Here is a 57,671-nt window from a genome sequence, read left to right on the forward strand (position 1 = left end):
CGCGTCATACGTTGTTACACGATTCTTCTCGTCGTGACTGGCAAGCGTATGTGCGCCAGCTTGATATGCAGCAGCAGATAAACGTTCAGCAAGGACCGATATTTAGCCATAGTGCAATGGTGATCCAAGCCGCTGTTCATGGGCAAGGTATTGCACTGGCAAATAATGTCATGGCTCGGACTGAAATTGATGCGGGGCGCTTAGTTTGCCCATTTAATGATGTGTTAGTGAGTAAGAATGCATTTTACCTTGTTTGTCATGACAATCAGGCTGAATTGGGGAAAATTGCTGCATTCAGACAATGGGTTTTGGCACAGGCAGCCAGTGAGCAGGAAAAATTGGGCTTTATTACCAATGAGTAAGAGCGGAATAAGGTATTCGAGCTGTAAAAGCTCTCAGATAGAAGAAAAAGGAAGATAACAGTGAATAGTCGCCTAATGCTTATCTTTGCTGGCTTAAGTGGGTTTTTCTATGTGGCGTTTGGTGCTGTAGGGTCACATTTATTATCTCCGATGATGGAAAAATATCAGATAAGTTGGATTGATCTTGGTCTGCAATATCAGGGTATTCACACTCTGGCAATGATGGCGATGTCTGCCATGCTAATGCGTAAAGTTGTGCTCTGGTTTTACTGGAGTGGCGTTTTTTTTGCAGTAGGTATTTTGTTGTTTAGTGGCAGTCTCTATTGTATGGCCTTATTGCAGGTTAAATTTTTCGCTTATATTACGCCAGTTGGAGGATTTAGCTTTCTTATTGGCTGGTTTTTAGTATTAATTGGCGCTTTGCGTCTAAGGAAATCGGCGCTTCGCCATGAATAAAATTGCTTTATATTGCCGCCCTGGTTTTGAAAAAGAGTGTGCAGCAGAAATCACCGATAAGGCGGGCCAAAAAGAGATTTACGGTTTTGCCCGGGTGAAAGACAACAGTGGTTATGTCCTGTTTGAGTGTTATCAATATGAAGATGCCGATCGGCTGATTCGTGAGATCCCATTTCGGGAGCTGATTTTTGCCCGCCAGATGCTGGTCGTGGGTGAATTATTGCGAGATTTACCTCCTGAAGATCGGATAAGCCCGATTGTAGGTATGTTGCATGGTGTCATTGAACGTGCAGGTGAATTACGGGTTGAGGTGCCTGATACTAATGAAAGTAAAGAGTTATTAAAATTCTGTCGAAAATTTACTGTTCCGTTGCGTAATGCTATGCGTCAGGAAAAGATCTTGCTGATTCGGGAAAACGTTAACCGCCCGGTGATACACGTTTTCTTTATCGCTCCGGGTTGCTGTTATGTTGGTTATTCTTACAGTAACAATAATTCGCCATTTTATATGGGTATTCCTCGGTTGAAATTTCCTTCGGATGCACCAAGTCGTTCAACATTAAAACTGGAAGAAGCCTTTCATGTTTTTATCCCACATGACGAATGGGAAGAGCGATTGGCTAGCGGTTTGTATGCAGTTGATTTAGGTGCATGCCCTGGTGGTTGGACTTACCAACTGGTGAAACGGAGTATGATGGTTCATGCGGTAGATAATGGCACGATGTCGAAAAGTTTGATGGATACGGGGCAAGTTAAACATCACAAAGTTGATGGTTTTAAGTTTGAGCCTTCGGCAAAGAACATTTATTGGCTGGTATGCGACATGGTGGAAAAACCAGCAAAAGTGACGCAGTTAATGGTAGATTGGTTAGTTAATGGCTGGTGCCGGGAAGCTATTTTTAATCTCAAATTACCCATGAAAAAGCGTTATGAAGAAGTTGCTCATAATTTGCAGAAAATGCACTTGCAATTAAAAGAAGGGGGTATTAATGCACAAATTCAGGCAAAACACCTTTATCATGACAGGGAAGAAATAACGGTTCATGTTCGTCGTATTTGGTCTGCCTATGCAGCTAGCCGGAATGATTACTGATTCACGGTTGTTCATCATTATTCTGGAATAACTCATAAAATAAGATTTCTTAAAACGCCTCAGTGATATCCTGAGGCGTTTTTTTCAGTATTGAATGACATTATTGCATTTTATCTCTTATACCGTGCGGAGTAAAATGGGTGTATTAGAATGATTTAATTCATTTTTTCAGCTAAGAAAGTATTACATAATACTCCATGTGTGAGGTAATTATGATCTAATGTAACAATGAATATTGTATGACTTATGTGGTAAAATTGTTGATTTTTTAACTTTACTTAAGGTAAATATAAAAAATAAATATATTATTATAAGCGTTTAATTAAACGTGAAATTAATGTTAAATAATTAAATGAATTAATATTATAAAATGAAAAATAATGAAAGAGATTATTTTTTAATTATTTTAATTAATGTTTTAAGTATAGCATTTAATTTTGCTATTAAATGTAAATAATATTTATTTAATATAAATTTAAATCGCTGTTTTATATTTAATATGTTTTTGAATTAATCAGCTATGTTGATAATATTATTTTATATTCAAAAACCAAAAATATAATTTTATTATATTGGGACTGAGTGCTTTATAATAAAGGAAATATTAACTATTCTGTGATATATGTTTTTTATTGATTTAATCAAGTGGTTATTAATTTTTTAATAATATATACCCTATGGATTTCAAGATGGATCGCGACGGCAAGGGAGCGAATCCCCGGGAGCATAGAGAACTATGTGACCGGGGTGAGTGTAGCCAACAAAGGGGCAACTTGAAAGATAACGGGTATATTCATATAACGGCTTGGGATAATCTCCGATTAAAATTATCAAGAATAATGTTATAAGTGTTTTAAAGTTTACTTCATATATAGTTAAATAAATAGATAATTAATTCATAATAAAATACCGCTAAGAAATTAGCGGTATTTTTTTCGTCTTAAATGGTTATGTTATATAAAACAATCGCTTATTTGTTTTATGTTATTTTTATCACGTTTATATTAAAAAAATATGTTAATTGCTTTTTACATAATTAACTTTAGTGTTACGTTTATGCGAAAGGGATTTTAGTTGTTAATTTGTATGACCAGGGGCGGTCTGTTGTTTTCAGGTTTTATTGACTTGTATTTAATTAAATAAAAAGAATTTTATATCTAAGTCCTGATTTTATGGAGAAATATATGTCTTTAAAGAAGAAAATTTCATACTCGGAAGACGTTAGCGGTTCAGAAAAAGCAAATGAGTTGCTGAAATGGTTACAGGCTTATATACCAGGTAAAGACTCTAATATTGTCGTTGAGCATGAGCCCAGTAAAGATGCTGCTAAAGAATTAATCCGGGGTGATTATCGTTGGGGGCATCAGGATGACGATAAATCTAAAGCTTTCCAATTAAAGTATTCTTTCCTGGAGAGTAAGCCGGATAATATGCCGTGGCATATTTCTGAATTTTCAGCATTTAATGAAGCACAAAAAGCTGCTGCAAAACTGTCAATACAATCTTGGGCTGATGTTGCTAATATTAATTTCGTTGAAACCACTGACGCCAAAGAGGCAAATGTTACCTTTGGATTCTTTGATGTTAGCTTGACGGGGAGTTATGCGTTTGCTTATCTGCCAACCCCCGAGAAGACACAGGTAGGAACTTGGTATAACGCGAAAAGCCGTACTTTCTTAAACAACGATATTGACGTGAATGGTTATGGCCGTCAGACGTTTACTCATGAAATTGGCCACACTCTAGGGTTGCAACATCCGGCTGATTATAATGCGTCTGACAAGGTAAGCCCGACTTATAAGAACAGTGCGACTTATTTTGAAGATAGCCGTGCTTATACCGTCATGAGTTATTTTGGTGAGAAAAATACCGGTCAGGACTTTAAAGGTATTTATTCTTCCGCACCATTACTTAACGATATTTCTGCCATTCAGGCGGTATACGGCGCGAATAATACCATCCGTGCTGATGACACCGTATATGGTTTTAATTCCAACACAGATCGTGACTTCTATACCGCAAAAGACGAGAACAGCAAACTGTTGTTCACCGCTTGGGATACCGGGGGGAATGATACGTTTGATTTCTCTGGATTTACTCAGGATCAACGTATCAATCTGAATGAAGCGTCTTTCTCTGATGTCGGTGGGTTGAAAGGGAACGTCTCTATTGCCCGTGGCGTCACGATTGAAAATGCAATTGGTGGCAGTGGTAATGACGTTTTAATCGGGAATGATGCCGCCAATACTCTGAAAGGTGGAGCGGGTGATGACATCATTTACGGCGGCTTGGGAGCGGATAATCTTTGGGGCGGGGAGGGCAACGATACCTTTGTCTACCTGAGCGCCAAGGAATCACCGCCTCTTGAGCGTGATTGGATCCATGACTTTGTTTCCGGTAAAGACAAGATCGATGTGTCACTGTTCGATCTGGGTGAAGCCGGGAAGGGGGGCGTTAAATTTGTAAGGGAATTCACGGGTGAAGTCGGAGAAGCGGTGCTTCGTTATAACACGGTTGATAAGGTGAATGATTTCGCCATTAATTTGGGCGGTGAATTTTCCTACGATGATTTTTGGGTGAAGATAGTCGGAGAGCCAATCTTAGAGTCTGATTTCATTCTTTCATAACACAACAACACAACCGCATCTGATTTTGGATGCGGTTATTTGTTTGGAGGCGGCGTGGTTTTTGCGGCTTGGTATCTGAAATTTGCAGGCTTTGTTGCTCTTATATTCAGCATTATCGGAGGAAGTATGGCGAGTAGTCTTGTTCTCCCACACGCCAGTGAATTGAAAGGCGTGTGGCAATTGTCGGATAAACATCAACAATGCGATGTGTTATTGACTGACCATCCCTTACCAGAGGGATCAATTTGGTCACTTAATGGTGATAACGATTGTTTAGCGTATATGTTTGGCGAAGTGCCTGCCGGTTGGCGACCAACACCAGATGGGCTCACAATTACTGATGAACAGGGGAGTGGTTTGGCTTTTTTTGCTCATGAACCGGATGGTTGGTTTGCTCGTTTTGCCGATGGTCGGGAATTAATGATAAAGCCCAATAAGACGAGTAAGAAAAATGAATAAAGCAGGAAACATTAACATCAGATAGTTATATTTTTAAAAAATAAAAATAAGGAAATAATGTGAAATTACTACTCCCAAAGGATGAAATTACTGATGTCATTCGTGCTCGTAGTCGGGTATTTTGGGCTATCGGGTTGTTCACTGCTTTTATTAACCTGCTGATGTTAGTTCCATCTGTTTATATGTTGCAGGTTTATGACAGAGTATTGCCGTCGGGCAATGAAATCACTTTGCTGATGTTGACGCTGATTACCCTCGGCATGTTTGCCATGATGGGCATGCTGGAATATATCCGTAGCATGATTGTTATCCGTATTGGCAGCCAGCTTGATATGAAGCTGAATAACCGGGTTTATACCGCATCTTATGAATCGAATCTGAAAAATGGCACGACTGATGCCGGTCAGATGCTCAATGATTTAGCCAATATCCGCCAGTTTTTGACGGGTAACGCCTTGTTTGCCTTCTTTGATGCCCCTTGGTTTCCAATCTATCTGCTGGTTATTTTTCTTTTTAACCCCTGGCTTGGTCTGTTGTCATTGGGCGGTGCACTGGTATTGATTGCCCTGGCTGTGTTGAATCAATGGTTATCAAGTCAGCCGTTATCCGAAGCCAGTAAACTCTCTCTACGTTCAGCAAGTCTTGCCAGCACTAATTTACGTAATGCCGAAGTCATAGAGGCGTTAGGGATGTTGCCGGTGCTACGTCGGAGATGGTTTGGATTACATGAGCGTTTCCTGGATTTCCAGCGCATTGCGAGTGAGCGGGCTTCAGTGATTAATTCAGTCACTAAAACAGTGCGTTTGGCCTTGCAGTCACTGATCCTGGGATTAGGGGGCTGGTTAGCGATTGGTGGGCATATTACGCCGGGCATGATGATTGCGGCTTCAATTTTGATGGGACGTGCACTTTCACCGATTGAACAATTGATCCAAGCCTGGAAAGGCTGGAGTGGTGCTCGTTTGTCATGGCAACGGTTAACCCACCTGTTGGAACAACAACCGGAACGCAAACCGGGCATGTCATTGCCTGCGCCAAAAGGAAATTTAGCCGTGGATAAAGTTTCCGCAGCGCCGCCGGGAAGAAACAGTAAGGTTGTTTTGCAGGATATTAGCTTCTCGTTGGATGCCGGTGATGTGATGGGATTAATTGGTCCCAGTGCGTCTGGGAAATCGACGCTTGCCCGGTTACTGGTCGGAATATGGCCGACACAGGAAGGCGTTGTTCGTCTGGATAATGCCGATATTTATCAGTGGAATAAAGATGAACTGGGCTCCTCAATCGGTTATTTACCGCAAGATATTGAGCTATTTGGCGGCACTATTGCTGAAAATATTGCCCGTTTTAATGCAGTAGAACCCGAAAAGGTGGTTCAGGCGGCAAAGAAAGCGGGTGTTCATGAGCTGATATTAGCACTTGATAAGGGCTATGACACCGTGATTGGTGCTGGCGGAGTGGGATTATCTGGTGGGCAGAAACAGCGCATTGGCCTTGCTCGTGCGCTATATGACGAGCCGTCATTGGTGGTGTTGGATGAGCCTAATTCCAGCCTGGATGAGGCAGGGGAAAGAGCATTGAATGAGGCGATTTCTCAGTTAAAGGCACAAGGAAAGACAGTGATTGTGATTACTCACCGCACCTCATTGCTATCACAGACAAACAAAATATTGCTACTGGTTCAGGGGAAAATGAAGATGTTCGGTTCATCTCAACAGGTGATGGCCGCTTTATCACAAAGGAATAATAGTCAGGAACATTCTGCAACCAAGGCAGTCGCCCAGGCATCATAGGTAAATGTGCATTTAATTATAATAATATCAAATAGCTGAGACGGAGATTTCTGTCCGGGAGTGGATATGTCTGATCAGATTACGCCGGTAAGAGAGGAAAAAGGATTATTGCCTTTGGAAGAAAGGCATTTTTTACGACTAGGATGGTTCGTGATTGGTGTGGGGATCCTGGGATTTCTCATTTGGGCCGCGTTAGCACCGTTAGATAAAGGGGTGGCATCTTCAGGTGTGGTGGTGGTGGATGGTAATCGTAAAACAGTTCAGGCCCCGGCAAGCGGGATTATCAGTCAGATTAAGGTTGTTGAAGGCGAAACAGTAAAAGCGGGTCAGACACTCGTCCAGCTCAGTCAGGTGCAGGCAAAGGCACAGGTTGATGCACTTCAAGATCAACTGCATACCACGCTGGCAACGGAAGCCCGTTTATTAGCCGAGCAGCATGGTGATGAAGCGTTAATTTTCCCCGACCTATTACAGCAATTACACTCTGAACCGCGGGTGAATGAGATTATTGAACTGCAAAAGCAACTGTTTGTATCACGCCGTGAAGTGCTGAGAAGCGACTTGGCAGGGCTTGAGCAGTCTGTCGAAGGAATAGATTTCCAAATTAAAGGGCTGAAATCTTCTTTTCTCAATAAACGCATGCAGCAGGCGGCGCTTAAAGAGCAAATAACTAATCTGAAATCTTTAGCGGATGAGGGCTATTTTCCGCGTAATCGTTATCTGGAACTGCTGCGTGAACAGGCTGAGCTCAACAGCAGCATAGCGGAAATGGAAGGACGAGCCGGTCAGCTTGAAAAACAATTACAGGAAACACAGCAGCGTATTATTCAGCGCAAAGCAGACTATCAGCGGGAAGTGCGCACACAATTAGCCGAGGTGCAGGTCTCTGCCAGTGAATATAGAAATAAGCTGGATACAGCCCAGTTTGAACTGACTCATACCTCAATTGTTGCGCCGGTTGATGGCACTGTTGTGGGATTAAATATTTTTACCCAAGGGGGGGTTGTTGCTCCCGGCGAAAAACTGATGGAAATTCTGCCGGACCAGAGGGCGTTTGAAGTGGAAACGCGTGTTGCGGTTAATTTGGCAGATAAGATTAGTAAAGGGTTGAATGTGGATCTGATGTTTACCGCTTTTAACCAGAATCGGACGCCAAAAGTTGAAGGAAAAGTTGCCGTGATTTCCGCAGATAGGTTGGTCGATCCCGCAACCAGTCAACCTTATTATCAGATGAGAGTGGTTGTCTCTCCTGAGGGAATGGAAAAACTGAAAGGGTTGGATATCAGGCCAGGAATGCCGGTTGAGGTTTTTGTCAAGACGGGTTCCCGCTCTCTGTTAAGTTATCTGTTTAAGCCATTGCTGGATCGGGCTTCAACATCGTTGATAGAGGAGTAATGATGAAACGGAATAATGCTTCTTTATCAATGGGTTTGCTGATTCTTGTCTGTGTCAATCTGTTCTCTTTTCCTGCATGGGCATTGAGTTTGACTGAAGTTTATGCGCTGGCGTTAGAAAATGATCCGATTTTTCTCGCCGCCGTGAAAGAGCGGGAAGGCGGTGAGGAACATGAAAAGATCGGCAGGGCAGACTTGTTGCCTAAGGTGATAATGTCTTACCAGCAGTCACCGAAGAATTGGCAACATACGGAGTATCCCAGGTATAACTTGCGGGGCGGGAAGACAACCGAAAGCCAGGATCGCCAATATCGCAGTTATAGCGCGGCTGTTGTGTTGACTCAGCCGTTGATCGATTTTGAAATATGGGCGCGTTATAAAGCCAGCCAGGCTCACACTTTGATGAGCAATGAGCGTTTTCGGGCAGATTTTCAGCAATTGGCTGTTCGGGTCGTGAATGCTTACGTAGATGTGGCTTATGCACAGGATCAGATTGATTTAGTCATACGGCAGAAAATGGCTTATGAAAAACAACTGGAACTGAATAAGAAGTTGTTTACTTCTGGTGAAGGGACGCTCACTGATGTGGTAGAAACACAATCGCGTTACAGTCAGGCGATTGCCGATGAGATAGCGGCCAAAGATGATTTGGATGCAGCAATCCGAAATTTACAGCTCATTGTGGGGGTTTCTCTCCCGGTTGATTTACCGGTGCAACGGTTATCAAATAAAAAACGATTCCAGATATTGAAGTTGTTACCTGAACGTTATGAGGCGTGGGAAGAGTTGGCATTAGCCAACAATCCGCTTCTGTCCGCTTCGCGTCAGGAAGTGAAAGCCGCGTACCATGAAGTGCAACGTAATCGGGCGGGCTATTTACCTAGGCTGGAGTTGTACGCTTCCCACTCTGAAAACGAATCCAGCAGCGATAATACCATAGATCAAAAATATCGCACCGATACCATTGGCTTGCGGATGAGCATGAATATCTATAATGGTGGTGCTACGTCTGCCGCTGTACGTCAGGCGGCGGCCCACTATGGCAGGACTAAATATGATCTTGATGCTCAGGCGGGAGAAATCCTTAATGCATTACGCCGCAATTATAATCAGTACTTAAATAGTGAAAAAAGAATTAGTGCTTATGAAATGGCGGTTGAATCAGCTAGCTTACAGGTAGACGCAACCAGTAAAAGCGTTGCGCTTGGGCAGCGGGTTAATGTGGATGTCTTGAATGCTGAACAGCAGTTATATACTGCCCGACGTGATCTCTCACAAGCAAAATATAATTATATTAAGGCTTGGATCGGCCTGCTTAGTGAGGCCGGAGAATTAAAAGGCGAACATCTGGATAAGGTAGCGAAGTATTTTCGTTAGGTTGCTATTGTCAGCCGGAGTTGTTGCAAATTACCCTTTAAAGCCAGATCGGTACGTAATGACGCAACTTCCCGGCTGATAAACGCGATTTCTTGATTGGATTCTAGTTTATTGCGCCATTTCTCGGGTTGTTGGTCGAGGTGTTGGAACAGATTATCCAGTGTACCGGCCTGTTGCAGTAAAGTGGCAGCGGTTTTCGGGCCGATCCCCTGGATCCCCGGAATTTTACTGCTACTGATCCCCGCCAGCCCCCAATAATCAGGCAATTGTTCCGGTAAAACCCCAAATTCTTGTTGAACAAAGGGCATATCCAACCAGCGTTTCTGGAAGTAATCACGGATACGGATATTGGGTGAAAGTAATTGGCAATAGCCTTTATCAGTAGAAACAATCGTTACGTTGTGACCGGCCGCAGTGACTTTTACTGCCAGTGTTGCTGCCAGATCATCAGCTTCATGCCCTTTGGCATGCCAGCAAGTGACTCCTTGTTGCTCAAACGACGCTCTGATTTGCGGCATTTCTTGTTGCAGATTGTCAGGCATGGGTGAACGACCAGCTTTGTAGTCAGGTAATATCTGGTGACGCCAACTGTGATTGCGATTCTCTTCATCGAATACTGCGACGGCATGTGTGGGATGAGAATGTTGGATAAGTTGCCTTAGCGCATGTTCACAAGCAGGAATGCATGGGCTGCCCTGTACAGCATGAATGCGTCGGATAAGGTTAAGAGCATCAACAATAAGAAGGTGTATCATATGGGATCACTTTAAATAACATAATGCTCCATCCGTGGAGCGTGGATATTTTTTCAGATAATTTTATTTGATGATTTCGTAGCAAGGTTCGTAGGCAGTACCTCCCGGTAGTTTCATTCGGTGCTGTTCCACAAAGTCTTTCAGTAGCTTATCCATATGGCGCATTATTTTAACATCCCCGTGGATTTTGAATGGACCTTGTTGTTCAATCGATTGAATACCCATCTCTTTTACATTGCCTGCAACAATTCCGGAAAAAGCCCGGCGCAATGACGCTGCCAGTTTTTCAGGTGACTGATCAGGATAGAGATTGAGGTTAGCCATGTTTTCATGTGATGGTTCAAACGGTTGTTGCAAATCATAATTGATCTTCATTGACCAATTAAAACTGTATGCATCACCGGTACTGTGGCGATTATCTCTCACTAATGGCATCGCTTTTTTCATTATTCTGGCAACTTCAGGCGCATTATCAATGATGATGTGATAATAGCGTCGAGTCTCTTTGCCCAATGTATGAACAATAAATTCGTCCAGAACTTGGAAATAGGCTTCACTCTGCTTCGGTCCGGTAAGAATCAATGGCAGTATTTGCTCCTGATTTTCTGGATTCATCAGAATACCTAGCAAATAAAGTAATTCTTCTGCTGTACCAACACCACCTGGGAAAATAACGATACCATGAGCAATACGAACAAAAGCTTCCAGACGTTTTTCGATGTCTGGCATGATAATTAGCTCGTTCACTAATGGATTTGGGGGTTCAGCCGCAATGATTGAAGGCTCGGTAATACCAATAAAACGGCTATTTTTGTAATTCTGTTGGGCATGGCCGACAGCCGCGCCTTTCATTGGTGCTTCCATTGCTCCGGGGCCACAGCCGGTACAGATATTCAGTCCACGTAACCCAAGTTGATTACCGACTTTACGGCCATACTGATACTCTTGCTTACTAATTGAGTGGCCTCCCCAACAGACGATCATGTTGAGATCTTCATCGGTATGCAGTGCTCTGGCGTGGCGCAGAATAGAGAATATTCTGTTGGTGATATACGCGCTATTCTCTGAATCGGAATAATCCTGTTGTTCTGGATCGGTAATCTGTGTATGAACGAACAAGATATCCCGCAGCACTGCGAACAGGTTAGCTTGTAGTGAATGAATAATTTTTCCATCAACGAATGCATCTTCTGGTGGATCCACCAGCTCCAGTTTTACCCCGCGCTCACGGCGCAATACGTTAATCTCAAAATCGGTGTATTTAGAGAGCAGCTCTTTGCTATTATCGGTTTGGCTACCTGAATTGAGTACGGCCAGTGAGCAATTACGGAACAGGCGATACAGATCACTTTTTGCGGTACTCTTTAGCATATCTACTTCAAGTTGAGATAATAAATCCATCGAGCCGAGTGGGTTGATATGTGTGATCAAGAATGACTCCTTGTATACCGTGTATGGATTACATATCAATATCACTAAACTGAATGTATTACATGCCCTATTTCAGCTTATTTTTCACAAATTGCGCTTAGGAAAGCAGATTTAAAATGGATTTATTGACGTGCCAATCGGCCTGTTGCTGGAACAAAGCCTTCACTATTTGTACGCCACGGATTGATATCTAGCCCCCCACGACGGGTATAACGAGCGTAGACTGAGAGCTTTTCGGGTGCACATAATTGTTGTAAATCGCTGAAGATACGCTCGACACATTGCTCGTGAAACTCATTGTGATGCCGGAATGATATCAAGTAACGTAACAATGCTTCCCGATTGATTTTTGACCCTTTGTAGTGAATCTGGACAGATCCCCAGTCAGGTTGATGAGTGATCAGGCAATTAGATTTCAGCAGATGGCTAACCAAAACTTCTTCTACCTGCGGGCCTTGCGCTGCATTTTGCAGATAATGACGATTGAAATCATATTCAGTCACTTCAATGTCCTGATCATCAATACATTCACCTGTAAAAGTGGAGATTGGCTGATTATTGAAATGATCTAAGTGATGAAGTGCCACTTCCACCTCACCTTCAGCACAAGCAGCCAGATCGCGCTGTAGTGTTTCTTCGACGGCTTGCCAGTTTTCAAAACGAGTCTGATTAAAGCTGTTCAGATAGAGCTTAAAACTTTTAGATTCAATCAGGTTTGTGCTTGCTGCATTTAAACTAACATGCCCGACAGCAACTTGTGGCAAACCGCGGTTATTCAGCCATGACAGCTCATACAGTGTCCAGATATCAGCGCCATGAAACGGCAAATTATCAGGGAAAATTTCCAGCGGTTCACGGTTCATATTGCGGGGTACAGCTTGCAATAAGCTGGCATCATATTGGTCACGATATAAAGTGGTTTTACCTAGCGTAAGCTGCTCAAGAGCTTGGTGATCCCGATATAATGACATGTTATTCCTCAAAATCTGATAGTAGTGATGGCTTAAGTTTAGCAAGTTAGCGCGTTTGTCTGAATTTTATTTATGCGCTCAATTCATTATATTTGGTTTACCATGACATGATAATCACCCCTAACAGTTACCGGTTGAAAATAATATGATTTCTAATGTTACAGAAGCGTTGTCTAATTTTACCCGTTGTTATGTTGATTTGTGGCAAAAGGAAACCGGGGCCCCTCCTGCCAGCCGTGAACTTTATGGTGTGCCATCACCTTGTATTACCCAGACTGGTGACAACATCGTTTATTGGCTGCCACAGCCTTTTCCTTTAGAGGAAAAGTTGAATAGCGTCGAAGTTGCACTGGATATTCAATTACAACCGGCAATTCATGATTTTTATACATCACAATTGGCCGGTGATATGACGGTAACGTTTGAAGGTCAACGGCTTAGTTTGATTCAGGTTTGGAGTGAGGATGATTTTATCCGTTTACAGGAAAACCTGATAGGACATTTAGTGACGCAGAAACGGCTGAAACTGTCGCCAACGGCATTTATTGCGACGATGGAATCAGATGATATGGGTATCATTTCTCTGTGTAATTTGACCGGTGAAGTGATCTTGGAACAGTTTGGCAGTCATAAACGAGAGCGCTTATTTACCGACTTAGTTGGGTTTCTTGGCGCAATTGAGCCTGTCTTTATGCGTTAGGCCCCGATTTTTAACGCTGCCTTTGTGAGATATCTCTTACACTTCATGTAAGAGATATCATTGTTTACTTTTGTGAGTTTCACATTAGTTTATTATTTTCATTTTATTTCAATAGGCTATAAATAATCACAGATTTTGTTTTCTGTCCTGACTTACTGGTTCCATTATGTGTAGCTTGTTTCATCGAATGAATTAATTCATTCTGTCCTCAGCAGGAAAGGAATCATTGCGCACAATTTCTCAAGGACAGATGAGTGATGATGGTCAGGATGACAAATGCATAACAGGATCGTATGCAACATAAATAAAATGATGGGTAACGGATAACCAATTAGGGACAATTTGTCAAGGAGTGAGCAGGGAGCATATTATTAGCGGGATTGCTATAAAATCAACTTAAGGGGAGCGCTTGTGCGCTCCCTTCTCTTATTCACTGGAGCAAGCAAATTTTCAGCTTAAGGGGTATCGATGGTATTCTTGCTAACTGGGTTGTTTTGAGTAAAAACTGAGTCAGGCTGAAAATATGAGTACTGCAAAACAAATTCTGCATAAATTACAGTTAATTGAAGAAGCCATGAGGGAAATTGACCTGTGGCAGAGCCATCCGCCCAAACCGGAAGCTTTCGAAAGTGTTGAGCCGTTTTCCATTGATCGGATGTTAGCTGAAGAGTGGTTGCAGTGGGTATTGATTCCGAGAATGTATGCATTGTTGGAGCAGGGATTGGCGTTGCCTACGGCATTTGCTATCGCGCCTTACTTTGAGGAGTCTTATAAAGAAGATACTACCGGGCGTTACCAGCAACTGTTTGAACATCTTCGTGCGTTGGATCGCTTATTTATGCAGGATAACGTCTGATATGTTGGAAGTGTTATACCAGGATGATCATATTGTGGCAGTTAACAAGCCAGCGGGGTGGTTAGTTCATCGTAGCTGGTTGGCGCGTCATGAAACGGTCTTTGTTATGCAGACATTGCGTGATCAGATTGGTCAGCATGTTTTTCCGGTACACCGTCTGGATAGACCAACGTCTGGCGTATTGCTGATGGCGCTTTCCAGCGATGTTGCTCGCCAGCTCTCTCAACAGTTTGAACATCATCAATTACAAAAAACTTATCATGCTGTCGTGCGCGGTTATGTGTTGGAATCAGCTATTATTGATTACGCTTTGGTTGAGGAGCTGGATAAGATCGCCGATAAATTTGCAGAGGGTGATAAAGAGGCCCAATCCTGCGTGACTTATTACCGACCACTGGCAACGGTGGAGTGTCCGGTAGAAATAGGTCGTTATCCTACATCACGTTTTAGTTTGTTGGAATTGACACCGAAAACAGGTCGAAAACATCAATTAAGACGCCATATGGCACATATTCGTCACCCCATTATTGGTGATACAACACATGGCGATTTACGGCAAAACAGAGGCGTTGCTGTTCATTATCAAACCAGCCGGTTAATGCTTCATGCCAGTTATCTTGAGTTGGATCATCCTGTTACGGGGGAGAAATTATCGCTTACGGCAAAATGGGATGCATCATGGCAGCATTTAATACAACAATTTGGCTGGCAAGGTATTATCCCCGATTTGGAATATGATGAAGCGAGTAAGATAGAAAATTTTATAGATTAGGATATTTTCAAAGAATACCTGTTGCCTTTATCTCTTAATTATTTTAATTAAGAGATAAAGGCAATATTAATATATTATTAGCAAAGGTTGATAATATATAAATTTATTGGTTTTTGCTGATTATATTATTATTTGAATTGATTATTGAAAGAAAAATAGTCGAGATAACTATTGAAGAGATAAATAATATTGTAAATCCAGCAATGATTTCTTCAATGCCAACACCTAAATAAATAGTATAAAAAAGGATGATCATAGTAATAAAGACATAAATCCCTGACTGCATACCCAAAGTATAAAGAGAGTTTTTTGAATGTAATCCTAGATAAGAGAAAAAAACAGGTTGCATAATGGTATTAGCTAAAAATACCATAATTGTGAATAGTAAATAGAGTATGCCAGAATTTATCATAATGCCAAGTAAACAGAATCCGAGGGAAAATAATTGCATGATATTACCTACCATGATTCTTTTGGTTAAAAGTGCGGATTTAATGATTTTCATGATGCCAATTGCACAGGGGAACCATATAGCTTTTAAAGCCAGTGAAATAGATAATTGAAGCAATAGAATAAATAAAAGCAGCAAAAAAATCTGCTGATGTACGGGAATTTAAACCTAAAAGAGAGAAAATAACGGGAATTGAAAATGGCAGGCTTAATAACGCCAGGCTTAAAATAGAAAAATCACTATTCGTTTTCTTTTCATTGCCTGCGGTTATAAGAATATTTCTTCCCATTATAACAATAAATCCACTTATTACTCCCCATAATATTCTATGCGGAGTATCCAGCCAAACTGGAATAAATGTTGTTTCTTTTGCAAAGAGAATGCAGTTTATCGTTGTTAGTAATAAAAAGAAGCCAAAAATATTTCTTTCAAAAAAAGAAATATTCATTTTTCGAATAAAAAAGGATACGGTCATACATCCCAGAGATAACCCCAATAAATAGGAAAAAACAGGAATATAAGCGTTTAAAATCATGCTTCCATCTTTAAGCACGGTATCTACCCAAATCATCAGGCCAGATGAGACGGTAATATTTGCGGCACTTAATAGTATACTTAGCACAACAGCTCTATTGTTAAACATGGTGATGGTTTTCCTTATTTAGTGCTTATTTTTGCCATTCTATTAATCTCATTATGCTATTATTGATCTTGAAGAAAAGGATATAGTCATTTTTCATATTAATATCAATATCATCAACTAAAGTTGTTTAAAAAAGTGATTTTAACACTGAATTATTATTGATTAAATAACTTGATTTAAGACGACGTCTTTACGGCGGGGAGCAGTCACGATCCTGTTTACATGACAGAGTGAACTTAATAGTGGCAATATTTGATTTGATACGACGACTTAGCTGGTAAAGGTAATTATCCCTGATTTGGGAAGGGTTGAGTTTTCTGCTGTTGCCAGCGAGGATAACTAATAATTCCTTTAAAAAGAGATAATAATTATGGCAAAGATAGGTATTTTTGTTGGTACTGTTTATGGTAACGCGCTTGCTGTCGCAGAAGAAGCACAGCAGATCCTTGAACAACAAGGTCATGATGTAGAAGTCTTTGAAGAAGGGGAGCTGGAACAGTGGCAATCCTATCTTGATCAAATGGTTTTAGTTATCACTTCAACAACCGGGCAAGGGGATTTGCCTGATAATATTCGGCCTCTTTACTATGCTTTGCGAGATGAGCAGGGGTATCAGCCAGAATTACGCTATGGCGTGATCGCTTTGGGTGATAGCAGTTACGAGAATTTTTGTGGTGGTGGCCGCACTTTTGATGAGTTGCTTCAAGAGCAAGGAGCAATAAGAATCGGTGAAGTTTTGATGGTGGATGCAGTGGAAGAAGCTGAACCGGAAGTTTTTGCTCAGCCTTGGATCAGGCAATGGGGAGAATTAATTGAATAATTACAATACACCGCTTATATCGAATAGGATATAAGCGGTGTAATTAATAGAACTGTTTTATTTACGGGTTAGTTTTTCCAGATCGGCTTCAATCTCGGCAATTTTGTTGGCAACAACGTGTTCAAGATGACGTAGGTCATCGAGGATTTTGTGTTTCAAGTCGATTTCTACTTGGTCACGTTTGCAAATCTGATCCAACTCTTCAATCACATAACGCAGGTTGGTATTGATTTCGTTGATCTCTTTGTATCCTTGCTCTGCATTGTTTGCAGTCACAGTTTTGCGCTGGCGCGGATATTTGAATTTCACGCTTTTAGCAAAGAATTCACCTTTATCCTTACGAAAATAGATTTTCAGAATATCGTTGTTAGCTTCTTGACGCAGACTATAGCGGTCAATTTCTTCGGGATATGTGATCCCCAGACTCTTTAAGTTATCGTACATGGCACCACCTTAAGGGTATTTTTCCCAGTAGGTTATTCTATGCGTCATTTTGAATCCGGATCGTCTCCGAATACCTTACGTACTCTGTATATGTTTCGGAGCGTACACGTTGTCCGTATTCAAACTGCTTATATTAATAACACTAACTGAGGTCGGTAATGATGATAAAAAGCAAAAAAATAGCGGACTTATTTATTATCCGCTATTTTAAAGTTTAATCTATCGATCTGAGTAGTTCATTAATGCCCACTTTTCCTTGTGTTTTGGCATCCACTTTTTTGACAATGACAGCACAATACAGGCTGTAACTACCATCTTTTGATGGGAGGTTGCCAGAGACAACAACAGAACCCGCAGGGACTCGACCATAATGGATTTCTCCTGTTTCACGATCATAGATTTTGGTGCTTTGACCAATATAAACACCCATTGAAATCACTGAACCCTCTTCGATAATCACACCTTCTACAATTTCAGAACGGGCACCAATAAAGCAGTTGTCTTCAATAATGGTTGGGTTCGCTTGCAATGGTTCTAATACGCCGCCGATGCCGACACCACCAGATAAATGGACATTTTTACCAATTTGGGCACAGGAGCCGACTGTTGTCCAAGTATCTACCATTGTTCCTTCATCAACATAAGCGCCGATGTTGACATAGGAAGGCATCAGTACGCAGTTACGGGCAATAAAGGCCCCTTGACGTGCTGCCGCAGGAGGCACTACACGAAAGCCCTCTTTTTCAAATCTTGTCTGATCATAGTCAGAGAATTTCATCGGGACTTTATCGAAATAACGGCTTTCTGTGCCATCGATGATCTGATTTTCATTAATACGGAAAGAGAGCAGTACAGCCATTTTTAGCCATTGATGAGTGACCCACTGACCGTCAATTTTCTCTGCAACGCGCAGTTTTCCACTATCCAGCAGGTTGATGACTTGAGTAACAGCATCACGTGTTTCATGGTTGACAGTTGCTGGAGTAAGCGTTGCGCGGTTTTCAAATGCACTTTCGATAATGGATTGTAATTGCTGCATTGCATCGGTTCCTTGGTTATCGTCCGAATCATGGGCTTATACCCGTCATCTTTCAAGTTGCCTCTTTGTTGGCTGCACTTACTCACCCCGGTCACAGAGTTATCTCTGCTCCCGGGGATTCGCTCCCTTGCCGCCGCGATGCATCTTGAAATCCATAGGGTATATATTGAGTTATATTTTATCCTTTGGATTTAGGGTTGCTGTCAACCTTTCTGATAATTCTTCTCTGACTTTTTTATTTAATGCTTTATGGTCTTTATCCGCCAGAACGAAAAAATCTTCGACACGTTCACCGATGGTGGTGATATGTGCACCATGCAGTGAAACCCCCATTTCGGCGAAAATATTACCGACCCTTGCCAGCAACCCCGGTTGATCCAGGGCAAATAGTTCCATATAGGTTCGTCGTTCGTTATGGGTAGGTAAGAAGGTGACTTTTGTTGGTACGTTGAAGTGACGCAGTTTGGTTGGCAATTTTCGTGTTTTCGGTGTTTTGGTATGGGGAGCTAGAACAACTTGTAAAAGTGCGTTACGTATTATTTCATGGCGATCTGATGCTAAAGGATGACCATTGGGTTCCAGTACCACGAAAGTGTCCATTGTCATACCATCACGATTGGTAAAGATCTGAGCATGATGAACACTCAGGTTACGTCTATCCAGTTCGCCGACAACCGCCGCAAACAAGGAAGGACGATCTACGCTCCAGATAAAAATTTCTGTACCGCCGCGGGTTGGCTTGGTACTTATTAGTATCAGTGACTCTTGAGAATCATGCTGCACGAGATGATGGGCGTGCCAGGCAAGTTGTTTTGGCGTATGCCGAAGAAAATAATCTGCATGACAACGACTCCAAAGCTGATGAAGCTTCTGTTCGTTAATATTATCTTGGCGCAACAGAGCAAGTGCCTGAAAACGGTTATGTCGGATGCGTTCCCGAAAATCTGGCGTATTTCCCTGGCGCAATTGATTCTCTGTAGAGAAATAGAGTTCCCGTAACAAACTTTGCTTCCAACTATTCCATAGGTTGACATTGGTGGCGCAGATATCAGCGACTGTCAGGCAGATCAGGTAACGTAACCGGGTTTCATTGAGGATTTGATGGGTAAATTGCTTGATGATTTCTGGATCCTGAATATCTCGCCGTTGAGCTGTGACTGACATTAATAGATGATGACGAACTAGCCAGGCTACCAAATCAGCTTCTCGTGAGTTAAGCCCATGTTTCAGTGAAAACGCTAGCGCATCGTCAGCGCCAAGTTCAGAATGGTCGCCGGTACGCCCTTTGGCGATATCATGAAATAGTGCAGCAAGATGTAGAAGCTCTGGTTGAGGCAGACGAGGGTATAGCTCAACACAGAGTGGATGGGCTGGACGATTATTTTCATTGGCAAAACTTTCCAGTTTTCTCAGTACGCGGATGGTATGTTCATCCACGGTATAGGCGTGAAACAGATCAAACTGCATCTGACCGACGATATTGCCCCAAAGCGGTGTGTAAGCGCCAAGGACACTGTGGCGATGCATGGGTACAAATGCGCTTTCAACTGCTCTTGGGTGACGTAGGATGTCCATAAAGATTTGGCGAGCTTCCGGTAATTCACACAATGGCTGAGACAAGTTGCGGCGTGCATAACGGAGGTGGCGTAACGTAGTAGAATAAATACCTTGAACTTCTTCATGTTCCGCCATGCGATAAAACATTCGCATAATAGCTGCGGGTTCTTTGATAAACAGGGTTTCATCGATGAGATCAATAAGTTGCCCCCGTAGCTGGAATTCACTATCCAGCGAGCGGGATTTTTCATTGGTTTCCAATGCCAGAATGGCTTCATCAAACAGTTGCAGTAGCATATTGTTAAGTTCGCTAACGCGGCGTGTCATCCGGTAGAAATCTTTCATCATTCGTTCTACCGGTTGATTACGTTCTCCGTGATAGCCTAGTAATTGAGCAATACTGAACTGGCGATCAAATAACAGGCGATTATCATAACGATTGACTACCAGATGAAGAGCAAAGCGGATACGCCAGAGGAAGCTTTGGCATTCATTTAATTCATTACGTTCTTCTGCTGTCAGGAAACCAAAATCGACCATTTCATCTATGGAGGTTGCACCAAAATGGCGGCGGGCAACCCATAGTAAGGTATGAATGTCTCGCAATCCTCCGGGGCTGCTTTTGATATCAGGTTCCAGGTTATAACTGGTGCTGTGATAGCGCTGATGGCGTTCGTGTTGTTCGACAATTTTGGCATCAAAGAATTCAGTGGAAGGCCAAAAACCATCACTGAAGGTATGTCGCTGTAATCGAAGAAAAATGGAGGAATCGCCACAAATTAACCGTGATTCGATTAAATTCGTCGCAATAGTCAGATCTGATAACCCTTCCAGCAAACACTCTTCAAGTGTGCGAACACTGTGGCCGACTTCCAGTCGGATATCCCATAGTAAAGTGATAAATTGCCCGACATTCTGAGCTTGAGGCGGTGTGAGTGGTTGTTCACTGAGTATCAGCACGTCAATGTCAGATAGCGGATGCAGTTCCCGCCGGCCATATCCGCCGACGGCAATCAATGAAAGTGATGAAATTTTATCAAATCTATAGGCATACCATAATTGCTGTAACAACTGGTCTATGTAATCACTGCGTGCAGAAATCAAGGCTTCTGCGGAAATACCCGCTTTAAATGCATGTTCCAGCCAAAGCTGAAATTCTTCGAGGTGCTGTTTCAACACAGGGTAGCGAAGATCTTCACTAGAAAAATCAGCGGGGGAAAGTGGTGGAATAGGGGCTTGAATTGTGGCGATATCTGCTGACATAAGTATAAACCTATGAGAAAGGCGAATCATAACAGTCAGATTACTGAGAAAGTAGGGTGTTGAACAAGGGGATATTGCGGAGGAGAGATGAGTAGCCTTGTATGATTTCAACAAGGCTTCATCGTTTACTGTTTTAATTATTCATTTACTAATACTGAGGAAAGTGCTGGCTCTTCTTCTTTACGCAATGTCATGATTTCACAGCCGTTATCAGTAACAACAATCGTATGTTCATACTGTGCAGACAGGCTGCGGTCCTTGGTTTTGACTGTCCAGCCATCTTTCATGGTACGGATGTGGTAGTCACCGGTGTTAACCATTGGCTCAATAGTGAAAGCCATCCCTTTTTGCAGAACAACACCACTATCATCTGCATCATAGTGCAGTACTTGTGGTTCCTCGTGGAAGCCTGCGCCGATGCCGTGACCACAATATTCACGGACCACAGAAAAATCGTTGGCTTCAACAAATTGTTGGATGGCTCTACCGAGGGTGCGCAGACGAATACCGGGTTTCACCATTTTCAAGGCTAGATAGAGGCTTTCCTGAGTGATGCGGCACAAGCGCTCACCCTGAATGGTTGGTTTACCAACTATGAACATTTTTGATGTATCACCGTGGAAGCCCTCTTTGATGACAGTCACATCGATATTAACAATATCGCCATCTTTCAAGGTCTTATCATCACTAGGGATACCATGACACACTACGTCATTAACAGAGATACAAACAGATTTTGGGAAACCGTGATAACCAAGGCAGGCAGAGACAGCCTGTTGTTTATTGGTAATGTGATCGTGACAGATACGATCTAATTCACCTGTTGTTACACCGGGTTTGACGTAAGGTTCAATAATTTCTAACACTTCTGCCGCCAGCCGACCGGCGACGCGCATTTTTTTAATATCTTCAGAGGTTTTAATTGAGATTGCCATGAAACTTATCCATTCAAAACCAGCGAATCTGCTGGTTGTCTGTTTTTCAACAAGGAAAAAATTATTGAACTAATGGTATCAGCCTACAGAATATCTGCCAATAACAGTTGGCAGCCCTATTTCCCTCGTTACCTTTATTTACCCATCAAGAATACCGTTCGTAACCGGGCTTTTCTTTTCACATTGAGCTATCAGAAAATGGCAACAAAAGTTGGTGTCTTAGGCGGGTTTATGATATAAAGCGCGCCGGCGTTCTATGTCTTTGCCACTGAGGCAAAACAGAGTGGCGTTAAACATACTCACTGTGTAAATAACACACACGGGTCGGCACATACACCGGGGTGCTCTCATGCAGAACATGCAGCTAAAGAGTCGGTGTTATGGGGCTCGTGGAGGCATAACCCCAACTTAATATTTTACAGAGGTTTACAATGGCAACTGTTTCCATGCGCGATATGCTGCAAGCGGGCGTTCACTTCGGTCACCAGACTCGTTACTGGAACCCAAAAATGAAACCATTCATCTTTGGTGCTCGTAACAAAGTGCATATCATCAACCTGGAAAAAACTGTTCCAATGTTCAACGATGCGTTAGCTGAACTGAACAAAATTGCTTCACGCAAAGGCAAAATTCTGTTTGTTGGTACTAAGCGTGCTGCGAGCGAAGCGGTTAAAGAAGCAGCTCAGAACTGTGATCAATTCTTCGTTAATCACCGTTGGTTGGGCGGTATGCTGACTAACTGGAAAACCGTTCGTCAATCCATCAAACGTTTGAAAGATTTAGAAGCACAGTCTCAGGACGGTACTTTTGACAAACTGACCAAGAAAGAAGCGTTAATTCGTTCTCGTGAACTTGGTAAGTTAGAAAATAGTCTGGGCGGTATCAAAGATATGGGCGGCTTACCTGATGCTCTGTTTGTTATCGATGCTGAACATGAACACATTGCTATCAAAGAAGCAAACAACCTGGGTATCCCGGTATTCGCTGTTGTTGATACTAACTCTGATCCAGATGGTGTTGATTTCATCATCCCTGGTAATGATGACGCAATCCGTGCAGTAAAACTGTATCTAGGTGCTGTTGCTACTGCTGTTCGTGAAGGTCGTTCTCAAGATCTGGCTGTTCAGGCAGAAGAAAGCTTTGTAGAAGCTGAATAATAAGGCAAGCTCATTATTGAGCCCTTATTAACCAGGTATTGAAATATATTGGTTAGGGGGGCCTGTTATGGCCCCCTTTTACGTATCTGATATAAGAACTATCCATGCGGAATACTCTCTTCCTGCGGGATACATCGAGGAATAAAACAAATGTCTGGAATTACCGCTGCTTTGGTAAAAGAACTGCGTGAGCGTACTGGCGCAGGTATGATGGAATGTAAAAAAGCGCTGGTTGAAGCTAATGGTGATATCGAATTAGCGATTGACAACATGCGTAAATCAGGTCAAGCGAAAGCGGCTAAGAAAGCTGGCCGTGTTGCTGCTGAAGGTATCATCTTGGCGGAAGTGGCTGCTGATGGCAAATTCGGCGCTCTGGTTGAACTGAACTGTGAAACTGACTTCGTTGCCAAAGATGCAGGCTTCATCGCTTTCGGTAAAGAAGTTATGGCAACAGTATTGGCTGATAAAATCTCTGATATTGAAACTCTGAAAGCTAAGTTTGAAGAACAGCGTACTGCACTGGTTGCTAAGATCGGTGAAAACATTAACATTCGTCGCGTTTCTGTATTAGAAGGTGAACAACTGGGTACTTATCTGCATGGTGCACGTATCGGTGTTCTGGTTGCGGCTGAAGGCGCTAATGAAGAGCTGATTAAGCATGTGGCTATGCACATCGCCGCAAGCAAGCCAGAATATGTTAACCCAAGTGATGTACCGGCTGATGTTGTTGATCGTGAGCACCAAATCCAACTGGATATCGCAATGCAGTCTGGCAAGCCACGCGAAATCGCAGAGAAAATGGTTTCTGGTCGTATGAATAAATTCACTGGTGAGATTTCTCTGACAGGTCAGAATTTCGTGATGGATCCAAGCAAAACAGTTGGCGATCTATTGAAAGAAAACAATGCTACAGTGACCAGTTTCATCCGTTATGAAGTGGGTGAAGGTATTGAGAAAGTTGAGACTGATTTCGCAGCAGAAGTTGCTGCAATGAGTAAATAGTCTTAATTTTTACAAACAGGGCCGCCAAATGGCGGTTCTGTTTTATCTAATCTAAACCGCCTATCCCAGTAGGTGTTGAGTTTTTGCATCTGGCCAGAATGGCCCGGATGTATGTAAATCCCCCAATATACTTTTCTGCTTAGGACAGAACATCATGGCAACCAATGCAAAACCCGTATATCAGCGTATCCTGCTTAAACTCAGTGGAGAAGCCCTGCAAGGTGCAGAAGGTTTTGGTATAGATGCCAGCGTGTTAGATCGCATGGCTCAGGAGGTCAAAGAACTGGTTGAGTTAGGCGTAGAAGTCGGTGTCGTCATTGGCGGTGGTAATCTGTTTCGTGGTGCTGGCTTGGCAGAAGCAGGGATGAACCGTGTAGTCGGCGACCACATGGGCATGTTGGCAACAGTGATGAATGGTCTGGCAATGCGGGACGCATTACATCGCGCCTATGTGAACGCCCGTCTAATGTCTGCGATTCCTTTAAATGGCGTTTGCGATAACTATAGTTGGGCAGAAGCAATTAGTTTATTACGTCATGGTCGTGTTGTTATTTTCTCTGCGGGTACCGGCAATCCGTTCTTTACTACAGATTCGGCAGCGTGTTTGCGTGGTATTGAGATTGAAGCAGATGTTGTGCTAAAAGCAACTAAAGTAGATGGTGTTTACTCGGCTGATCCGGCTAAAGATTCGGAAGCGGTATTGTTCGATAAGCTCTCTTACCAGCAGGTATTAGAGCGTGAATTGAAAGTTATGGATTTGGCGGCATTCACGTTGGCTCGTGATCACAGCTTACCCATTCGCGTATTTAACATGAATAAGCCGGGAGCGTTGCGTCGTGTGGTAATGGGAGAAAATGAAGGCACCCTGATTTTTCACGAGTAATGTTCAAAGACACCAGAGATGTTTGGCGGTATGATGAGTCGCCTGATACGCCAAATTTAACAAACATGGTCATAATAGCTTATGGCTTTAAAACAACCAGTTCCCAAGGGTTTGTAACGTGATTAATGAAATCAAAAAAGACGCACAAGACCGTATGGAAAAGAGCGTCGAAGCACTTAAAAACCAAATCAGCAAGGTTCGTACTGGCCGAGCTTCTCCTAGTCTGCTGGATGGTATCATTGTTGAGTATTATGGTGCACCAACGCCTTTGCGTCAGCTTGCTAACGTCATCGCTGAGGATGCACGTACCTTGGCTATCACGGTATTTGATCGTACTATGACGCCGGCGATTGAAAAGGCAATCATGGCTTCTGATTTAGGGCTGAATCCATCTTCTGCGGGGACAACAATTCGTGTTCCTTTACCACCATTGACAGAAGAGCGTCGTAAAGATCTGATTAAGGTGGTTCGTAGCGAAGCTGAGCAGGGGCGTGTCTCTGTACGTAATATTCGTCGTGACGCTAACGACAAAATCAAAGCACTGCTGAAAGACAAAGAGATCAGTGAAGATGATGAGCGTCGTGCGCAGGATGATATTCAAAAGCTGACGGATAATTTCATCAAAAAAGTTGATGAAGCTTTAACAAAGAAAGAAGAAGAACTGATGGAGTTCTAATCTCTTTCATGAGATATATACCTTATGGATTTCAAGATGCTTCGCGGCGGCAAGGGAGCGAATTCCCGGGAGCAGAGATAACTCTGTGACCGGGGTGAGTGAGTGCAGCCAACAAAGAGGCAACTTGAAAGATGACGGGTATATCAAGCGCCGCTATCTTGTGGCGCTATTTTTATTCGGCATTTCTCTGAGGTCATGAGCGTTCATAGCCAGGCGAATCAGACAAGTATCAATACACATCAAATAAAACAATTCAGAGCATCAGTATGAAAAGGTTGACCATCCTTGGTTCCACAGGTTCCGTGGGCAAAAGTACACTTACTGTAGTTCGCAATAATCCTGATAAATTCAAAGTAACAGCGCTTGCCGCTGGAAAAAATATCCAAGTTATGGCTGAGCAATGTCTGGAGTTTCGGCCTCAATATGCTGCAATGGCAGATGAAGTTTCCGCAAAAGAGTTGCGTCAGCTGCTTATTGAACAAGGTTGTAAAACCGAGGTATTTTTCGGGGAACAGGCTGCGTGTGATTTGGCTGCTTTGAATGATGTTGATCAGGTTATGTCTGGGATTGTTGGTGTGGCTGGTTTATTGCCAACGCTGGCTGCCATCCGGGCGGGTAAACAGATTTTACTTGCTAATAAAGAGTCGCTGATCACCAGCGGTCGGTTTTTTATGGATGCTGTAGCGAAACATAATGCTCAATTATTACCCATTGACAGTGAGCATAATGCTATTTTCCAGAGCTTACCAGAGGTAATACAACGAAACCTTGGGCGCGGAGATCTAAAACAATATGGAATTGCTAATATCATTTTGACAGGATCTGGCGGGCCTTTTCGTCATACCCCTTTAGAGCAATTAGCTTTTGTAACACCGGACCAAGCTTGTGCTCATCCGAATTGGTCGATGGGGCGTAAGATTTCGGTAGATTCTGCGACAATGATGAATAAGGGTCTGGAATATATTGAGGCGTGTTGTCTGTTCAATGCATCTGCTGCGGAAATGGAAGTGGTAGTTCATCCTCAGTCAGTTATTCACTCTATGGTCCGTTATCAGGATGGCAGCGTTATTGCTCAATTAGGAACACCGGATATGTGTACACCCATTGCCTATGCAATGGCATACCCAAATCGTATTGCTTCTGGTGTTGAACCTCTTGATTTTTATTCTTTAGGTACACTGACGTTCTCGAAACCAGATTATGAACGGTATCCATGTTTGAAACTGGCTATTGAAGCTTGCCACGCAGGTCAGGCTGCAACGACGGTGTTGAATGCAGCGAATGAAGAAATCGTTAAGATTTTTTTACAAAATGGAATCTCTTTCACAGATATTGCAATTATAAACCGGCAGGTTGTAGAAAAACTAAATTTGTCGGAACCTCAGAGCATTGAGGAAGTCTTACAGATTGATAATCTCGCAAGAGATTTAGCCATAAAGACTATTCGTTCATTTATCAGATAGTCTTTGATTGGCAAATGGGTATTTGTCCGCATTTTTACCTGATGGTATAGTTTGCGTATAACTGTTGGTTGATATAATTAACGGTTCAGATTTTGGAAGTTCTCTTCCGGATAATTAGGCTTTTACCCAGGCCGTGGATACCAGACACGGCTTTTTTATGTTTGGATGCCTGAACATGTAAGAGAATTACCCTGACCAGCAAAGGATTAATTGAGTGATATTATCCAGCGATCATCATCAGAACGATTTATCGTCATTATTACCTAAACATGTTGCCATTATTATGGATGGTAACGGCCGTTGGGCAAAGAAACGAGGGAAATTAAGAGCCTTTGGTCATCGTGCAGGGATTAAAGCGGTACGTAGTGCGGTGAGTTTCTCGGCTAAACATAACATTGAGTCACTGACGTTGTACGCTTTCAGTAGTGAAAACTGGAATCGGCCGGAACAAGAAGTCAGCTCTTTAATGGAATTATTTATTTTTGCACTAGATAGCGAAATCAAAAGTTTACATAAGCATAATATTAGATTATCTGTTATTGGTGATATCGGCCGCTTCAGTGAGCGTTTACAGGATCGAATCCATCGCTCAGTTAAGTTGACCGCTAATAATACGGGTCTGCAACTTAATATTGCTGCAAATTATGGTGGTCGTTGGGATATTGTTCAAAGTGTTCAGAAAATTGCTCAGCAGATTAAGGATAATTCTCTTGAGCAACAGGATATTACTGAAGAATTAGTTAATAATTATATGAATCTAAGCCAGCAGCCCCAGGTTGATTTGGTCATCAGAACCGGAGGTGAACATCGTATCAGTAATTTTCTGTTATGGCAGATAGCTTATGCAGAATTCTATTTTACCGATATACTCTGGCCTGATTTTGATGAAAACGTTTTTGAAGGTGCAATTAATGCCTTTGCCAAAAGAGAACGCCGGTTTGGCGGAACAATACCAGACGATGCCGATGTGGGATCATAGGAGGAACTCTTGCTGAAGTACCGCCTTATAACGGCTGTGATATTAATCCCTCTTGTGATTGCCGCTCTGTTTTTGCTGCCACCAGTAGCGTTTGGGCTGGTGATTATTGCTGTTTCAGCACTTGCTGCGTGGGAATGGGGGCAATTCGCTGGCTTATTTAACCAAAAGAAACGGGCTATTTTGGCAGTTCTGTTTGCTATTGGTTTATTGGCCTTACAATATACTCTGCCAGATTTCACTGATTTGATTGGACAACCTCAAATCACTTTTATCCTATGGGGGGGAATGATTTGGTGGATTGTTGCGACGCTTCTGGTTGTTACCTATCCTTCTTCCGCTGTAATTTGGAAGAGATCCATTTTATTGCGCCTTTTGTTTGGTGTCCTGACATTAGTGCCGTTTTACTGTGGAATGATGGTGTTACGGACTCAGGGATATGATGATAATTCATATTATGGTGCATGGTGGTTACTGTATGTCATGTTGCTAGTGTGGGGAGCGGATTCCGGCGCTTATCTCTTCGGACGTACTTTAGGTAAACGTAAAATGGCACCGAAAGTTTCTCCAGGAAAAACGCTGGAAGGATTAATCGGGGGGTTAATGACAGCGGCCATTATTTCATGGTTGTTTGGGAAATATGCTCCAGTACCTGCAATGCCTGAAAAACTCATGTTGTGCTCTGCTATTGTTGTTATCGCTTCTGTATTTGGTGATTTGACAGAGAGTATGTTCAAACGTGAATCGGGTATTAAGGATAGCAGCCAGCTAATTCCGGGACATGGCGGTGTTATGGATCGTATTGATAGCCTGACGGCTGCGATCCCTGTTTTTACTGGCCTAATGTTGCTGGTATTTTGATCTCTATGTTTGACGGCGTTTGAAGAATATGATGGGAATTCTCTGGAATCTGGCGGCTTTTATTATTGCGCTAGGGATATTGATCACTGTGCATGAGTTTGGCCATTTTTGGGTGGCCAGAAAGTGTGGTATTCACGTTGAACGTTTCTCCATTGGTTTTGGTAAAGCTCTATGGCGGCGTACAGATCGTCAAGGAACTGAATATGTTGTAGCCCTTATTCCACTGGGGGGATATGTGAAAATGCTTGATGAGCGTGTTTCACCTGTTTCTCCTGAACACCGTCATATGGCATTTAATAATAAAACACTTGGTCAGCGTGCTGCGGTGGTCAGTGCCGGGCCAATTGCTAACTTTTTATTGGCGGCTGTGGTTTATTGGTTGGTGTTTATTATTGGTGTGCCGGCAATCCGTCCTGTTGTTGCGGATATCAAACCAGATTCTATCGCTGCGCAAGCAAATATTTCATCGGGAATGGAACTAAAATCCGTAGATGGTATCGAAACGCCTGATTGGAATTCAGTTCGTTTTGCTCTGGTAGGTAAGATAGGTGACGATAACATGACTGTTCAGGTTATTTCTCCAGGCTCATCATATTCGGTGGAGAAAACTCTGGATTTGCAGCAATGGAGTTTTGATCCGGATAAACAGGATCCTGTGTTGTCATTAGGAATTATGCCCGTCGGTCCTCGTTTGGATTCTCTGGTGGAAAAAGTTATCCCTGGCTCCGCAGCAGAAAAAGCGGGTTTGCAAAAGGGGGATAGGATAGTTAAAGTCGGTGACCAGGAAATAGATGTTTGGCATACTTTTACATCCTTTGTCAGCAATAATCCAAATGTCCCGCTGGAACTTTCCGTGGATCGGGCTGGTCATATTATTTCTCTCTCTATGACGCCGGAAGCAAGACAACAGTCTGGTGGCAGGAAAGTTGGTTTTGCCGGTGTGGAACTGCGAGTTGTGCCATTAGCCGATGAATACAGAATCGTTCAGCAATACGGGCCTTTCTCTGCCATGTATCAGGCAGGAGAGAAGACTTGGCAACTGATGCGATTAACTGTCAGTATGATTGGTAAGCTGATCGTTGGTGATGTGAAAATTAACAACCTGAGTGGACCTATCTCTATCGCTAAAGGGGCAGGGGTGTCGGCTGATTCCGGCTTGGTGTATTATTTGATGTTTTTGGCGCTAATAAGTGTCAATCTTGGGGTTATTAATTTGATCCCATTACCTGTGTTAGATGGTGGACACTTGCTCTTCTTGTTTATCGAAAAGATAAAAGGTGGGCCAGTTTCCGAGCGTGTACAAGACTTCAGCTATCGCATCGGTGCCATAGTACTGGTGTTATTGATGGGGCTTGCACTTTTCAATGATTTCTCCCGTTTTTAAAGCGGAAGACTAGTTAGGAAGACGCATTACAACGATGGCGATGAAAAAGTTACTCATAGCGTCGCTGCTGTTTGGCAGCGCCACTGCATACGGTGCAGACGGATTCGTAGTTCAGGACATTCACTTTGAGGGTCTTCAACGCGTCGCCGTAGGTGCAGCATTACTGAATATGCCAGTTCGCGTAGGTGATACGGTCAGCGATGAAGATATCGGTCGTACCATTCATGCACTATTTGCTACTGGTAACTTTGAAGACGTTCGTGTCCTGCGTGATAGCAATACACTTATTGTTCAAGTAAAAGAACGGCCGACTATTGCCAGCATCACTTTCTCCGGCAATAAATCGGTGAAAGATGACATGTTGAAACAAAACCTTGAGGCATCTCATGTTCGGATCGGCGAAGCCCTTGACCGCACGATGCTGTCCAATATCGAAAGAGGGTTGGAGGATTTCTATTACAGTGTGGGTAAATACAACGCCAGTGTAAAAGCGGTTGTTACGCCACTTCCACGTAACCGTGTCGATTTAAAACTGGTTTTCGCTGAAGGTGTCTCGGCAAAAATCCAGCAAATTAACATTGTTGGTAATAAATCATTTTCTTCTGATGAGTTATTGAATCGTTTCCAACTTAGAGATGATGTGCCGTGGTGGAATTTGACTGCCGATCAGAAATATCAGAAACAAAAGCTGACTGGTGACCTTGAAGCATTGCGCAGTTTTTACCTTGATCGCGGTTATGCCCGTTTTAACATTGATTCGACTCAAGTCAGTTTGACGCCAGATAAAAAAGGTATTTATGTCACGATAAATATAACTGAAGGTGATCAATACAAAATATCAGGTATTGACCTGAACGGTAATATGGCGGGTTATCAGTCAGAAATTACTAAACTGGCTGCCATTGAGCCTGGATCTCTGTATAACGGGACTCAGGTGACTAAAATGGAAAATGACATCAAGAACTTGCTTGGTCGCTATGGTTATGCTTACCCACGAGTGATGACGCAACCTGAAATCAATGATCAAGGCAAGACAGTAAAACTGCATGTCAATATTGATGCAGGTAACCGTTTCTATGTTCGTAAAATTCGTTTCTCTGGTAATGACACCACTAAAGATTCTGTTCTGCGTCGTGAAATGCGTCAGATGGAAAGAGCATGGTTAGGAAGTGATCTGATTGAACTGGGTAAAGAGCGCCTTAACCGTTTGGGTTATTTCGAAACGGTAGATGTTGAAACTCAGCGTGTACCAGGCAGCCCTGATCAGGTAGATGTTGTTTATAAAGTTAAAGAGCGTAATACCGGCTCTTTGAACTTTGGTGTTGGTTTTGGTACAGAAAGTGGCGTTAGTTTCCAGATTGGTGCTCAGCAGGATAACTGGTTGGGTACAGGTAATTCTGTGGGGGTTAATGCCAGTAAGAACGATTATTCAACCTATGCAGAGCTCTCCTTCACTGATCCGTACTTCACGGTTAATGGTGTGAGCCTTGGTGGTCGGGTATTCTACAACGATTTCAGGGCTGATGATGCTGAATTATCCGGCTATACTAACCAAAGCTACGGTATAGATGGTTTCCTCGGTTTTCCGATTAATGAAAATAACTCTCTGCGTTTTGGATTAAATTATGTTCATAACTCGCTGTCTGATATGCTTCCGCAGGCTGCAATGTGGCGTTATTTGAATTCCATGGGAGAGAAACCAGATTATAAAAGTAAAGCTGAGTTCAAAGCAGATGACTTTGCTTTGAATGTAGGTTGGACATATAACAACCTTGACCGTGGCTTCTTCCCAACATCCGGTGTGAAATCGACGCTGAATGGTAAAGTGACTATTCCTGGTTCGGATAACGAATTCTATAAAGTAACTTTTGATACCTCTGCGTATTATCCGATTAATGACGATCGTACTTGGGTGATCTTGGGGCGCAGCCGTTTAGGTTATGGTGATGGATTAGGCGGTAAAGAGTTACCATTCTATGAAAACTTTTATGCAGGTGGCTCCAGTACGGTTCGTGGTTTCCGTTCTAACAATATCGGCCCTAAAGCGATTTATATGAATGGAAAAGATGACCCTAAGAAAGATAGCCCATCTCGCGATGCCGTGGGGGGGAACGCAATGGCGGTAGCCAGCCTTGAGTTGATTACTCCGACGCCATTCCTCGATAGTAAGTATTCGAATTCTGTCCGAACTTCATTCTTTATTGATTCAGGTACGGTTTGGGATACTTATTGGAATGATTCTGCTGCGATGAAAGGCAGTGGTATACCTGATTACGGTAAACCAGGTAATATCCGCGTTTCAGCGGGTATTGCATTGCAATGGGTGTCTCCTTTAGGTCCACTGGTGTTCTCTTATGCTAAGCCGATCAAAGATTACGAAGGTGATAGATCAGAGCAATTCCAATTTAATATTGGCAAAACCTGGTGATAATGCGTTTTTATCTTATTATTGATAGAGCAAGCTCTGAAATCGTAGGTTTCAGAGCATTAACTAAGTTTTCCAATAGGTTACAGATAGCGTGGTTTAAGGAGTTTATAGTGAAAAAATTGTTGTGTGCAGCAAGCTTTGGTATTGCATTAGCTTTCTCTGTTGGTGCTCAGGCAGCAGACAAAATTGCCGTTGTAAATGTTGGTGAGATTTTCCAGCAGCTGCCAGCCCGCGAAGCTGTTGTGAAGCAGTTGGAAAATGAGTTTAAAAACCGCGCATCTGAATTGCAACGGATGGAAACTGACTTGCAGTCCAAGATCCAGAAATTACAGCGTGATGGCTCCACTATGAAATCCAGTGAACGTACTAATCTGGAAAAAGAGGTGATGGCTAAGCGTGAAGAATTTGCCAAAAAAGCCCAAGCTTTTGAACAAGATCATCGTCGTCGCGAGATGGAAGAACGCAACAAAATTCTAAGTCGTATTCAGGACGCAATCAAAGTGGTTGCTGGCAAAGAAGGCTATGATGTCGTTATTGATGCGAATGCTGTTGCTTATTCAGTATCTGGCAAAAATATTACTACAAGTGTATTGAAACAGGTTAAATAACAGATGTCTTCAATTCGATTGGCTGATTTAGCTCAGCAGTTGAATGCACAATTACATGGTGATGGCGATATTGTTATCACCAGTATTGCACCAATGCATTCGGCCAATGGCGAACAGATCACTTTTTTGTCTGACAGTCGTTATCGTGAACGTTTGGGTGAATGTCAGGCTGCCGCTGTCGTTCTTCAGGCGTCAGATCTTCCTTATTGCAATATTCCAGCGTTGGTTGTCGCCAATCCTTATCTGGCATATGCCTATATGGCTCAGATTATGGATACAACACCGATTCCCGCACAGGATATTCACTCTTCTGCGGTGATTTCACCTCAGGCAACTTTGGGTAAAAACGTTGCTGTCGGAGCCAATGCGGTTATCGAATCTGGCGTTGTTCTTGGCGACAATGTTGTTATCGGTGCAGGCTGCTTTATTGGTAAAAATACGCGTATTGGAGCAGGAAGCCGTCTTTGGGCGAATGTCTCTGTTTATCATAATGTTGAAATGGGTGAACAGTGTTTGATCCAGTCAGGAGCAGTGATTGGGTCTGATGGTTTTGGCTATGCGAATGATCGTGGCAAGTGGGTTAAAATCCCTCAATTAGGTTCAGTCATTATTGGTGACCGAGTTGAGATTGGTGCCTGTACAACTATTGATCGAGGAGCTTTAGATAATACCATTATTGGCAATGGCGTCATTATCGATAACCAGTGTCAGATTGCGCATAATGTTATCATTGGTGACAATACGGCGGTTGCTGGCGGTGTGATCATGGCCGGTAGTCTGAAAATTGGTTGTTACTGTATGATTGGTGGTGCCAGTGTCATTAATGGGCATATGGAAATCTGTGATAAGGTAACAGTCACGGGGATGAGTATGGTGATGCGCCCTATCACTGAACCTGGTGTATACTCCTCTGGGATTCCAGCACAACCAAATAAAGTTTGGCGTAAGACGGCAGCTTTAGTCATGAATATCAATGAAATGAATAAACGTCTTAAGTCAATGGAGAGTAAGCTGGAAGACGAAAACGAGTAATTGCACTATATTTAATTGTACTACATTTAATTGTACTATATTTAATTGCACTATATTTTTGGTTGTGTCTTATTTTGCGGCCTGCCTGGGAACTCTGGATTTGGGGTTTAAGCGGGCCGTGTCGTTAATACAATTAGTCCTTTTGACAGGAAGAGTATTTAGATGAGTGATAATCATACTCTGCACATTGAAGAAATTTTAGATCTACTTCCACATCGTTATCCGTTTTTATTAGTGGATCGCGTGCTTGATTTTGAGGAAGGTAAATTCTTACGTGCAGTAAAAAACGTATCTTTTAACGAACCCTTCTTTCAGGGGCATTTTCCCGGCAAACCTATTTTCCCAGGTGTTCTGATCCTTGAAGCTATGGCACAGGCCACCGGAATCCTGGCATTTAGGAGTGTGGGCAAGCTAGAGCCAAATGAGCTCTATTATTTTGCCGCTATCGATGGTGCCCGCTTTAAACGCCCGGTAGTGCCTGGGGATCAAATGATATTAGAAGTAGAATTTATTAAGGAGCGTCGAGGGGTTGCGCGTTGTAGAGGCGTAGCGAAAGTCGATGGAGAAATAGCTTGCGAAGCAGAAATGATGTGTGCTCGCCGTCGTGAGGTTTAGTCCATGATTGATGAAACCGCTTATATACATCCTAGCGCTATTGTAGAAGATGGTGCGGTTATTGGTGCCAATGTTCGTATTGGGCCGTTTTGTTGTATTGGCTCTCAGGTTGAAATTGGTGAAGGTACAGAGCTGAAGTCTCATGTTGTTGTCAATGGAATAACCAAAATCGGCCGTGATAATCAGATTTTTCAGTTTGCTTCTATTGGTGAAATGAATCAGGACCTGAAATATCACGGTGAACCAACCCGAGTTGAAATTGGTGATCGTAACCGTATCCGCGAAAGTGTCACCATTCATCGTGGCACTGTGCAGGGTGGCGGTGTAACGAAAATCGGTAATGATAATTTGTTGATGGTTAATGCCCATATTGCTCATGACTGTATTGTCGGTGACCGTTGTGTCATTGCTAATAATGGTACTTTGGGGGGGCATGTTATCTTGGGTGATTATGTCATCATTGGTGGTATGAGTGCGATTCATCAGTTTTGTCAGATTGGCTCTCATGCTATGGTGGGCGGGTGTTCCGGTGTGGTACAGGATATTCCGCCATACGTTATTGCTCAGGGGAATCATGCAACACCTTTTGGCACTAATGTCGAAGGCTTGAAACGCCGTGGTTTTGATAAAGATTCATTGAATGTAATTAGAAATGCGTACAAGATTTTGTATCGTAATGGAAAAACGTTAGAAGAAGCACAACAAGAAATTGCTGAGCTGGCTGAAAATAATCAGCATGTAAAAATCTTCAGCGATTTTCTGGCAAATTCTACCCGCGGCATCGTCCGTTAAGTAGATGAAGGATACTCCTTTGGCTACCATTTCTTCTATTGATAGTCTGCGTCCGTTGACTATTGGATTAATCGCCGGAGAAACTTCCGGTGATATCCTTGGAGCAGGTTTAATTCGTGCATTAAAAGCTAAAGTACCTAATGCCCGTTTTGTTGGTGTAGCAGGCCCTCTTATGCAGGCTGAAGGTTGTGAAGCTTGGTATGAGATGGAAGAGCTAGCAGTAATGGGGATTGTCGAAGTTCTCGGACGTTTGCCTCGTTTGTTGAAAATACGTAAGGATCTGACAACCCGTTTCACGGAACTAAAGCCTGATGTGTTTGTGGGCATCGATGCGCCGGATTTCAATATTACATTAGAAGGTCGGTTAAAACAGCGAGGCATCCGCACCATTCATTATGTTAGTCCGTCGGTATGGGCTTGGCGTCAGAAACGCGTTTTCAAAATTGGTAAAGCCACAGATATGGTTCTGGCTTTCTTACCTTTTGAAAAAGCGTTTTACGATAAATTTAATGTTCCGTGCCGGTTTATTGGACATACCATGGCGGATGCTATGCCATTGCAACCCAATAAAGCGACGGCACGTGAGCTATTAGGTATTCTGCCAGAGTCTGTTTGCTTGGCTTTATTGCCGGGGAGTCGCCATTCTGAGGTTGAGATGCTGAGTGCGGATTTTCTTAAAACTGCTCAGTTATTGAAGCGAAACATACCTGATCTGCATGTATTTGTGCCGTTGGTGAATGCTAAACGGCGTGAACAATTTGAGCGCATTAAGCAAGAAGTTGCGCCAGAGCTGAATGTTCATCTTGTCGATGGCAAAGCGAGAGAAATTATGATCGCAAGTGATGCCGCACTTTTGGCCTCTGGTACTGCTGCTCTGGAATGTATGCTGGCAAAGTGTCCAATGGTAGTTGGTTATCGGATGAAGCCATTGACTTTTTGGCTGGCAAAACGCCTGGTAAAAACGCCTTATGTTTCATTGCCTAACTTATTATCCGGTGAAGAGTTAGTTAAAGAATTATTGCAGGAAAAATGTCAGCCGCAAAAACTTGCAGATGAGTTGTTGCCGTTACTACAAGGCAGTGAAAAAGTTGGAGCATTGAAACAGACATTTTTACATTTGCATAAAAGCATTCGTTGTAATGCTGACGAACAGGCAGCACAAGCCGTGTTGGAATTGGCAGGGAAATAATGGAATTTATATATCCTCAGGCAAGTCTGATTGCTGGAGTTGATGAAGTTGGTCGAGGTCCGTTAGTGGGTGCAGTTGTGACTGCGGCTGTTATTTTAGATCCATTGCAGCCGATAGTTGGTTTGGCTGATTCTAAAAAACTTAGTGAAAAACGCCGCGAGGCACTGTATCTGGAAATTACAGAAAAAGCATTGTGCTGGAGTTTGGGGCGTGCAGAACCGGCAGAAATTGACCAATTGAATATCCTGCATGCAACTATGCTTGCGATGCAAAGGGCTGTGGCTAATTTGCCTATTTCTCCTGAATATGTGCTGATTGATGGTAACCGTTGCCCTAAATTACCTATGCCGGCACAAGCGGTGATAAAAGGCGATGGACTGGTTGCTGAAATCAGTGCCGCTTCTATTGTGGCGAAAGTTACCAGAGATCGGGAAATGGCTGAACTTGATCAGCTGTTTCCTGAATATGGATTTGCTAAGCATAAAGGCTACCCGACGGCATTTCATTTAGAAAAGTTGGTTCAGTTGGGAGCGACAGAACATCATCGTAAAAGTTTTGCGCCGGTTAAGAGAGCAATTGGCCTTAAATAAACTTGTTAACTGAATACAGCTATTCTTCAAATTAATATCATCTGGATAAATATATGGCCGAACCCCGTTTTGTGCACTTACGTGTTCACAGCGACTATTCAATGATTGATGGCTTAGCCAAAACCAGCCCTTTAGTGAAAAAGGTTGCGCAATTAGGTATGCCGGCTTTTGCGATCACTGATTTTACTAATTTGTGTGGGCTGGTGAGATTTTACGGCAGTGCTCATGGAGCAGGAATAAAACCGATTATTGGTGCTGATTTTTATGTAGAAAGTGAACTGCTTGGTGATGAGCACGCTAGCTTGACCATTCTTGCGCGCAATAATACGGGTTACCATAACCTGACATTGCTGATATCAGAGGCTTATCAGAAGGGATATGGTGCGATTGGTCCGACAATTAAACAGGAATGGCTGATAAACCATAAAGAAGGGCTAATTCTGCTCTCCGGTGGTCGTATGGGGGATGTGGGTAAGTTCTTGTTGCGTGGTAATCAGGCTATGGTGGACCAATGCCTTGAGTTTTATCAGGAACATTTTCCCGGCTGTTATTATTTGGAGCTGATCCGTACTGGCCGTGCAGATGAAGAAAGTTATCTTCATGCGGCGGTGGCATTGGCAACGGAAAAAAGCCTGCCTGTTGTTGCAACTAATGACGTTTGTTTCATTGATGGCGAAGATTTCGATGCTCATGAGATTCGCGTAGCGATTCATGATGGCTATACCTTGGCTGATCCTAAACGTCCGAAAAATTACAGCCCTCAGCAATATCTGCGTAGTGAGCAGGAAATGTGTGAGCTATTCGCTGATATTCCTGAAGCGCTGGAAAACAGTGTAGAAATTGCTAAGCGCTGTAATGTCACTATTCGCCTTGGTGAATATTTCCTGCCGCAATTCCCTACGGGAGAAATGAGTACCGAAGATTATCTGATAAATAGATCTCAACAAGGGTTGGAAGAACGTTTAGCATTTCTCTACCCGGATCCTAAAGTACGCGCAGAAAAACGTCCTGAATATGATGAGAGACTCGATATTGAACTTCGGGTTATCAACCAAATGGGATTCCCGGGCTACTTCCTGATCGTGATGGAATTCATTCAGTGGTCGAAAGACAACGGTGTTCCTGTTGGTCCGGGACGTGGTTCGGGAGCAGGTTCTCTGGTGGCTTATGCCCTAAAAATAACCGATCTCGATCCTTTGGAATTTGATCTGCTCTTTGAACGATTCCTTAACCCTGAACGTGTTTCCATGCCCGATTTTGACGTCGATTTTTGTATGGAAAAACGCGATCTAGTGATTGATCATGTGGCTGATATGTATGGTCGTAATGCCGTATCTCAGATCATTACATTCGGTACAATGGCAGCGAAAGCAGTAATTCGGGATGTTGGCCGCGTGCTAGGGCATCCATACGGATTTGTTGATAGGATTTCCAAATTGATACCGCTTGATCCCGGTATGACGTTGGAGAAAGCATTTGCCGCTGAGCCACAACTTCCTGAAATCTATGAAGCGGATGAGGAAGTTAAAGCACTGATAGATATGGCGCGTAAATTGGAAGGTGTCACTCGTAATGCAGGGAAACATGCGGGTGGGGTGGTTATCGCCCCAACGAAGATCACCGATTTTTCGCCTCTCTATTGTGACCCGGAAGGTTTGAACCCGGTTACTCAGTTTGATAAAAATGATGTGGAATATGCAGGGTTGGTGAAATTTGACTTCCTCGGGCTGAGAACACTGACCATTATCAACTGGGCATTGGAGATGATCAACGCGCGTAGAACGAAGAAAGGTCTAGAGCCGATTGATATTGCAGCGATTCCGCTGAACGATGCTAAAAGCTTTGATATGTTGCAACGCGCTGAAACAACAGCAGTATTTCAGCTGGAATCCCGTGGTATGAAGGATCTGATTAAACGTCTGCGTCCCGATTGCTTCGAAGATATGATCGCGCTTGTCGCTTTATTCCGTCCAGGTCCCTTGCAGTCAGGCATGGTGGATAACTTCATTGACCGCAAACATGGCCGGGAAGAGCTCTCATACCCAGATATACAGTGGCAGCACGAATCTCTACAGCCTGTGTTGGAGCCAACTTACGGCATCATCCTTTATCAAGAACAAGTGATGCAGATTGCTCAGGTGCTGGCGGGATATACTCTCGGTGGTGCAGATATGCTCCGACGGGCGATGGGTAAGAAAAAGCCGGAGGAGATGGCTAAGCAGCGTTCTGTTTTTGAAGACGGTGCAAAGAAACTGGGTATTAATGGCGAACTGGCAATGAAAATCTTTGACCTGGTAGAGAAGTTTGCCGGTTATGGATTTAATAAATCTCACTCTGCTGCGTATGCCTTGGTTTCTTATCAGACTTTATGGCTGAAAGCGCATTACCCGGCTGAATTCATGGCTGCGGTAATGACTGCGGATATGGATAATACAGAAAAAGTCGTTGGGTTGATTGATGAATGCTGGCGCATGGGGCTGAAAATCTTACCACCTGATATTAATAGTGGTTTGTATCATTTCCACGTTAATGATGATGGGGAGATCGTATATGGAATCGGCGCAATTAAAGGGGTAGGTGAAGGGCCGATTGAAGCGATCATCGAAGCTCGTCAGAAAGATGGTTATTTTAGAGAACTGTTTGATTTATGTGCCCGTGTTGACACCAAGAAGTTAAATCGCCGAGTGATGGAAAAACTGATCATGTCAGGGGCATTTGACCGTTTAGGGCCGCACCGTGCAGCACTGATGTCTTCGTTGGAAGATGCGCTAAAAGCGGCAGATCAACATGCTAAAGCAGAAGCTACTGGTCAGACTGATATGTTTGGTGTATTAGCTGAAGCGCCAGAAGAAGTGGAACGCTCTTATGCCAATATTTCTCAATGGCCGGAACAGATTGTTCTTGATGGTGAACGGGAAACGCTAGGTCTCTATTTAACTGGGCATCCTATCACCCGTTATTTAAAAGAAATTGAGCGTTATACTAGTGGATTGCGGTTAAAAGATGTGAATCCAACCCCACGCGGTCAAGTAACAACTGTGATAGGTTTGGTGCTGGCATCCAAAGTGATTATAACCAAACGAGGTAACCGGATTGGTATTTGTACTTTAGATGATCGTTCAGGACGTCTAGAAGTTATGTTATTTTCCGATGCCTTGGAGAAATATCGGCATTTGCTAGAACAAGACCGGATATTAATCGCTACAGGTCAGGTCAGCTTTGATGATTTCAATGGCGGTCTTAAAATGACAGCCCGTGAATTAATGGATATTAGTGAAGCGCGTGAAAAATATGCGCGTGGGCTTGCTATCTCGCTGTCAGACAGGCAAATTGATGATCAATTGTTGAGCCGTCTTCGTAGTGCATTGGAACCACATCGTTCGGGAACGATACCGGTTCATCTTTATTACCAGAGGGAAGACGCCCGCGCCCGTTTAAGATTTGGCGCGACGTGGAGGGTAACGCCAACGGATAACCTTCTGACAGATTTGCGAACTCTGCTGGGTAATGAGCAGGTAGAATTAGAATTTGACTAAAATTAGGAATGTTATGAGTCTGAATTTTCTTGAATTTGAACAGCCGATTGCCGAGCTGGAAGCGAAAATTGATTCGCTAACCGCAGTTAGCCGTCAAGGTGAAAAATTAGATATAAATCTGGATGAAGAAGTACAACGTTTGCGGGAAAAAAGTCTGGAATTGACTCGCAAAATCTTTTCAGATTTAGGTGCCTGGCAAATTGCTCAGCTTGCTCGTCACCCACGTCGTCCTTATACGTTGGACTATATTCAGCATATTTTTACTGATTTTGAAGAGCTTGCTGGTGATCGTGCTTATGCTGATGACAAAGCAATTGTGGGTGGTCTGGCTCGTATTGATGGACGTCCAGTGATGGTGATTGGTCACCAAAAAGGCCGTGAAACCAAAGAAAAAATTCGCCGTAATTTCGGTATGCCAGCGCCAGAAGGTTATCGTAAAGCTTTGCGCCTGATGGAAATGGCAGAGCGTTTTAAACTGCCAATTATTACTTTCATTGATACTCCTGGTGCATATCCTGGGGTTGGTGCAGAAGAACGTGGTCAATCTGAGGCGATAGCTCGCAACTTGCGTGAAATGTCCCGCCTGTCTGTGCCTGTTATTTGTACTGTGATTGGTGAAGGTGGCTCTGGTGGTGCATTGGCGATTGGTGTTGGTGATAAAGTGAATATGCTGCAATATAGTACTTATTCTGTTATCTCCCCAGAAGGTTGTGCCTCAATTTTGTGGAAAAGCGCGGAAAAAGCACCTTTGGCGGCAGAAGCTATGGGGATCACTGCTCCTCGTTTGAAAGAGTTGGAGTTGGTCGATACTGTGATTTCAGAGCCATTAGGTGGTGCTCATCGTGACTATGAAGCAATATCCACGTCGTTGAAAGCTCAGTTGTTGATTGACCTGGCAGAGCTTGATCATTTGACATCTGAAGAATTAGTCAACCGCCGATATCAGCGCTTGATGCAATATGGTTATTGCTGATATTTGAATTAATTGTTTGGATAAGGGATGGTAACTGACTGGAAATGATAAATTTCAGTCACTTCCATCCTTTACTGTTTCTGCTTCTTTTTATCATTTCATATTGTTAATGAAAGTAGTGAAGAACATTATCTGACTGACAGAGGTTTTAAACTTACTAAAGTATATACCCTATGGATTTCAAGATGCATCGCGGCGGCAAGGGAGCGAATCCCCGGGAGCATAGATAACTATGTGACTGGGGTGAGTGAGTGCAGCCAACAAAGAAGCAACTTGAAAGATAACGGGTATAATAATGAATTCATATTATTGCAAGCTAAGGAACTCTTGAATCTATAATGGCAAACATTGATGAGAGACTATTTGTCACCTTGGCTAAACAGCTTGGTGAATATAAGAAAATCCTGGTTGGATTCAGTGGTGGGCTAGATTCCTCTGTTTTGCTTCATTTATTGGTTAATTGGCGTAATCAACATAATCAGAAAATTCAACTAAGGGCAATACATATTCACCACGGTTTAAACCTAAAAGCAGATCAGTGGATTGAACATTGTCAGCTGATCTGTGATGACTGGCAAGTGGAGTTTCATTCTGCAAGAGTAACGATAGATGCTCGTCAAAAGGGGATTGAGGCTGCTGCTCGTGATGCTCGATATCAGGTATTCAAGAGCGAATTACAAAAAGATGAAGTTTTGGTAACAGCTCAACATCTTGATGATCAGGCGGAGACTTTTTTACTGGCATTAAAGCGAGGTAGTGGTCCGGCAGGTCTTGCTTCTATGCCTTCAATCGCTGTATTTGCTGATACATTATTGTTACGTCCGTTACTTGACTATAGCCGGAATGAATTGGAAAAGTATGCCAGTAAACATCGTCTGAATTGGATTGAAGACGATAGTAATCAAGATGATCGTTATGACAGAAATTTTCTGCGCTTACATATCATGCCGTTACTAAATCAACGTTGGTCGCATTTCCCTAAAGCTGCTGCTCGTAGTGCAAGTTTATGTGGTGAACAAGAGCAGCTTCTAGATGAGTTACTGAATGAGTCTTTGAAAGAGTTGATAACCCAAGATGGTGCTTTGGGTATTGTGTCTTTGGCTGTATGTTCAGAAGCTAAACGAAATGCTTTGTTACGCCGTTGGTTTGGTTACCATGGGATGAAAATGCCTTCACGAGAGCAGCTTAACCGGCTTTGGTATGAGGTAGCTCTGGCTCGTACTGATGCGGAGCCTCGGCTACAATTTGGTAAATATGATGTACGCCGTTATAAGCAAAAACTCTGGTTGGTTCCTCAGTGGCAATCTTTGAGAGAGACTATTCTTGAGTGGGATATTTGCAATACTTTGGTATTACCGGATCGCTTAGGAGAATTGAATATTGCTGACCGCGGTATTCAAGTAAGGGTCCCGGCTGATAATGAACGAGTGACTATTCGCTTTGGTGTCCAGGGAATGATAAGTATTGTGGGGCGTCAACACTCCCGGCATAGTAAAAAATTGTGGCAAGAGCTTGGGGTTGCTCCATGGCTTAGAGAGCGAATTCCATTGCTTTATTACAACGAACAATTGATAGCGGCGTTAGGTGTTTTTGTCACCAAGGAAAGTGAAGCGGCAGAAGGAAGGAAGATGTTAACAATGAACTGGCATAAAACGCTGTTAAAATAAAAAGTTAAGCCGCCAAAGGCGGCTGTTTTCTATCAAGATTCAGAGGGTTCAATAATAATAGTGCCAATCTTAGGGTGACTGAAACTAGCAATATGATCTAACCGCAATTCACAAGGTTTACCTTCTGTTTCAATGATCAAGTATTCAACTTTTTTTCTTAAAACCAAATCACAGGCTTTTCCTTCAATAACTTCCCCACCCCGCAACTTTATGTGGAGGTGGAGCTGATGTTGGCAAGTTGACTCAAGATTGTCGTAGTCGTCACAGTTAATTGGTTGATATTCAGTATTTATAGACATATTCGCTCACCACTATGGTTAGTGGCGGTTATTGCCGCCCGTGGTTGTTAAAAATTGTAACTCAAAAGCACTATTAATGACTATAGCACAGGAAATCAATCGTGATTAATGAATAACTTTGGTTATTCATTCTGAACAGTAAGTAAATAAAAGTCTTATTTCACAGCAAGTTCCTGACAGAAGTATTAAAATCGGCCCACGTTATTTTGCTATTATTGAGTAACATCCTTAAGAAGGACAGTATTTACGCTATTAAGCTTGAATAATCGCTATGTTCCTTGTGTTACTTATAAGATGAGAATTATAAAGCTCATTATACTGTGTGGAGATAAATGTGAATAAAAAACTTTTGACAGCGTTAGTTGCTGTGGGCGTATCTGCTTTGATGGGATGTAAAGGTAACTCAGCACAGCAAATGAGTTCACAGCCAGTAGATCAGACTTTTCATGGTGCTCTTCCTTGTGCTGATTGTTCTGGTATTGATACCACACTGTTATTGGATAATGACGGTACTTATATTCTGGAACAAACTTATATTGGCGCTCGTGATGGTGACCAGTCGTTCTTTGAATCCGGTCTATGGGCGAAAGATGGAGAGAAAATTCGCCTGACAAAATCAGACGACCAGAAATCTTATTATCTGTCGAAAGGTGAAAACCTGGTAATGCTGGATATTGAAGGCAATAAAATTGAATCATCATTCAATTATGAACTGCAACGGGTAAAACCGAAGAAATTGGCGGGTGAATACAGTTATATGGCTGATGCTGCTTTGTTTACAGATTGTAGTACGGGTAAGCGGTATGCTGTAACGGAAAGTCTGGATTTGGAGCAAGGCTATCACCAAGTCGGTGTGGAAGGTGGAACGCCGGTTTATGTTGAAGTTGAAGGCTATTACAGCGTCCGTCCTTCAATGGAAGATGGGCAATTTGATCCTGCCTTGATTCAGACAGGTAAAATCCATTTCGATAAATCGAAATCTTGTAATATGAAGAAACAATTCTAGCTTCAGTATGAATGGTGATAATGGGCTAAGCAGCGTAAAATGCTCTGTTGCGATATGACCATTATCACCACGTTATTCAATAAGTTACTGAATAATCCTAATTAACAACCAAGTTGTTGCTTCAGGTAATCAACAACATTGTCTAGTTTCAGCATCTGTTTTTCATCATTGCGACGATGTTTATATTCTACTTCGCCATTATCAAGATTACGGTCACCAATAACGACAGTGTGTGGTACACCGATAAGCTCCATATCGGCAAACATCACGCCTGGGCGTTCCTTGCGATCATCAAAAATAACATCAATACCGCTAGCGCGTAGATCGGCATACAGTTTCTCTGCAACTTCTTTAACACGGTATGACTTGTGCATATTCATTGGCAAAATAGCAACTTGGAATGGTGCAATTGCATCAGGCCAGATGATACCGCGGTCATCGTGATTTTGTTCAATCGCTGCGGCGACAATACGAGTGACGCCAATACCATAACAGCCCATAGTGACTATCTGATTGTGGCCGTCTTCGCCTTGAACCGTCGCTTTCATGGCATCAGAATATTTGGTGCCAAGCTGGAAGATATGGCCCACTTCAATACCACGTTTGATGAGCAATGTACCTTTACCATCCGGGCTGGCATCACCTTCAACAACATTACGGATATCAGCAACCTCTGGTACTGGTAGATCACGCTCCCAGTTAATACCGAAATAGTGTTTGTCATTGATATTGGCACCTGCGCCAAAGTCACTCATCACTGCCACACTGCGGTCAATAATAGCAGGTATTGGCAGATTGACAGGTCCCAATGAACCCGGGCCTGCACCAACAATTGAGCGAATCTCTTCTTCGGTAGCGAAAGTCAGTGGGCTGGCAACTAAAGATAATTTCTCTGCCTTGATTTCATTAAGTTCATGGTCGCCGCGAACCAGTAAGGCGATCAATTTATGACTTGTTCCTTCTGCTGCGTGAACCATCAGGGTTTTAACTGTTTTCTCAATTGGTAGATTGAATTGCTCAACCAGTTCAGCAATTGTTTTTGCGTTTGGGGTATCTACCAGATGCATATCTTCTGTTGGTACTGCGCGATCATGAGCGGGGGCAACAGCTTCGGCTAATTCAATATTGGCTGCGTAGTTGGATTCAGTGGAGAAGACGATATCATCTTCTCCACTGGCTGCCAGAACCTGAAATTCATGAGAAGCACTACCACCGATGGAACCGGTATCAGCCAGAACAGCACGAAAATCCAAACCTATACGGGTAAAAATTTTGCTGTAGGCTTCGTACATGTTGTCGTAAGTTTCTTGTAATGATGTCTGGGTAGCATGGAAAGAGTAAGCATCTTTCATTAGGAATTCACGGGAGCGCATCACGCCAAAACGAGGGCGAACTTCATCGCGAAATTTAGTCTGGATCTGGAATAGAGTCAGTGGTAACTGCTTATATGAGCTGACTTCATTGCGGATCAGATCAGTGATGACCTCTTCATGAGTTGGGCCTAGTACAAAAGGACGATCACCTCGGTCAACAAAACGCAGTAACTCTGGACCATATTGTTCCCAGCGGCCACTTTCTTGCCATAGATCTGCCGGTTGTACGACGGGCATAGATATTTCAATCGCTCCGGTATTGTTCATCTCTTCTCGAACAATTTTTTCGACTTTTTTGAGTACACGGATACCTGTAGGCATCCAATTGTACAGACCTGAAGCGAGCTTACGGATCATGCCCGCACGCAGCATCAGCTTATGGCTGACAACCTCCGCATCGGCAGGAGTCTCTTTTAATGTAGAGAGCAGATATTGGCTAGTACGCATTGTTAGGTTCCATTAGAGCAGCAAATTGCTTCTGACTGGCAGAAATTTGCCAGCCAATAAAAAAACGAAAATAAGTCTTTAGTCTACCAGTGAGTTTAAGATGCCAAAAGGGTATATGCTGATTTTTAATGGGGATCTATGGAGACTACTTCGGTCAATGTGCCACAGATTTTCCAGCGTACATTAAAATCCAGTAAATGAGCAGCATATTCCCGATTTTCCTGTTCTCTTCTCCGGTAAGCTGGACGAGGATCTTGGGCTAAAACTTGACTGATAAAACGGCGTAAATTCGGATAAATATTTTGAATTGAGATTAGCTGTTGCTCAGCGGCAGGCGAAAATACCACTTCCATATTGGTAGAAGGAGCTTGCTGCGCAAAACCCGCCATTGCATGTGGCTGACATTCAGCGAAAGGCAGATAAGGCTTAATATCGATAACCGGCGTACCATCAACTAAATCCAGGCTACCCAGTTCCAGAATAACTCGACCTTTCCTGTATTCGATTCCTTTAAGTTCAATCAGAGACATGCCAATTGGATTAGGCCGAAAAGTCGAACGGGTTGCGAATACGCCCATTTTTGCATTGCCACCTAAACGAGGAGGACGCACCATTGGCTTCCAGCCGCCTTCTATTGTTTGATGGAAGATGAAAATAACCCACAGATGACTAAATTGTTCCAGACCACGAACTGCATCCGGTTGATTATAGGGAGGAAGAAGTACCAGTTTCCCACCACCATCTTCAATAAGACCGGGTTGGCGGGGAACGGCAAATTTTTCTTTATAAGGGGAGTGGATAACCCCTATCTGCGTGAAATGGAAATCGGTCATTGGGTGATAAGCAAGGCTGAACCTTCACATATTGCTATCTGGTAGCATCCTTGGCCTGATAATATTTCGCATTGATGCAATAAAACAGCGTTAGCATTCAAATAAGCTGCTTTGGTCATCATCTGGTTGCGAGCCACGATGATATTTGCGGGTGGATCCTGTAAGGAACTACGACACGATTGACCAGAAACAATCCCTAAATCTTTAAATGAGACACCTAATAATTCTTCACTTTTGGTATATAACTTTACGGATGAAGAGAAATGTTTTTTTTCTCCGGTTGATAGTTTTGTGTACTTCATATCTGATAACTGGGAAGCGTCAGGAAATGTTGCTTGTTGTACTGAACATCCTGTTATGGACAGTGCTAATAAAGAGGCAAGTAGCCTACGCATGATAGATCCTCGAATTTTTACTGTTAGAGTTAAGCGAGTCGATCAGGTTAACAAAAAATACCGAAAACATGATGCCATAATAAATCAGGCGGACAATCTGTCCGCCTGATTATTCTAATATCGATGAACGTAATATGAAAGATTACCAACCTTTCACTGCACCACCATTAAAGATCTTATTGGCAGCTTCATCAACTTCGTCTGATTGATATGCCTTAACGAATTTCTTAACGTTTTCAGCATCTTTATTATCTTCTCGACTAACCAGTAGGTTTACATATGGAGAATTTTTATCTTCAACAAATAAACCATCTTTTGCTGGAGTCAGACCAATCTGGCTTGCATAGGTTGTATTAATGATGGCGAGAGCAATTTTTTGATCATCCAGTGAACGTGGCAATTGTGGTGCTTCCAATTCGACTAGTTTTAAATTCTTAGGATTTTCAACAACGTCTAGAACCGTTGGTAATAAGCCTATGCCATCTTTCAATTTAATTAAACCTTGTTTCTGTAACAGTAATAAAGAACGGCCTAAGTTCGTTGGATCGTTTGGTAACGCAATTTGGGAACCATCCTGCAATTCATCCAAGGACTTAATTTTTTTGGAATAACCCGCAATTGGATAAACAAAAGAGTTGCCAACGGTGACCATCTTATAACCACGATCTTTGATTTGCTGATCCATATAGGGTTTGTGCTGGTATGCATTCAGATCAATATCGCCTTTGCTCAGAGCTTCGTTTGGCAATACAAAATCATTAAAGGTTACCAGTTCTACATCAAGACCATATTTATCTTTAGCGACTTTTTTTGCAATTTCAGCCACTTCCTGCTCTGCACCAACGATAACGCCTACTTTAATATGGTTTGGATCTTGTTTTTCCTGCCCGCAGCCAGACAGAATTAATGAACCTAAAAGAGCGCTGATAGTTGCGATGGTTTTTAATTTAACAGACATACTTTACCCCTATAGAATACTGATTTATTAGCACCGACACAGGTACTGCTATTAAAATAATCTTGTTATTTACGTGTTGTGGCCTTGACTAAATGGTCACCACTTAATTGAATTAAATAAACTAAAATAACCAGTAACACTAATACGGTATTCATTACTGTTGCATTATAGCCGATATATCCGTATTGGTAACCAATCTGGCCTAATCCGCCTGCACCTACCGCACCTCCCATTGCAGAATAACCGACTAAAGTTATGAGGGTAATTGTGGCTGCATTGAGCAAACCAGGTAATGCTTCAGGTAACAGAATTTTCTTTATAATCTGGAATGGGGATGCTCCCATTGCTCTAGCAGCTTCAATGAGTCCCGATGGAATTTCTAATAAAGCATTTTCCACCATACGAGCAATAAATGGTGCAGCACCTATGGTTAATGGGACAATGGCAGCTTGTAAACCGATCGATGTTCCCACAATTAGTCTGGTAAAAGGAATCATCCACACCAGTAAAATAATAAATGGGATAGAACGGAAAATATTAACTACCGCTGAAAGAAAACGATAGAGTTTACTATTTTCCATAATTTGATTGGGACGGGTGACATATAACAATACACCTATCGGCAGCCCGATAATGAAGCCAAAGAAACCAGAAACAAAAGTCATTACTAGAGTTTCCCAGACGCCTTTAGCCAGTAATAACATCATTCCTTCAGACATAACCGAGAACCTCTACTTTCACATGATGATCTTGTAAAAACTTAATCGTTGACTCAACGCCACCATTTTCACCGTGTAATTCAGCTAACATCACACCAAATTTTACGCCACCGGCATAGTCGATTTGAGAACTTAATATATTCATATCAATATTAAAACGACGTACTGCCATTGAAATCAGTGGAGCATCTACAGACTGACCGGTGAACTCTAATTTCAATAATGGACTAAGATTTGGTGCTGGGTGGCTTTGCATTTTTTGTACATAATCTTCAGGGATATCCAGATGCAAAGTTGACTGAATAAATGCCTGAGCGATAGGTGTCTTGGGATGAGAGAATACTTCACTAACAATGTCTTGTTCAATCAGTTGCCCGCCACTGATAACGGCTACTTGGTCACAAATACGTTTGACGACATCCATTTCATGTGTAATTAACAGAATAGTTAGCCCCAAACGGCGATTAATATCTTTCAATAATTCTAGAATAGAACGAGTTGTTGCAGGATCTAGAGCGCTGGTTGCTTCATCACATAAAAGTACTTTAGGTGAATTAGCTAGAGCACGGGCAATAGCAACACGTTGCTTCTGTCCGCCAGAGAGATTTGCTGGATAGGCATCATGCTTATCTGTAAGACCAACAAGCTCCAATAGCTCATCTACCCGTTTTTTGATTTCGGCTTTTGGAATGTTATCCAATTCCAAAGGCAAAGCTATGTTGCCGAACACTGTTCTTGAAGAGAGCAAATTGAAGTGTTGGAAAATCATGCCGATACGACGACGTGCACGAGTTAAATCACTATCAGACAAGATAGTTAAATCCTGACCATTAACCAATACTTGCCCGGAAGTTGGGCGCTCAAGCATATTTACACAGCGAATTAGTGTACTTTTACCTGCGCCGGATGAGCCAATAACACCGTAAATTTGCCCTTGCGGAACATGCAGGCTGATATCTGAAAGCGCGTTAATAGAACGGGCACCCTGCTGGAATATTTTATTGATATGAAACAGTTTTATCATTTTTATTCTTATTTATTTTTATAAAAATTTTGAAAATTGATAGCTTGAACATTTTTGAAAAAGCAAACCACCCGTTTAATCGGATGTTAAGGTGTCTAGACGTCTAAGTCAACTGTGAATAAATTAATTGCTGCATTCTCATTCATGGCTAAATCATGCGATACTGGGGGCTTCTTACATTTTTGGAGCAATCGGGTGACACAAGGTATTCCTGCCGTATTTTTGGATCGTGACGGAACAATAAATATCGATCATGGTTATGTACATGAAATAGATGATTTTCAATTTATCGATGGTGTCATTGAAGCCATGATTGAATTGAAAAAGATGGGGTATGCACTGGTATTAGTCACAAACCAGTCAGGTATTGCCCGTGGAATTTTCGATGAAGAGCAGTTTTTGCAACTGACGGAATGGATGGATTGGTCGCTAGCAGACCGTGGTGTGGATTTGGATGGCATTTATTATTGCCCTCATCACCCAGATGCAACTGAAGAGCAATATAAGAAGAGTTGTGACTGCCGTAAACCGCAGCCGGGTATGTTACTGGATGCGCAGAGGGAGCTGAGTATCGATATGACGGCTTCTTTTATGATTGGTGACAAACTCGAAGATATGCAAGCCGCGACGTTGGCAAAAATTGGCACTAAAGTATTAGTTCGCACAGGTAAACCCGTTAACACTGAAGCTGAACAAGCGGCTAATTTGATAATAAATAGTCTTGCAGACTTACCTAAAGCAATTAAAGGCATCAAAAAATAGGCTTTTTGTTCTTTATATCATCATTTTGTTGAAAAAATCCTCGAATAAAAGTTTTTTTCAAATAAATGCTTGCCAGCGTCAAAGAACGCCCTATAATGCGCCACCACTGACCGACACAACGCTGATAAACATTGTGAGGTCGGGCAGAGAAAGCGATAATCAGTGCTTGACTCTGCGGGCGAACAGCGTAATATACGCAGCCCGGCTGAACGAGAATGTTATTTTTTATGTCAGCCTGCTCTTTAACAATTAATCAGACAATCTGTGTGGGCACTCACGAGACCGTATCACAAAAAAATACGTTTTAAAGTCTTGAAGAGTGAACAACAGTTAATTCATTACGAAATAATTAGTCAGAATTCTTTGAGCATCAAACTTTGATTTAAATTGAAGAGTTTGATCATGGCTCAGATTGAACGCTGGCGGCAGGCCTAACACATGCAAGTCGGGCGGTAACAGGAAAGTGCCTGCACTTTTGCTGACGAGCGGCGGACGGGTGAGTAATGTCTGGGGATCTGCCCGAGGGCGGGGGATAACCACTGGAAACGGTGGCTAATACCGCATAATGTCGCGAGACCAAAGTGGGGGACCTGAAAGGGCCTCACGCCGTCGGATGAACCCAGATGGGATTAGCTGGTAGGTAGGGTAATGGCCTACCTAGGCGACGATCTCTAGCTGGTCTGAGAGGATGACCAGCCACACTGGGACTGAGACACGGCCCAGACTCCTACGGGAGGCAGCAGTGGGGAATATTGCACAATGGGCGCAAGCCTGATGCAGCCATGCCGCGTGTATGAAGAAGGCCTTCGGGTTGTAAAGTACTTTCAGCGGGGAGGAAGGGTTTAGCCTGAAGAGGGTTAGATTTTGACGTTACCCGCAGAAGAAGCACCGGCTAACTCCGTGCCAGCAGCCGCGGTAATACGGAGGGTGCAAGCGTTAATCGGAATGACTGGGCGTAAAGCGCACGCAGGCGGTCAATTAAGTTAGATGTGAAATCCCCGGGCTCAACCTGGGAATGGCATCTAAGACTGGTTGACTGGAGTCTCGTAGAGGGGGGTAGAATTCCATGTGTAGCGGTGAAATGCGTAGAGATGTGGAGGAATACCGGTGGCGAAGGCGGCCCCCTGGACGAAGACTGACGCTCAGGTGCGAAAGCGTGGGGAGCAAACAGGATTAGATACCCTGGTAGTCCACGCTGTAAACGATGTCGATTTGGAGGTTGCGGTCTTGAACGGTGGCTTCCGAAGCTAACGCGTTAAATCGACCGCCTGGGGAGTACGGCCGCAAGGTTAAAACTCAAATGAATTGACGGGGGCCCGCACAAGCGGTGGAGCATGTGGTTTAATTCGATGCAACGCGAAGAACCTTACCTACTCTTGACATCCTCAGAATTTGCTGGAGACAGCGAAGTGCCTTAGGGAACTGAGAGACAGGTGCTGCATGGCTGTCGTCAGCTCGTGTTGTGAAATGTTGGGTTAAGTCCCGCAACGAGCGCAACCCTTATCCTTTGTTGCCAGCACGTGAAGGTGGGAACTCAAAGGAGACTGCCGGTGATAAACCGGAGGAAGGTGGGGATGACGTCAAGTCATCATGGCCCTTACGAGTAGGGCTACACACGTGCTACAATGGCGGATACAAAGTGAAGCGACCTCGCGAGAGCAAGCGGAACACACAAAGTCTGTCGTAGTCCGGATTGGAGTCTGCAACTCGACTCCATGAAGTCGGAATCGCTAGTAATCGTAGATCAGCATGCTACGGTGAATACGTTCCCGGGCCTTGTACACACCGCCCGTCACACCATGGGAGTGGGTTGCAAAAGAAGTCGGTAGCTTAACCGAAAGGGGGGCGCTGACCACTTTGTGGCTCATGACTGGGGTGAAGTCGTAACAAGGTAACCGTAGGGGAACCTGCGGTTGGATCACCTCCTTACCTGAGATAGGTTGAGTGCAGTGCTCACACAGATTGTCTGATGAAAGAAGAGAATAACGTTATCGTGATAGGCTTGTAGCTCAGGTGGTTAGAGCGCACCCCTGATAAGGGTGAGGTCGGTGGTTCAAGTCCACTCAGGCCTACCAAACGCTTTTCCTCTTTGCCATTTTCGAACGCTGCATTACTCATGTGCTCGCGCACACTGCGTGATTCGCGTTGAAACTGGCTGCGATGAAAAGGTTTGAAGAAAACTCTGCGATAGCGGTCTATTTCTGTATGGGGCTATAGCTCAGCTGGGAGAGCGCCTGCCTTGCACGCAGGAGGTCAGCGGTTCGATCCCGCTTAGCTCCACCATACTCAACCTAATTCAGAGTATATTGGCGACAGTATGCTGCGAATTATTTTGCTCTTTAACAATCTGGAACAAGCTGAAAAATTGAAATGCTCAATAATATCGCCGAGGTATTATTGAGGTATCTCTCAAGCTGAACAATCCGAGACTCTTTCGGGTTGTGAGGTTAAGCGAATAAGCGTACACGGTGGATGCCTAGGCAGTCAGAGGCGATGAAGGACGTGCTAATCTGCGAAAAGCGTCGGTAAGCTGATATGAAGCGACAGAGCCGGCGATGTCCGAATGGGGAAACCCAGTGCAATGCGTTGCACTATCATTAACTGAATTCATAGGTTAATGAGGCGAACCGGGGGAACTGAAACATCTCAGTACCCCGAGGAAAAGAAATCAACCGAGATTCCCCCAGTAGCGGCGAGCGAACGGGGAGGAGCCCAGAACCTGCATCAGCGATAGCATCAGAGGAACGGTCTGGAAAGGCCGGCGAGAGAGGGTGACAGCCCCGTACTCGAAGATGGTATGGCTGTGAGTTCGATGAGTAAGGCGGGACACGAGAAATCCTGTCTGAAGATGGGGGGACCATCCTCCAAGGCTAAATACTCCTGACTGACCGATAGTGAACCAGTACCGTGAGGGAAAGGCGAAAAGAACCCCGGCGAGGGGAGTGAAAGAGAACCTGAAACCGTGTACGTACAAGCAGTGGGAGCCCCACCACCAAAGCGTTTCACTTTGCGTGGTGCACAAAATGCGTAACAGCAGCACTGATGACGGTTGGCGGAGCGGCAGCGACGCCCAACACACCAATCAAGCAGTGGAGCGTTTTGGGGTGGGGTGACTGCGTACCTTTTGTATAATGGGTCAGCGACTTATATTCTGTAGCAAGGTTAACCGGATAGGGGAGCCGCAGGGAAACCGAGTCTTAACTGGGCGAAAGAGTTGCAGGGTATAGACCCGAAACCCGGTGAGCTAGCCATGGGCAGGTTGAAGGTTGGGTAACACTAACTGGAGGACCGAACCGACTAATGTTGAAAAATTAGCGGATGACCTGTGGCTGGGGGTGAAAGGCCAATCAAACCGGGAGATAGCTGGTTCTCCCCGAAAGCTATTTAGGTAGCGCCTCGTGAATTCATCTTCGGGGGTAGAGCACTGTTTCGGCTAGGGGGCCATCCCGGCTTACCAACCCGATGCAAACTGCGAATACCGAAGAATGGTATCACGGGAGACACACGGCGGGTGCTAACGTCCGTCGTGAAGAGGGAAACAACCCAGACCGCCAGCTAAGGTCCCGAAGTCATGGTTAAGTGGGAAACGATGTGGGAAGGCCCAGACAGCCAGGATGTTGGCTTAGAAGCAGCCATCATTGAAAGAAAGCGTAATAGCTCACTGGTCGAGTCGGCCTGCGCGGAAGATGTAACGGGGCTAAACCATGCACCGAAGCTGCGGCAGTGACACGCAAGTGTTATTGGGTAGGGGAGCGTTCTGTAAGCCGGAGAAGGTGGCGCTGTGAGGCCTGCTGGAGGTATCAGAAGTGCGAATGCTGACATAAGTAACGATAAAGCGGGTGAAAAACCCGCTCGCCGGAAGACCAAGGGTTCCTGTCCAACGTTAATCGGGGCAGGGTGAGTCGACCCCTAAGGTGAGGCCGAGAGGCGTAGCTGATGGGAAACAGGTTAATATTCCTGTACTGAATGTGACTGCGAAGGGGGGACGGAGAAGGCTAGGCCATCCGGGCGACGGTTGTCCCGGTTTAAGCGTGTAGGTGGGAGGAGCAGGCAAATCCGCTCTTCTGTGAACACTGAGGCGTGATGACGAGCTGCTACGGCGGTGAAGTGGTTGATGCCCGGCTTCCAGGAAAAGCCTCTAAGCACCAGGTCATATTGAATCGTACCCCAAACCGACACAGGTGGTCAGGTAGAGAATACTCAGGCGCTTGAGAGAACTCGGGTGAAGGAACTAGGCAAAATGGTGCCGTAACTTCGGGAGAAGGCACGCTGGCGGTAGGTGAAGGAGTTTGCCTCCGGAGCTGAAGCCAGTCGCAGAGACCAGCTGGCTGCAACTGTTTATTAAAAACACAGCACTGTGCAAACACGTAAGTGGACGTATACGGTGTGACGCCTGCCCGGTGCTGGAAGGTTAATTGATGGGGTTAGCCGCAAGGCGAGGCTCTTGACAGAAGCCCCAGTAAACGGCGGCCGTAACTATAACGGTCCTAAGGTAGCGAAATTCCTTGTCGGGTAAGTTCCGACCTGCACGAATGGCGTAATGATGGCCAGGCTGTCTCCACCCGAGACTCAGTGAAATTGAACTCGCTGTGAAGATGCAGTGTCCCCGCGGCAAGACGGAAAGACCCCGTGAACCTTTACTATAGCTTGACACTGAACATGGAGCCTTGATGTGTAGGATAGGTGGGAGGCTGAGAAGTGCGGACGCCAGTCTGCATGGAGCCATCCTTGAAATACCACCCTTGAATGTTCGATGTTCTCACCTGGGCCCGTAAACCGGGCCGGGGACAGTGTCTGGCGGGTAGTTTGACTGGGGCGGTCTCCTCCCAAAGGGTAACGGAGGAGCACGAAGGTTGGCTAATCACGGTCGGACATCGTGAGGTTAGTGCAAAGGCATAAGCCAGCTTAACTGCGAGAGTGACGGTTCGAGCAGGTACGAAAGTAGGTCTTAGTGATCCGGTGGTTCTGAATGGAAGGGCCATCGCTCAACGGATAAAAGGTACTCCGGGGATAACAGGCTGATACCGCCCAAGAGTTCATATCGACGGCGGTGTTTGGCACCTCGATGTCGGCTCATCACATCCTGGGGCTGAAGTAGGTCCCAAGGGTATGGCTGTTCGCCATTTAAAGTGGTACGCGAGCTGGGTTTAGAACGTCGTGAGACAGTTCGGTCCCTATCTGCCGTGGGCGCAGGAAGATTGAAAGGGGCTGCTCCTAGTACGAGAGGACCGGAGTGGACGCACCGCTGGTGTACGGGTTGTCATGCCAATGGCATAGCCCGGTAGCTAAGTGCGGGAGAGATAACCGCTGAAAGCATCTAAGCGGGAAACTTGCCTTGAGATGAGTCTTCCCCTGACTGAGGTCACGGAAGGAACGTTTAAGACGAAGACGTGGATAGGCTGGGTGTGTAAGTGCAGCGATGCATTGAGCTGACCAGTACTAATGAACCGAGAGGCTTAACCTTACAACACCGAAGGTGTTTTGGTGTCGGAAGACAGCAGAGAGAGATTTTTCGCTTGTTCAGAGATTGATTCGGGTGGTTGTGGCAGAAGAGCGACAACGGCCGGAAGAAAACCGAATATGCCTGGCGGCGATAGCGCGGTGGTCCCACCTGACCCCATGCCGAACTCAGCAGTGAAACGCCGTAGCGCCGATGGTAGTGTGGGGTCTCCCCATGTGAGAGTAGGACACTGCCAGGCTTTAATTTTGCGTTGTATGGCGATAGAAAAGCAATACAAGGCCCCAGTGGTAGCGAGTAGGGTAACTCCGTCGGGAACGGATTTGAACGTCGCGAGGGGCGACGGCCCGAAGAGCAAACGGCAGGAAAG

At 43.7% G+C, this 57,671-nt stretch carries 49 protein-coding genes, 2 tRNA genes and 3 rRNA genes (1 of these 54 cut by a window edge); 38 read left to right on the forward strand and 16 right to left on the reverse strand.

Features of this window, described 5'->3' with window-relative positions; translation table 11 throughout:
* The 8 genes from PluTT01m_RS03345 to PluTT01m_RS03380 all read left to right on the forward strand — a co-directional run.
* Positions 1-362, forward strand: partial view of a transcriptional regulator GcvA gene (locus PluTT01m_RS03345; RefSeq protein ID WP_011145028.1) — the 3' portion only. Its footprint begins 559 nt before the window's first position; 362 of the gene's 921 nt are visible here — the last part of the coding sequence; the start codon falls outside the window, past its left edge; its stop codon occupies positions 360-362.
* 60 nt (positions 363-422) lie between these two features.
* On the forward strand, positions 423-818 hold the full coding sequence (locus PluTT01m_RS03350) for a DUF423 domain-containing protein (RefSeq protein ID WP_011145029.1): 396 nt from the start codon (positions 423-425) through the stop codon (positions 816-818).
* Positions 811-1,911 carry a 23S rRNA (cytidine(2498)-2'-O)-methyltransferase RlmM gene (gene rlmM / locus PluTT01m_RS03355; protein ID WP_011145030.1) on the forward strand — a complete coding sequence of 367 codons (1,101 nt, stop codon included), beginning with the start codon at positions 811-813 and terminating at the stop codon, positions 1,909-1,911. The genes PluTT01m_RS03350 and rlmM overlap by 8 nt, the downstream gene beginning before the upstream one ends.
* A 1,172-nt stretch (positions 1,912-3,083) precedes the next feature.
* Positions 3,084-4,538, forward strand: a complete 1,455-nt coding sequence (gene prtA, locus PluTT01m_RS03360) for a serralysin (protein WP_265737285.1) — start codon at positions 3,084-3,086, stop codon at positions 4,536-4,538.
* Positions 4,539-4,592: 54 nt separating this feature from the next.
* Positions 4,593-4,997, forward strand: coding sequence for a protease inhibitor Inh/omp19 family protein (locus PluTT01m_RS03365; RefSeq protein WP_011145032.1), 405 nt, complete (start codon positions 4,593-4,595; stop codon positions 4,995-4,997).
* A gap of 59 nt (positions 4,998-5,056) precedes the next feature.
* Positions 5,057-6,787, forward strand: coding sequence for a type I secretion system permease/ATPase (locus tag PluTT01m_RS03370; RefSeq protein ID WP_011145033.1), 1,731 nt, complete (start codon positions 5,057-5,059; stop codon positions 6,785-6,787).
* A gap of 66 nt (positions 6,788-6,853) precedes the next feature.
* A complete protein-coding gene (locus tag PluTT01m_RS03375) occupies positions 6,854-8,182 on the forward strand; it encodes an HlyD family type I secretion periplasmic adaptor subunit (protein WP_041379910.1) in 1,329 nt (442 codons plus the stop codon).
* On the forward strand, positions 8,182-9,558 hold the full coding sequence (locus PluTT01m_RS03380) for a TolC family outer membrane protein (protein ID WP_011145035.1): 1,377 nt from the start codon (positions 8,182-8,184) through the stop codon (positions 9,556-9,558). Before PluTT01m_RS03375 ends, PluTT01m_RS03380 begins: the two co-directional genes overlap by 1 nt.
* On the opposite strand, the gene xni is transcribed toward PluTT01m_RS03380, so the two are convergent.
* From xni to queF, 3 genes are all read right to left on the reverse strand, one after another.
* Positions 9,555-10,313 (reverse strand): flap endonuclease Xni, encoded by a 759-nt coding sequence (gene xni / locus PluTT01m_RS03385; protein ID WP_011145036.1) that lies wholly within the window; start codon positions 10,311-10,313, stop codon positions 9,555-9,557. The genes PluTT01m_RS03380 and xni overlap by 4 nt on opposite strands.
* Positions 10,314-10,376: 63 nt before the next feature.
* Complete coding sequence (gene ppnN, locus PluTT01m_RS03390; RefSeq protein WP_011145037.1) at positions 10,377-11,744, reverse strand: nucleotide 5'-monophosphate nucleosidase PpnN; 1,368 nt, start codon at positions 11,742-11,744, stop codon at positions 10,377-10,379.
* A 122-nt stretch (positions 11,745-11,866) separates the two neighbouring features.
* Positions 11,867-12,715 carry an NADPH-dependent 7-cyano-7-deazaguanine reductase QueF gene (queF, locus tag PluTT01m_RS03395; protein ID WP_011145038.1) on the reverse strand — a complete coding sequence of 283 codons (849 nt, stop codon included), beginning with the start codon at positions 12,713-12,715 and terminating at the stop codon, positions 11,867-11,869.
* Positions 12,716-12,860: 145 nt separating this feature from the next.
* On the opposite strand from queF, the gene syd reads away from it, so the two are divergent.
* The 3 genes from syd to truC all read left to right on the forward strand — a co-directional run bounded on the left by syd (position 12,861) and on the right by truC (position 15,043).
* Entirely contained in the window at positions 12,861-13,415 is a 555-nt protein-coding gene (gene syd, locus PluTT01m_RS03400; RefSeq protein ID WP_011145039.1) for a SecY-interacting protein, read from the forward strand.
* 523 nt (positions 13,416-13,938) lie between these two features.
* A complete protein-coding gene (locus PluTT01m_RS03405; protein ID WP_011145040.1) occupies positions 13,939-14,271 on the forward strand; it encodes a YqcC family protein in 333 nt (110 codons plus the stop codon).
* 1 nt (position 14,272) lies between these two features.
* Positions 14,273-15,043, forward strand: coding sequence for a tRNA pseudouridine(65) synthase TruC (gene truC / locus PluTT01m_RS03410; protein WP_011145041.1), 771 nt, complete (start codon positions 14,273-14,275; stop codon positions 15,041-15,043).
* A 103-nt stretch (positions 15,044-15,146) separates the two neighbouring features.
* Here the strand turns inward: truC and PluTT01m_RS03415 are convergent, their stop codons facing one another.
* Positions 15,147-15,548 carry a hypothetical protein gene (locus PluTT01m_RS03415; RefSeq protein WP_041379911.1) on the reverse strand — a complete coding sequence of 134 codons (402 nt, stop codon included), beginning with the start codon at positions 15,546-15,548 and terminating at the stop codon, positions 15,147-15,149.
* On the reverse strand, positions 15,535-16,137 hold the full coding sequence (locus PluTT01m_RS03420) for a hypothetical protein (RefSeq protein WP_011145042.1): 603 nt from the start codon (positions 16,135-16,137) through the stop codon (positions 15,535-15,537). The genes PluTT01m_RS03415 and PluTT01m_RS03420 overlap by 14 nt, the downstream gene beginning before the upstream one ends.
* Before the next feature lie 370 nt (positions 16,138-16,507).
* Here PluTT01m_RS03420 and PluTT01m_RS03425 point away from each other — a divergent pair, with 370 nt between their 5' ends.
* Complete coding sequence (locus PluTT01m_RS03425; RefSeq protein WP_011145043.1) at positions 16,508-16,957, forward strand: flavodoxin; 450 nt, start codon at positions 16,508-16,510, stop codon at positions 16,955-16,957.
* A gap of 57 nt (positions 16,958-17,014) precedes the next feature.
* On the opposite strand, the gene PluTT01m_RS03430 is transcribed toward PluTT01m_RS03425, so the two are convergent.
* The 4 genes from PluTT01m_RS03430 to map all read right to left on the reverse strand — a co-directional run bounded on the left by PluTT01m_RS03430 (position 17,015) and on the right by map (position 22,195).
* Positions 17,015-17,401: a DUF3461 family protein gene (locus tag PluTT01m_RS03430; protein ID WP_011145044.1), complete on the reverse strand. Its 387-nt coding sequence runs from the start codon at positions 17,399-17,401 to the stop codon at positions 17,015-17,017.
* 214 nt (positions 17,402-17,615) lie between these two features.
* Positions 17,616-18,440: a 2,3,4,5-tetrahydropyridine-2,6-dicarboxylate N-succinyltransferase gene (gene dapD / locus PluTT01m_RS03435; protein WP_011145045.1), complete on the reverse strand. Its 825-nt coding sequence runs from the start codon at positions 18,438-18,440 to the stop codon at positions 17,616-17,618.
* Between the two features lie 171 nt (positions 18,441-18,611).
* Positions 18,612-21,260, reverse strand: coding sequence for a bifunctional uridylyltransferase/uridylyl-removing protein GlnD (gene glnD / locus PluTT01m_RS03440; protein WP_011145046.1), 2,649 nt, complete (start codon positions 21,258-21,260; stop codon positions 18,612-18,614).
* 137 nt (positions 21,261-21,397) lie between these two features.
* Complete coding sequence (gene map, locus PluTT01m_RS03445) at positions 21,398-22,195, reverse strand: type I methionyl aminopeptidase (protein WP_011145047.1); 798 nt, start codon at positions 22,193-22,195, stop codon at positions 21,398-21,400.
* A gap of 72 nt (positions 22,196-22,267) precedes the next feature.
* On the opposite strand from map, the gene PluTT01m_RS26805 reads away from it, so the two are divergent.
* The 19 genes from PluTT01m_RS26805 (at position 22,268) to tilS (ending at position 44,027) form a co-directional block, all read left to right on the forward strand.
* The gene (locus PluTT01m_RS26805) at positions 22,268-22,435 is read left to right on the forward strand and encodes a hypothetical protein (protein ID WP_157866892.1); all 168 of its coding nucleotides are present in this window, start codon (positions 22,268-22,270) and stop codon (positions 22,433-22,435) included.
* Positions 22,436-22,626: 191 nt separating this feature from the next.
* Positions 22,627-23,352, forward strand: coding sequence for a 30S ribosomal protein S2 (gene rpsB / locus PluTT01m_RS03450; RefSeq protein WP_011145048.1), 726 nt, complete (start codon positions 22,627-22,629; stop codon positions 23,350-23,352).
* Between the two features lie 150 nt (positions 23,353-23,502).
* On the forward strand, positions 23,503-24,354 hold the full coding sequence (gene tsf / locus PluTT01m_RS03455) for a translation elongation factor Ts (protein WP_011145049.1): 852 nt from the start codon (positions 23,503-23,505) through the stop codon (positions 24,352-24,354).
* A 154-nt stretch (positions 24,355-24,508) separates the two neighbouring features.
* Positions 24,509-25,237, forward strand: a complete 729-nt coding sequence (pyrH, locus tag PluTT01m_RS03460) for a UMP kinase (protein WP_011145050.1) — start codon at positions 24,509-24,511, stop codon at positions 25,235-25,237.
* Between the two features lie 118 nt (positions 25,238-25,355).
* Positions 25,356-25,913 carry a ribosome recycling factor gene (frr, locus tag PluTT01m_RS03465; protein ID WP_011145051.1) on the forward strand — a complete coding sequence of 186 codons (558 nt, stop codon included), beginning with the start codon at positions 25,356-25,358 and terminating at the stop codon, positions 25,911-25,913.
* 266 nt (positions 25,914-26,179) lie between these two features.
* Complete coding sequence (gene ispC / locus PluTT01m_RS03470) at positions 26,180-27,376, forward strand: 1-deoxy-D-xylulose-5-phosphate reductoisomerase (protein WP_011145052.1); 1,197 nt, start codon at positions 26,180-26,182, stop codon at positions 27,374-27,376.
* Positions 27,377-27,659: 283 nt separating this feature from the next.
* Positions 27,660-28,355: a (2E,6E)-farnesyl-diphosphate-specific ditrans,polycis-undecaprenyl-diphosphate synthase gene (gene ispU, locus PluTT01m_RS03475; protein WP_228956856.1), complete on the forward strand. Its 696-nt coding sequence runs from the start codon at positions 27,660-27,662 to the stop codon at positions 28,353-28,355.
* A 9-nt stretch (positions 28,356-28,364) separates the two neighbouring features.
* Positions 28,365-29,213, forward strand: coding sequence for a phosphatidate cytidylyltransferase (gene cdsA / locus PluTT01m_RS03480; protein WP_011145054.1), 849 nt, complete (start codon positions 28,365-28,367; stop codon positions 29,211-29,213).
* Positions 29,214-29,241: 28 nt separating this feature from the next.
* Entirely contained in the window at positions 29,242-30,597 is a 1,356-nt protein-coding gene (gene rseP, locus PluTT01m_RS03485; RefSeq protein ID WP_011145055.1) for a sigma E protease regulator RseP, read from the forward strand.
* A gap of 34 nt (positions 30,598-30,631) precedes the next feature.
* On the forward strand, positions 30,632-33,025 hold the full coding sequence (gene bamA / locus PluTT01m_RS03490; protein ID WP_011145056.1) for an outer membrane protein assembly factor BamA: 2,394 nt from the start codon (positions 30,632-30,634) through the stop codon (positions 33,023-33,025).
* Positions 33,026-33,135: 110 nt separating this feature from the next.
* Positions 33,136-33,633: a molecular chaperone Skp gene (gene skp / locus PluTT01m_RS03495; RefSeq protein WP_011145057.1), complete on the forward strand. Its 498-nt coding sequence runs from the start codon at positions 33,136-33,138 to the stop codon at positions 33,631-33,633.
* 3 nt (positions 33,634-33,636) lie between these two features.
* Positions 33,637-34,665, forward strand: a complete 1,029-nt coding sequence (gene lpxD, locus PluTT01m_RS03500; protein ID WP_011145058.1) for a UDP-3-O-(3-hydroxymyristoyl)glucosamine N-acyltransferase — start codon at positions 33,637-33,639, stop codon at positions 34,663-34,665.
* Positions 34,666-34,827: 162 nt separating this feature from the next.
* On the forward strand, positions 34,828-35,280 hold the full coding sequence (fabZ, locus tag PluTT01m_RS03505) for a 3-hydroxyacyl-ACP dehydratase FabZ (protein ID WP_011145059.1): 453 nt from the start codon (positions 34,828-34,830) through the stop codon (positions 35,278-35,280).
* A gap of 3 nt (positions 35,281-35,283) precedes the next feature.
* On the forward strand, positions 35,284-36,072 hold the full coding sequence (gene lpxA, locus PluTT01m_RS03510; protein WP_011145060.1) for an acyl-ACP--UDP-N-acetylglucosamine O-acyltransferase: 789 nt from the start codon (positions 35,284-35,286) through the stop codon (positions 36,070-36,072).
* A gap of 4 nt (positions 36,073-36,076) precedes the next feature.
* On the forward strand, positions 36,077-37,261 hold the full coding sequence (gene lpxB, locus PluTT01m_RS03515; protein WP_041379912.1) for a lipid-A-disaccharide synthase: 1,185 nt from the start codon (positions 36,077-36,079) through the stop codon (positions 37,259-37,261).
* Positions 37,261-37,851 carry a ribonuclease HII gene (gene rnhB / locus PluTT01m_RS03520; protein WP_011145062.1) on the forward strand — a complete coding sequence of 197 codons (591 nt, stop codon included), beginning with the start codon at positions 37,261-37,263 and terminating at the stop codon, positions 37,849-37,851. Before lpxB ends, rnhB begins: the two co-directional genes overlap by 1 nt.
* Before the next feature lie 53 nt (positions 37,852-37,904).
* The gene (gene dnaE / locus PluTT01m_RS03525) at positions 37,905-41,387 is read left to right on the forward strand and encodes a DNA polymerase III subunit alpha (protein ID WP_011145063.1); all 3,483 of its coding nucleotides are present in this window, start codon (positions 37,905-37,907) and stop codon (positions 41,385-41,387) included.
* Between the two features lie 13 nt (positions 41,388-41,400).
* Positions 41,401-42,360 (forward strand): acetyl-CoA carboxylase carboxyl transferase subunit alpha, encoded by a 960-nt coding sequence (accA, locus tag PluTT01m_RS03530; protein ID WP_011145064.1) that lies wholly within the window; start codon positions 41,401-41,403, stop codon positions 42,358-42,360.
* 338 nt (positions 42,361-42,698) lie between these two features.
* Entirely contained in the window at positions 42,699-44,027 is a 1,329-nt protein-coding gene (gene tilS, locus PluTT01m_RS03535) for a tRNA lysidine(34) synthetase TilS (RefSeq protein WP_011145065.1), read from the forward strand.
* A gap of 32 nt (positions 44,028-44,059) precedes the next feature.
* On the opposite strand, the gene rof is transcribed toward tilS, so the two are convergent.
* Complete coding sequence (gene rof / locus PluTT01m_RS03540; protein ID WP_011145066.1) at positions 44,060-44,326, reverse strand: Rho-binding antiterminator; 267 nt, start codon at positions 44,324-44,326, stop codon at positions 44,060-44,062.
* Positions 44,327-44,660: 334 nt separating this feature from the next.
* On the opposite strand from rof, the gene nlpE reads away from it, so the two are divergent.
* Positions 44,661-45,332: an envelope stress response activation lipoprotein NlpE gene (gene nlpE, locus PluTT01m_RS03545; RefSeq protein ID WP_011145067.1), complete on the forward strand. Its 672-nt coding sequence runs from the start codon at positions 44,661-44,663 to the stop codon at positions 45,330-45,332.
* Positions 45,333-45,433: 101 nt separating this feature from the next.
* Here nlpE and proS read toward each other — a convergent pair whose 3' ends face one another.
* The 6 genes from proS to metN all read right to left on the reverse strand — a co-directional run bounded on the left by proS (position 45,434) and on the right by metN (position 51,081).
* On the reverse strand, positions 45,434-47,152 hold the full coding sequence (proS, locus tag PluTT01m_RS03550) for a proline--tRNA ligase (RefSeq protein WP_011145068.1): 1,719 nt from the start codon (positions 47,150-47,152) through the stop codon (positions 45,434-45,436).
* 125 nt (positions 47,153-47,277) lie between these two features.
* Positions 47,278-47,985, reverse strand: a complete 708-nt coding sequence (gene tsaA / locus PluTT01m_RS03555; RefSeq protein WP_011145069.1) for a tRNA (N6-threonylcarbamoyladenosine(37)-N6)-methyltransferase TrmO — start codon at positions 47,983-47,985, stop codon at positions 47,278-47,280.
* Positions 47,982-48,380, reverse strand: coding sequence for an Rcs stress response system protein RcsF (rcsF, locus tag PluTT01m_RS03560; protein WP_011145070.1), 399 nt, complete (start codon positions 48,378-48,380; stop codon positions 47,982-47,984). The genes tsaA and rcsF overlap by 4 nt, the downstream gene beginning before the upstream one ends.
* Positions 48,381-48,522: 142 nt before the next feature.
* Positions 48,523-49,338 (reverse strand): MetQ/NlpA family lipoprotein, encoded by an 816-nt coding sequence (locus PluTT01m_RS03565; RefSeq protein WP_011145071.1) that lies wholly within the window; start codon positions 49,336-49,338, stop codon positions 48,523-48,525.
* 65 nt (positions 49,339-49,403) lie between these two features.
* A complete protein-coding gene (locus PluTT01m_RS03570) occupies positions 49,404-50,057 on the reverse strand; it encodes a methionine ABC transporter permease MetI (RefSeq protein WP_011145072.1) in 654 nt (217 codons plus the stop codon).
* Entirely contained in the window at positions 50,050-51,081 is a 1,032-nt protein-coding gene (gene metN / locus PluTT01m_RS03575) for a methionine ABC transporter ATP-binding protein MetN (protein ID WP_011145073.1), read from the reverse strand. Before metN ends, PluTT01m_RS03570 begins: the two co-directional genes overlap by 8 nt.
* A 195-nt stretch (positions 51,082-51,276) precedes the next feature.
* On the opposite strand from metN, the gene gmhB reads away from it, so the two are divergent.
* The 6 genes from gmhB (at position 51,277) to rrf (ending at position 57,542) form a co-directional block, all read left to right on the forward strand.
* The gene (gene gmhB / locus PluTT01m_RS03580) at positions 51,277-51,843 is read left to right on the forward strand and encodes a D-glycero-beta-D-manno-heptose 1,7-bisphosphate 7-phosphatase (RefSeq protein WP_011145074.1); all 567 of its coding nucleotides are present in this window, start codon (positions 51,277-51,279) and stop codon (positions 51,841-51,843) included.
* Positions 51,844-52,227: 384 nt separating this feature from the next.
* A 16S ribosomal RNA gene (locus PluTT01m_RS03585) occupies positions 52,228-53,772 on the forward strand.
* A gap of 69 nt (positions 53,773-53,841) precedes the next feature.
* Positions 53,842-53,918, forward strand: a tRNA-Ile gene (locus PluTT01m_RS03590).
* A gap of 132 nt (positions 53,919-54,050) precedes the next feature.
* Positions 54,051-54,126 (forward strand) — tRNA-Ala (locus tag PluTT01m_RS03595).
* Between the two features lie 162 nt (positions 54,127-54,288).
* Positions 54,289-57,307 (forward strand): 23S ribosomal RNA (locus PluTT01m_RS03600).
* A gap of 119 nt (positions 57,308-57,426) precedes the next feature.
* Positions 57,427-57,542, forward strand: a 5S ribosomal RNA gene (rrf, locus tag PluTT01m_RS03605).
* Together the 16S, 23S and 5S rRNA genes with 2 tRNA genes alongside form the textbook arrangement of a ribosomal RNA operon.
* Positions 57,543-57,671: the final 129 nt, after the last annotated feature.

It is taken from the genome of Photorhabdus laumondii subsp. laumondii (assembly GCF_003343245.1).
Classification (GTDB): domain Bacteria; phylum Pseudomonadota; class Gammaproteobacteria; order Enterobacterales; family Enterobacteriaceae; genus Photorhabdus; species Photorhabdus laumondii.

Coding starts and splice junctions, on each gene's coding strand:
- rlmM (WP_011145030.1), top strand. CDS start 811: ATGAATAAAATTGCTTTATATTGCCGCCCTGGTTTTGAAAAAGAGTGT.
- prtA (WP_265737285.1), top strand. CDS start 3,084: ATGGAGAAATATATGTCTTTAAAGAAGAAAATTTCATACTCGGAAGAC.
- PluTT01m_RS03375 (WP_041379910.1), top strand. CDS start 6,854: ATGTCTGATCAGATTACGCCGGTAAGAGAGGAAAAAGGATTATTGCCT.
- PluTT01m_RS03380 (WP_011145035.1), top strand. CDS start 8,182: ATGATGAAACGGAATAATGCTTCTTTATCAATGGGTTTGCTGATTCTT.
- xni (WP_011145036.1), bottom strand. CDS start 10,313: ATGATACACCTTCTTATTGTTGATGCTCTTAACCTTATCCGACGCATT.
- queF (WP_011145038.1), bottom strand. CDS start 12,715: ATGTCATTATATCGGGATCACCAAGCTCTTGAGCAGCTTACGCTAGGT.
- syd (WP_011145039.1), top strand. CDS start 12,861: ATGATTTCTAATGTTACAGAAGCGTTGTCTAATTTTACCCGTTGTTAT.
- PluTT01m_RS03405 (WP_011145040.1), top strand. CDS start 13,939: ATGAGTACTGCAAAACAAATTCTGCATAAATTACAGTTAATTGAAGAA.
- truC (WP_011145041.1), top strand. CDS start 14,273: ATGTTGGAAGTGTTATACCAGGATGATCATATTGTGGCAGTTAACAAG.
- PluTT01m_RS03415 (WP_041379911.1), bottom strand. CDS start 15,548: ATGAAAATCATTAAATCCGCACTTTTAACCAAAAGAATCATGGTAGGT.
- PluTT01m_RS03420 (WP_011145042.1), bottom strand. CDS start 16,137: ATGTTTAACAATAGAGCTGTTGTGCTAAGTATACTATTAAGTGCCGCA.
- PluTT01m_RS03425 (WP_011145043.1), top strand. CDS start 16,508: ATGGCAAAGATAGGTATTTTTGTTGGTACTGTTTATGGTAACGCGCTT.
- PluTT01m_RS03430 (WP_011145044.1), bottom strand. CDS start 17,401: ATGTACGATAACTTAAAGAGTCTGGGGATCACATATCCCGAAGAAATT.
- dapD (WP_011145045.1), bottom strand. CDS start 18,440: ATGCAGCAATTACAATCCATTATCGAAAGTGCATTTGAAAACCGCGCA.
- glnD (WP_011145046.1), bottom strand. CDS start 21,260: ATGTCAGCAGATATCGCCACAATTCAAGCCCCTATTCCACCACTTTCC.
- map (WP_011145047.1), bottom strand. CDS start 22,195: ATGGCAATCTCAATTAAAACCTCTGAAGATATTAAAAAAATGCGCGTC.
- PluTT01m_RS26805 (WP_157866892.1), top strand. CDS start 22,268: ATGGTATCAGCCTACAGAATATCTGCCAATAACAGTTGGCAGCCCTAT.
- rpsB (WP_011145048.1), top strand. CDS start 22,627: ATGGCAACTGTTTCCATGCGCGATATGCTGCAAGCGGGCGTTCACTTC.
- tsf (WP_011145049.1), top strand. CDS start 23,503: ATGTCTGGAATTACCGCTGCTTTGGTAAAAGAACTGCGTGAGCGTACT.
- pyrH (WP_011145050.1), top strand. CDS start 24,509: ATGGCAACCAATGCAAAACCCGTATATCAGCGTATCCTGCTTAAACTC.
- ispC (WP_011145052.1), top strand. CDS start 26,180: ATGAAAAGGTTGACCATCCTTGGTTCCACAGGTTCCGTGGGCAAAAGT.
- ispU (WP_228956856.1), top strand. CDS start 27,660: ATGGATGGTAACGGCCGTTGGGCAAAGAAACGAGGGAAATTAAGAGCC.
- rseP (WP_011145055.1), top strand. CDS start 29,242: ATGATGGGAATTCTCTGGAATCTGGCGGCTTTTATTATTGCGCTAGGG.
- bamA (WP_011145056.1), top strand. CDS start 30,632: ATGGCGATGAAAAAGTTACTCATAGCGTCGCTGCTGTTTGGCAGCGCC.
- lpxD (WP_011145058.1), top strand. CDS start 33,637: ATGTCTTCAATTCGATTGGCTGATTTAGCTCAGCAGTTGAATGCACAA.
- fabZ (WP_011145059.1), top strand. CDS start 34,828: ATGAGTGATAATCATACTCTGCACATTGAAGAAATTTTAGATCTACTT.
- lpxA (WP_011145060.1), top strand. CDS start 35,284: ATGATTGATGAAACCGCTTATATACATCCTAGCGCTATTGTAGAAGAT.
- lpxB (WP_041379912.1), top strand. CDS start 36,077: ATGAAGGATACTCCTTTGGCTACCATTTCTTCTATTGATAGTCTGCGT.
- rnhB (WP_011145062.1), top strand. CDS start 37,261: ATGGAATTTATATATCCTCAGGCAAGTCTGATTGCTGGAGTTGATGAA.
- dnaE (WP_011145063.1), top strand. CDS start 37,905: ATGGCCGAACCCCGTTTTGTGCACTTACGTGTTCACAGCGACTATTCA.
- accA (WP_011145064.1), top strand. CDS start 41,401: ATGAGTCTGAATTTTCTTGAATTTGAACAGCCGATTGCCGAGCTGGAA.
- tilS (WP_011145065.1), top strand. CDS start 42,699: ATGGCAAACATTGATGAGAGACTATTTGTCACCTTGGCTAAACAGCTT.
- rof (WP_011145066.1), bottom strand. CDS start 44,326: ATGTCTATAAATACTGAATATCAACCAATTAACTGTGACGACTACGAC.
- proS (WP_011145068.1), bottom strand. CDS start 47,152: ATGCGTACTAGCCAATATCTGCTCTCTACATTAAAAGAGACTCCTGCC.
- tsaA (WP_011145069.1), bottom strand. CDS start 47,985: ATGACCGATTTCCATTTCACGCAGATAGGGGTTATCCACTCCCCTTAT.
- rcsF (WP_011145070.1), bottom strand. CDS start 48,380: ATGCGTAGGCTACTTGCCTCTTTATTAGCACTGTCCATAACAGGATGT.
- PluTT01m_RS03565 (WP_011145071.1), bottom strand. CDS start 49,338: ATGTCTGTTAAATTAAAAACCATCGCAACTATCAGCGCTCTTTTAGGT.
- PluTT01m_RS03570 (WP_011145072.1), bottom strand. CDS start 50,057: ATGTCTGAAGGAATGATGTTATTACTGGCTAAAGGCGTCTGGGAAACT.
- metN (WP_011145073.1), bottom strand. CDS start 51,081: ATGATAAAACTGTTTCATATCAATAAAATATTCCAGCAGGGTGCCCGT.